Origin of the sequence: Brevundimonas halotolerans, assembly GCF_003730275.1 — a bacterium.
Classification (GTDB): domain Bacteria; phylum Pseudomonadota; class Alphaproteobacteria; order Caulobacterales; family Caulobacteraceae; genus Brevundimonas; species Brevundimonas halotolerans.
Genome location: NZ_QTTA01000001.1, coordinates 1 through 57,671, shown reverse-complemented (window position 1 = coordinate 57,671; position 57,671 = coordinate 1). Strand labels below are relative to the sequence as shown.

Annotated in this window: 45 protein-coding genes (1 of these 45 running past the window's edge); 29 read left to right on the top strand and 16 right to left on the bottom strand. The window is 65.2% G+C overall.

What is annotated here, in order from left to right:
- Window positions 1-813, top strand: the 3' end of a protein-coding gene (locus EG854_RS00230; RefSeq protein WP_123285728.1) for a malate synthase G. 1,287 nt of this gene lie to the left of the window's left edge; only the last 813 of its 2,100 coding nucleotides appear in the window; the start codon falls outside the window, past its left edge; its stop codon occupies window positions 811-813.
- 19 nt (window positions 814-832) lie between these two features.
- On the opposite strand, the gene EG854_RS00225 is transcribed toward EG854_RS00230, so the two are convergent.
- Both EG854_RS00225 and EG854_RS00220 read right to left on the bottom strand, forming a co-directional pair.
- A complete protein-coding gene (locus tag EG854_RS00225; protein ID WP_123285727.1) occupies window positions 833-2,224 on the bottom strand; it encodes an HlyD family type I secretion periplasmic adaptor subunit in 1,392 nt (463 codons plus the stop codon).
- On the bottom strand, window positions 2,221-3,975 hold the full coding sequence (locus EG854_RS00220) for a type I secretion system permease/ATPase (protein WP_123285726.1): 1,755 nt from the start codon (window positions 3,973-3,975) through the stop codon (window positions 2,221-2,223). Before EG854_RS00220 ends, EG854_RS00225 begins: the two co-directional genes overlap by 4 nt.
- Before the next feature lie 118 nt (window positions 3,976-4,093).
- Here EG854_RS00220 and EG854_RS00215 point away from each other — a divergent pair, with 118 nt between their 5' ends.
- Complete coding sequence (locus tag EG854_RS00215) at window positions 4,094-4,543, top strand: AprI/Inh family metalloprotease inhibitor (protein ID WP_164461729.1); 450 nt, start codon at window positions 4,094-4,096, stop codon at window positions 4,541-4,543.
- Between the two features lie 10 nt (window positions 4,544-4,553).
- Here EG854_RS00215 and EG854_RS00210 read toward each other — a convergent pair whose 3' ends face one another.
- Window positions 4,554-5,801: an ammonium transporter gene (locus EG854_RS00210; protein WP_123285724.1), complete on the bottom strand. Its 1,248-nt coding sequence runs from the start codon at window positions 5,799-5,801 to the stop codon at window positions 4,554-4,556.
- 313 nt (window positions 5,802-6,114) lie between these two features.
- Here EG854_RS00210 and EG854_RS00205 point away from each other — a divergent pair, with 313 nt between their 5' ends.
- Window positions 6,115-8,952, top strand: coding sequence for a M16 family metallopeptidase (locus EG854_RS00205; RefSeq protein WP_123285723.1), 2,838 nt, complete (start codon window positions 6,115-6,117; stop codon window positions 8,950-8,952).
- Window positions 8,953-9,059: 107 nt separating this feature from the next.
- On the top strand, window positions 9,060-10,502 hold the full coding sequence (locus tag EG854_RS00200; RefSeq protein ID WP_123285722.1) for an aldehyde dehydrogenase family protein: 1,443 nt from the start codon (window positions 9,060-9,062) through the stop codon (window positions 10,500-10,502).
- A gap of 774 nt (window positions 10,503-11,276) precedes the next feature.
- Here the strand turns inward: EG854_RS00200 and EG854_RS00195 are convergent.
- The 4 genes from EG854_RS00195 to EG854_RS00175 form a co-directional block, all read right to left on the bottom strand.
- Window positions 11,277-13,928 carry a TonB-dependent receptor domain-containing protein gene (locus EG854_RS00195; RefSeq protein ID WP_123285721.1) on the bottom strand — a complete coding sequence of 884 codons (2,652 nt, stop codon included), beginning with the start codon at window positions 13,926-13,928 and terminating at the stop codon, window positions 11,277-11,279.
- 83 nt (window positions 13,929-14,011) lie between these two features.
- Window positions 14,012-15,472 (bottom strand): hypothetical protein, encoded by a 1,461-nt coding sequence (locus tag EG854_RS13210; protein ID WP_183211106.1) that lies wholly within the window; start codon window positions 15,470-15,472, stop codon window positions 14,012-14,014.
- Between the two features lie 196 nt (window positions 15,473-15,668).
- Window positions 15,669-16,469, bottom strand: a complete 801-nt coding sequence (locus EG854_RS00180) for a type II secretion system protein N (RefSeq protein WP_123285718.1) — start codon at window positions 16,467-16,469, stop codon at window positions 15,669-15,671.
- Window positions 16,470-16,520: 51 nt separating this feature from the next.
- On the bottom strand, window positions 16,521-18,104 hold the full coding sequence (locus EG854_RS00175; protein ID WP_241153052.1) for an alpha-amylase family glycosyl hydrolase: 1,584 nt from the start codon (window positions 18,102-18,104) through the stop codon (window positions 16,521-16,523).
- Window positions 18,105-18,210: 106 nt separating this feature from the next.
- On the opposite strand from EG854_RS00175, the gene EG854_RS00170 reads away from it, so the two are divergent.
- Entirely contained in the window at window positions 18,211-18,780 is a 570-nt protein-coding gene (locus EG854_RS00170) for a hypothetical protein (RefSeq protein ID WP_164461727.1), read from the top strand.
- Here the strand turns inward: EG854_RS00170 and EG854_RS00165 are convergent.
- Complete coding sequence (locus tag EG854_RS00165) at window positions 18,762-19,925, bottom strand: AGE family epimerase/isomerase (RefSeq protein WP_123285715.1); 1,164 nt, start codon at window positions 19,923-19,925, stop codon at window positions 18,762-18,764. The two genes, EG854_RS00170 and EG854_RS00165, sit on opposite strands and share 19 nt — an antisense overlap.
- Before the next feature lie 193 nt (window positions 19,926-20,118).
- On the opposite strand from EG854_RS00165, the gene EG854_RS00160 reads away from it, so the two are divergent.
- On the top strand, window positions 20,119-21,150 hold the full coding sequence (locus tag EG854_RS00160; RefSeq protein WP_277424039.1) for an NAD-dependent 4,6-dehydratase LegB: 1,032 nt from the start codon (window positions 20,119-20,121) through the stop codon (window positions 21,148-21,150).
- A gap of 4 nt (window positions 21,151-21,154) precedes the next feature.
- On the opposite strand, the gene EG854_RS00155 is transcribed toward EG854_RS00160, so the two are convergent.
- Window positions 21,155-21,802 carry a NeuD/PglB/VioB family sugar acetyltransferase gene (locus EG854_RS00155; RefSeq protein ID WP_123285714.1) on the bottom strand — a complete coding sequence of 216 codons (648 nt, stop codon included), beginning with the start codon at window positions 21,800-21,802 and terminating at the stop codon, window positions 21,155-21,157.
- A gap of 85 nt (window positions 21,803-21,887) precedes the next feature.
- On the opposite strand from EG854_RS00155, the gene neuC reads away from it, so the two are divergent.
- From neuC to cysN, 5 genes are read left to right on the top strand one after another with little or no spacing between them, the layout of a single operon-like run.
- Window positions 21,888-23,042: a UDP-N-acetylglucosamine 2-epimerase gene (gene neuC, locus EG854_RS00150; RefSeq protein ID WP_164461725.1), complete on the top strand. Its 1,155-nt coding sequence runs from the start codon at window positions 21,888-21,890 to the stop codon at window positions 23,040-23,042.
- On the top strand, window positions 23,035-24,111 hold the full coding sequence (neuB, locus tag EG854_RS00145) for an N-acetylneuraminate synthase (RefSeq protein ID WP_123285712.1): 1,077 nt from the start codon (window positions 23,035-23,037) through the stop codon (window positions 24,109-24,111). The genes neuC and neuB overlap by 8 nt, the downstream gene beginning before the upstream one ends.
- Window positions 24,108-25,160: a nucleotidyltransferase family protein gene (locus EG854_RS00140; RefSeq protein WP_123285711.1), complete on the top strand. Its 1,053-nt coding sequence runs from the start codon at window positions 24,108-24,110 to the stop codon at window positions 25,158-25,160. Before neuB ends, EG854_RS00140 begins: the two co-directional genes overlap by 4 nt.
- Window positions 25,161-25,162: 2 nt before the next feature.
- On the top strand, window positions 25,163-26,065 hold the full coding sequence (gene cysD, locus EG854_RS00135) for a sulfate adenylyltransferase subunit CysD (RefSeq protein WP_123285710.1): 903 nt from the start codon (window positions 25,163-25,165) through the stop codon (window positions 26,063-26,065).
- Entirely contained in the window at window positions 26,065-27,990 is a 1,926-nt protein-coding gene (gene cysN / locus EG854_RS00130; RefSeq protein ID WP_123285709.1) for a sulfate adenylyltransferase subunit CysN, read from the top strand. Before cysD ends, cysN begins: the two co-directional genes overlap by 1 nt.
- Window positions 27,991-28,045: 55 nt before the next feature.
- Here cysN and EG854_RS00125 read toward each other — a convergent pair whose 3' ends face one another.
- From EG854_RS00125 to EG854_RS00100, 6 genes are all read right to left on the bottom strand, one after another.
- A complete protein-coding gene (locus EG854_RS00125; RefSeq protein ID WP_164461723.1) occupies window positions 28,046-29,458 on the bottom strand; it encodes an O-antigen ligase family protein in 1,413 nt (470 codons plus the stop codon).
- Between the two features lie 34 nt (window positions 29,459-29,492).
- The gene (locus EG854_RS00120) at window positions 29,493-29,723 is read right to left on the bottom strand and encodes a hypothetical protein (RefSeq protein WP_123285707.1); all 231 of its coding nucleotides are present in this window, start codon (window positions 29,721-29,723) and stop codon (window positions 29,493-29,495) included.
- 149 nt (window positions 29,724-29,872) lie between these two features.
- Complete coding sequence (locus EG854_RS00115; protein WP_123285706.1) at window positions 29,873-31,150, bottom strand: tetratricopeptide repeat protein; 1,278 nt, start codon at window positions 31,148-31,150, stop codon at window positions 29,873-29,875.
- Window positions 31,150-33,378: a GumC family protein gene (locus EG854_RS00110; protein WP_164461721.1), complete on the bottom strand. Its 2,229-nt coding sequence runs from the start codon at window positions 33,376-33,378 to the stop codon at window positions 31,150-31,152. The genes EG854_RS00115 and EG854_RS00110 overlap by 1 nt, the downstream gene beginning before the upstream one ends.
- Before the next feature lie 189 nt (window positions 33,379-33,567).
- Window positions 33,568-34,596 carry a M48 family metalloprotease gene (locus EG854_RS00105; protein WP_123285704.1) on the bottom strand — a complete coding sequence of 343 codons (1,029 nt, stop codon included), beginning with the start codon at window positions 34,594-34,596 and terminating at the stop codon, window positions 33,568-33,570.
- Window positions 34,597-34,605: 9 nt separating this feature from the next.
- Window positions 34,606-35,289, bottom strand: coding sequence for a polysaccharide biosynthesis/export family protein (locus EG854_RS00100; RefSeq protein ID WP_123285703.1), 684 nt, complete (start codon window positions 35,287-35,289; stop codon window positions 34,606-34,608).
- 273 nt (window positions 35,290-35,562) lie between these two features.
- On the opposite strand from EG854_RS00100, the gene EG854_RS00095 reads away from it, so the two are divergent.
- From EG854_RS00095 to EG854_RS00030, 14 genes are all read left to right on the top strand, one after another.
- Window positions 35,563-37,482 carry a nucleoside-diphosphate sugar epimerase/dehydratase gene (locus tag EG854_RS00095; RefSeq protein ID WP_123285702.1) on the top strand — a complete coding sequence of 640 codons (1,920 nt, stop codon included), beginning with the start codon at window positions 35,563-35,565 and terminating at the stop codon, window positions 37,480-37,482.
- On the top strand, window positions 37,479-38,486 hold the full coding sequence (locus tag EG854_RS00090; RefSeq protein ID WP_123285701.1) for an NAD-dependent epimerase/dehydratase family protein: 1,008 nt from the start codon (window positions 37,479-37,481) through the stop codon (window positions 38,484-38,486). The genes EG854_RS00095 and EG854_RS00090 overlap by 4 nt, the downstream gene beginning before the upstream one ends.
- Complete coding sequence (locus EG854_RS00085) at window positions 38,486-39,478, top strand: Gfo/Idh/MocA family protein (protein WP_123285700.1); 993 nt, start codon at window positions 38,486-38,488, stop codon at window positions 39,476-39,478. The genes EG854_RS00090 and EG854_RS00085 overlap by 1 nt, the downstream gene beginning before the upstream one ends.
- Window positions 39,475-40,368, top strand: a complete 894-nt coding sequence (locus EG854_RS00080) for a DapH/DapD/GlmU-related protein (RefSeq protein WP_164461715.1) — start codon at window positions 39,475-39,477, stop codon at window positions 40,366-40,368. Before EG854_RS00085 ends, EG854_RS00080 begins: the two co-directional genes overlap by 4 nt.
- Before the next feature lie 12 nt (window positions 40,369-40,380).
- Window positions 40,381-41,511 (top strand): DegT/DnrJ/EryC1/StrS family aminotransferase, encoded by a 1,131-nt coding sequence (locus tag EG854_RS00075; protein ID WP_123285698.1) that lies wholly within the window; start codon window positions 40,381-40,383, stop codon window positions 41,509-41,511.
- A 9-nt stretch (window positions 41,512-41,520) separates the two neighbouring features.
- The gene (locus EG854_RS00070; protein ID WP_123285697.1) at window positions 41,521-42,861 is read left to right on the top strand and encodes a nucleotide sugar dehydrogenase; all 1,341 of its coding nucleotides are present in this window, start codon (window positions 41,521-41,523) and stop codon (window positions 42,859-42,861) included.
- Between the two features lie 46 nt (window positions 42,862-42,907).
- Window positions 42,908-44,338 (top strand): lipopolysaccharide biosynthesis protein, encoded by a 1,431-nt coding sequence (locus tag EG854_RS00065; protein WP_123285696.1) that lies wholly within the window; start codon window positions 42,908-42,910, stop codon window positions 44,336-44,338.
- Window positions 44,339-44,479: 141 nt separating this feature from the next.
- The gene (hisH, locus tag EG854_RS00060) at window positions 44,480-45,094 is read left to right on the top strand and encodes an imidazole glycerol phosphate synthase subunit HisH (RefSeq protein ID WP_123285695.1); all 615 of its coding nucleotides are present in this window, start codon (window positions 44,480-44,482) and stop codon (window positions 45,092-45,094) included.
- Window positions 45,088-45,846 carry an AglZ/HisF2 family acetamidino modification protein gene (locus tag EG854_RS00055; RefSeq protein WP_123285694.1) on the top strand — a complete coding sequence of 253 codons (759 nt, stop codon included), beginning with the start codon at window positions 45,088-45,090 and terminating at the stop codon, window positions 45,844-45,846. The genes hisH and EG854_RS00055 overlap by 7 nt, the downstream gene beginning before the upstream one ends.
- The gene (locus tag EG854_RS00050; protein WP_123285693.1) at window positions 45,843-46,985 is read left to right on the top strand and encodes an N-acetyl sugar amidotransferase; all 1,143 of its coding nucleotides are present in this window, start codon (window positions 45,843-45,845) and stop codon (window positions 46,983-46,985) included. Before EG854_RS00055 ends, EG854_RS00050 begins: the two co-directional genes overlap by 4 nt.
- Before the next feature lie 35 nt (window positions 46,986-47,020).
- On the top strand, window positions 47,021-48,913 hold the full coding sequence (gene asnB, locus EG854_RS00045; RefSeq protein ID WP_123285692.1) for an asparagine synthase (glutamine-hydrolyzing): 1,893 nt from the start codon (window positions 47,021-47,023) through the stop codon (window positions 48,911-48,913).
- A gap of 81 nt (window positions 48,914-48,994) precedes the next feature.
- Window positions 48,995-50,278 (top strand): hypothetical protein, encoded by a 1,284-nt coding sequence (locus EG854_RS00040; protein WP_123285691.1) that lies wholly within the window; start codon window positions 48,995-48,997, stop codon window positions 50,276-50,278.
- The gene (locus EG854_RS00035) at window positions 50,275-51,540 is read left to right on the top strand and encodes a glycosyltransferase (RefSeq protein ID WP_123285690.1); all 1,266 of its coding nucleotides are present in this window, start codon (window positions 50,275-50,277) and stop codon (window positions 51,538-51,540) included. Before EG854_RS00040 ends, EG854_RS00035 begins: the two co-directional genes overlap by 4 nt.
- A gap of 189 nt (window positions 51,541-51,729) precedes the next feature.
- Window positions 51,730-52,796, top strand: a protein-coding gene (locus EG854_RS00030) for an IS3 family transposase (RefSeq protein ID WP_123285689.1) whose coding sequence is annotated in 2 segments (ribosomal slippage) — window positions 51,730-51,991 and window positions 51,991-52,796 — 1,068 coding nt in all. Because the reading frame shifts where the segments join, the coding sequence is not laid out codon by codon here.
- A gap of 141 nt (window positions 52,797-52,937) precedes the next feature.
- Here EG854_RS00030 and EG854_RS00025 read toward each other — a convergent pair.
- A complete protein-coding gene (locus tag EG854_RS00025) occupies window positions 52,938-53,888 on the bottom strand; it encodes a UDP-3-O-(3-hydroxymyristoyl)glucosamine N-acyltransferase (RefSeq protein WP_123285688.1) in 951 nt (316 codons plus the stop codon).
- 169 nt (window positions 53,889-54,057) lie between these two features.
- Here EG854_RS00025 and EG854_RS00020 point away from each other — a divergent pair, with 169 nt between their 5' ends.
- The 4 genes from EG854_RS00020 to EG854_RS00005 all read left to right on the top strand — a co-directional run bounded on the left by EG854_RS00020 (window position 54,058) and on the right by EG854_RS00005 (window position 57,520).
- Window positions 54,058-54,696: a PIG-L deacetylase family protein gene (locus EG854_RS00020; RefSeq protein ID WP_123285687.1), complete on the top strand. Its 639-nt coding sequence runs from the start codon at window positions 54,058-54,060 to the stop codon at window positions 54,694-54,696.
- Window positions 54,697-54,780: 84 nt separating this feature from the next.
- Window positions 54,781-56,070: a glycosyltransferase family 4 protein gene (locus tag EG854_RS00015; RefSeq protein WP_123285686.1), complete on the top strand. Its 1,290-nt coding sequence runs from the start codon at window positions 54,781-54,783 to the stop codon at window positions 56,068-56,070.
- 45 nt (window positions 56,071-56,115) lie between these two features.
- Entirely contained in the window at window positions 56,116-56,946 is an 831-nt protein-coding gene (locus EG854_RS00010; protein ID WP_123285764.1) for a 3-hydroxyacyl-CoA dehydrogenase family protein, read from the top strand.
- Window positions 56,947-57,121: 175 nt separating this feature from the next.
- Window positions 57,122-57,520 carry an NAD-dependent epimerase/dehydratase family protein gene (locus EG854_RS00005; RefSeq protein WP_260155453.1) on the top strand — a complete coding sequence of 133 codons (399 nt, stop codon included), beginning with the start codon at window positions 57,122-57,124 and terminating at the stop codon, window positions 57,518-57,520.
- Window positions 57,521-57,671: the final 151 nt, after the last annotated feature.

Sequence of the window (57,671 nt, the reverse complement as noted above, 5' to 3'; positions counted from 1 at the left end):
ATCAACACCGGCTTCCTCGACCGTACGGGCGACGAGATCCACACCCTGATGCAGACCGGGCCGGTGGTCCGAAAGGGCGAGATCAAGTCCAGCACTTGGATCTCCGCCTATGAGCAACGCAATGTCGCCATCGGGCTGCGGTGCGGCCTGTCGGGCCGGGCCCAGATCGGCAAGGGCATGTGGGCCGCCCCGGACCGCATGGCCCAGATGCTGGAGGAGAAAGCGGGGCATCCGAAGACCGGTGCCAACACCGCCTGGGTGCCGTCGCCAACGGCCGCCACCCTGCATGCGCTGCACTATCACCAGACCGACGTCTTCGCGGTCCGCGCGGCCATGGGTGATGCCCCACCTCGCCCGCTGGAGGACCTGCTGACCCCGCCACTGGCCGAGGGCCGTAACTGGAGCGCCGAGGATATCGAGCAGGAACTGGACAACAACGCCCAGGGCATCCTCGGCTATGTCGTCCGCTGGATTGATCAGGGCGTGGGCTGTTCCAAGGTGCCGGACATCCACGACGTGGGCCTGATGGAGGACCGCGCGACACTCAGGATCAGCAGCCAGCACATGGCCAACTGGCTGCTGCACGGCGTCTGCACGGCGGAACAGGTCGAGGCTGCGCTGCGCCGCATGGCCGCCAAGGTCGATGCCCAGAACGCCGGCGACCCGCTGTACCGGCCTATGGCTCCGGGATTTGACGACAGCCTCGCCTTTGCCGCCGCCCGCGCCCTGGTATTCGAAGGCACCACCCAGCCCAACGGCTACACCGAACCCCTGCTGCACCGCTTCCGCCAACAGGCGAAGGCGCGGGGGTAGGGGCGTCGTAACCGAGGGCCTAAAGCTCACTCCCCGTTCGCCACAGGCCGCGGACCAGGGGTTCGACCAGATACTGCAGGAGGGTCCGGCGGCGCAGCACGATCACGACCTCGACCGGTGAGCCCGAGCGGATCGAGTCGGCGCCCCGACCCAGCTTGGCCAGTTCCTCGGGCGGCACCACGATCTCGGCGCGGAAATAGCGGTTGTTCGAGCCTTCCTCGGTAAAGCTGTCGGCCGACAGCCGTTCGACCCGGCCCCGCAGCACGGGCGGGTTGGAGGTTCTCAGACCGGGAAACTTCACCTCGGTCAAAAGGCCGACGCGGAGGTTGTCGATGTCGTTCGGGTTGATGCGGGCGACGATCACCTGGGACGCATTGGACGGCACGATCTCCATCAGCGTCTGGCCCGCCTGGATGACGCCGCCGGGTGTGAAGATGGTCAGGCCGACCACCTGACCCGAGACGGGGGCCCGGACGCGGTTGCGCTCGATCTGGGCGCGAACCTCGGTCAGGCGAGGCTGCAGCTCGTTCAACTGCACCTCGACCGCGCGCAGCTGTTCTGTGACATCCTCGTCCATGTCGGTACCGACGCCCGACATCTGCAGCCGCGCCTCGCCCATGGCTTCATTGGCGCGGGCGATTTCGGCACGTAGCGAGCCGGCCTCGCCATCCAGCGCAGCAGCCTGCCGCTCCAGCGCCCGCACCCGGCTGATGGGGGCATAGCCCTGCTCGGCCAGGCTGCGCACATCGGCCAGCTCTTCCTCGATCAGTCGCTTCTGCTCGGCATTGGCCACCAGCTGGCGCTCATAGCCCGACACCTGCTGTTGCAGCTGGCTGACGCGCTGGCCCAGAACGCCCCGCTCGGTCGAGCGGCCGCTGCGCCGGGCGGTGAACTGTTGCCGTTGAAGGGACATGGCCTCGTCGGCCAGCGCCTGGTCCCCCGGGCTCATGGCGGCGAACTCGGGGGGTACCGGAATACTGCCCAGGCCGCTCCGCTCGGCCTCAAGTCGCGCTCGCTGCGCCAGCAAGGCCACGACCTGACCCGTCAGGCCGCGCTCGGTGGCGGCCAGCTCCCCGCCCGCGACCTCGATCAGGATCTGGCCCGCCTCGACCGTGTCGCCCTCGGCGACGTGCAGGGCGCTGACCACACCGCCATCGCGATGCTGCACGGCCTGCCGGTTGCCCGAGACCGAGACCTGGCCGCTGGCAAAGGCCCCCGCATCCAAGGGCGCGAACGCGGCCCAGCCGAGGAACAGCACGAAGAACAGGGCGATGATCGCGCCCCCGACCAGCAGTTCACTGCGAGGCGAGTCGTCCGGCCCTTCAGGTCCAGCGGCGGGGACGGGCGCGTCCGTCGGCGCCGCGGGCGCAGTGGCGGGGCGGCCCAGATCGGGAAAGTCCAGCTCGCTCATGCCGACTGCGCTCCCGGCGGCGGCACGACGGTCGGCTTGGCCCGCCCGGGGTTCAGCCGCATCATCACCTCGTCGCGCGGGCCTTCGATCTGGACCGTGCCCTCGCGCAGCATCAGCAGGCGGTCGGCGATGCCCAGCACACCGGCCCTGTGCGCCACCATCAACACCGATGCGCCGCGCGCCGTGGCGCCCTTGATCGCCTGGGTCAGGGCGGCCTCGCCCTCCTGATCCAGATTGGCATTGGGCTCGTCCAGCACCAGCACGACCGGGTCGCGGTAGAGCGCCCGTGCCAGGGCGACGCGCTGCGACTGGCCGACCGAGAGGCCTGCGCCGTTGTGACCCAGCACGGTGTCATAGCCATGCGGCAGGCGCAGGATCATCTCATGCACCCCGGCCGCCTTGGCCGCCGCGATGGCTTCACGGTCGATCTGTTCGGGGTCTGTGCCCAACGCCGAGCGGAACCGGGAGATGTTATCCTTCACCGATCCGGAAAACAGGCCCGGCACCTGGGGCAAATAGCCGATGTGCTCGGCCAGGGTGTCGCCCGCGCGCGCGTCATAGTCGGCGCCGTCCAGCCGCACCGAGCCCGACGTGGGCGGAATGGCTCCCGCGACCACGCGAGCCAGCGTCGTCTTGCCCGATCCGCTGGGCCCGATCACGCCCAGAACCTGGCCGGGCTCCAGCGACAGGGTGATGCCGCGCAGTTGCGGCACCTCGCTGCCGGGCAGGCGGACCGTCACCTGCTCCAGCCCCAGTCGGCCCTCGGGCGCGGGCAGGGTGGTGGTGACCCGGTCAACCCGACCCGTGGCGGCAAACAGCTCGATCAGCGCCTTCCACGACGCCTTGGCCTGCACCAGCGTCGGCCAGGCCCCGACCATCTGCTCGATCGGCTGAACCGCCCGGGTCAGCAGCACCGAGGCCGCGATGATGGACCCGGCCGAGATATGCCCCCGAACCGTCAGGAGCGCCGCCAGTCCCAGCGACGCCGATTGCAGCATCAGCCGCAGGAATTTGATGATGCCGGTATAGCGCCCGCCGGTGAACTGGGCCTCGACCTGCTGCGCTGTGGCGACCTGTCGCTGCTGCACCTGCAGGGCGATGCCCGCCTGCCGCATCCCCAGCGCACGCACTACTTCGGACTGGCCGGCCATGCTTTCCTGCGCGGCATAGGCGGCCTGGGAGTCCTTCATCGCCTGATTAAGGCGCGGGCGGCTGTCGCGCTCGTTCAGCACCGCCAGAATGAGCAGGATGATGGCCCCGACCAGCGTCAGCGCTCCCAGCGCCGGGTGCAACAGGAAGCAGCAGCCGATATAGATCGGCGTCCAGGGTGCATCGAACAGCGACAGCACCCCCTGCCCGGATACGGCCGTGCGCACATGGTCGAACTCGCGCAGCACCTGGCTGCCCGGTGACTGGGCCTGCAAGTCGACAACCCGTCCCAGCAGGCGCCCGACCAGCAGCCGGTCAAGCCTCAGGCCGGCGCGCACCAGCAGCCGCGTCCGCAGCCAGTCCAGCAGCGCCAGGGTCGCGAGCGCAAAGACGGCGATGGCGCTGACCAGCAACAGCGTCTGTAGTCCGCCGGTCGGCACCACCCGGTCATAGACCTGCAGCATGTAGATGGTCGGCGTCAGATACAGCAGGTTCACCAGCGCACTGAACACCGCCGCCCAAACAAGGTGGGGCCGGCACGCCTTGACGGCCTCGACGAGAGGTTCGGTCCCGGGCTTCCGGGGGATCAGATCGTTGAACACGCGCAACTCAGGGGTTCGGCCGACGTTCGACCGGGCAGGGCCTTAGTCTAGCCACCGAATGGTAAAGGAGATAGGTCCCAGACGGCGCGGTGCCGTCGCAGACGAGGAGCCGGAAACCATGGGCGGATTTCGACCGGGACTTTGCGGGCTGATCGCCCTGACACTGGCGGCCGGTGCCTGCACGGCGGCCGAGACCGATGCGGCGGCCCTTTCAGGAAACACAGCCATGTCTGACGCTTCAGCCCCCATAGCTCAGGACCCCCGACCGCTCGGCCCGGAAACCGTCAGCGGCCTATGGGCCCTTCACGCCTCTGACAAGACGGACCAGAGGGGCTGTCGCATCGCCCTGCAAAAGATCGAACAGGGCGGCGTTTATGGCGTCTACCTCGAAGGGTGCGAAGATACGGCCCTGGCGCGCGTCGCAGGCTGGCGCGTCCTCGACGACACCGTTGCCCTGCTGGATACTGGCGGCGAGCCGATCCTGCGTTTTCGCCAGGCCGGACCGGACCTTCTGGAAGCCAGTTCCGGCGGCGTCACCTATCGTCTTGAGCCCGCCGCCATGATGTAACGACAGGGGGTTAGTGCAGCCCCTCGCCGTGCTGGGTGACGTCCAGCCCCTCGATCTCCTGCTCACGCGTGACCTTCAGGCCCGTAGTGAACTTGCAGATCATCAGCACGAAAAAGGTGCCGACCGCGCTCCAGGCGATCACGGCGACAAGACCCAGCGCCTGATTCAGGATCGAGGCCCCCTCGGCGACCGGGTTAATCGCCGCAGTGGCAAACACGCCGGTCAGCAGGGCGCCCACGATCCCGCCCATGCCGTGCACCCCGAACGCGTCCAGACTGTCATCGTACTTGAGGGCGCGCTTCAGCCAGACGGCCCCGAAATAGCAGGCTGGTCCCGAGATGGCCCCGATCAGGAAGGCACCCTTCGGATCGACCAGCCCTGCCGCCGGTGTCACACCGACCAGACCCCCGACGATTCCGGACAACAGGCCCAGCAGGGTGGGCTTCTTGTGGTCGATCCACTCGACGACCATCCAGCCCAGCGCGGCGGCCGCGGCGGCCAGAATGGTGTTCAGGGCGGCCACGGCGGCAATGCCATCCGCGGCCCAGGCCGACCCGGCATTGAAACCCAGCCAGCCGACGAACAGCAGCCCGGTGCCGATCGCGGTCAGCGACAGATTGTGGGGCGCCATATTGTCCCGGCCAAAGCCATGGCGCGGCCCCAGCACCAGCGCACAGACCAGACCCGCGACACCCGCATTGACGTGCACCACGGCGCCACCCGCAAAGTCCAGAACGCCCATACTGCCCAGATAGCCGCCGCCCCAGACCTGATGGCAGATCGGGGCGTAGACGATCAGGTGCCACAGGCCGAAGAACAGCAGGGACGCCGAAAACTTCATCCGCTCGGCAAAGGCCCCGGCGATCAGGGCCGGGGTGATGATGGCAAAGGTCAGCTGATAGGCGATCCATAGGAACTCAGGCAGGCCCGGCGACAGGCTGTGCGCCGTGCCGATCCCGACGCCGTTCAGAAAGGCAGCGTCCAGCCCTCCGATCAGGCCATTGATCGCGTCCGGCCCCTGTCCGAAAGACAGACTGTAGCCGGCGACGAACCACAGCACGGTCACGATCGCCAGCGCCGCCGTTGAATGGGCGATCGTCGCCAGCAGGTTCTTGCGCCGCACCATCCCGCCATAGAAGAGCGCCAGCCCCGGCAGGGTCATCAGCAGAACGAGGGCTGTCGAGGTCAGGATCCAGCCCGTCGCGGTGGAGTCGATCTGAAGGGCGGCCTGATGGGCCAGCAGCGGGGAGGGGGTCATGGCAGGATCCGGGGAGGCTCAGGGAGGAGGCGGAGAGGCCGCTTCGACTGAACCCGACCCCCGGAAGCGGATAGGAGACTATTGCGGCGCAATAGGCAATTTCTTTCGTGTGCGGTGCAATATTGGCTCCATCATGCGTCGGGTGGACCGGACGGTCAGGCGATCGCACAATTCCACCCGACAGCTTCGCGCCTGCGTAAGCGGCTGCCAAACCTTACAGATTCGCAATGTTGCCGCCCTTTGCGAGGCCGAAGCCACGGGTTAGGACTTTGTCGAAGGCCTCTGTCTGGAGGCTGAACACAGGGGTGTATCCATGAAACCGTCCACGCTTCGCCGCTATCTGATTGCCGGCGCCTGCCTCCCGGCCATCCTCGCGACCGCCGCCCAGGCCCAGTCGACCGACCTGCGGCCCGACCCGCACGCCGTCGTGCCCGCCACCGCCGCCGAGGCCGGCGCGGCCCTTCAGGACTCCGCCCTGCCGGCGCTGCCGGATGTGGACATCCCCTACACCCGCTTTGTTCTGGACAACGGTCTGACCCTGATCGTCCATGAGGATCGCAAGGCCCCGATCGTGGCGGTCAACATCTGGTACCACGTCGGGTCCAAGAACGAGCCCCTCGGCCGGTCGGGCTTTGCCCACCTGTTCGAACACCTGATGTTCAACGGGTCGGAGAACTTCAACTCGGACTTCTTCAAGGCGACCGAACTGCTGGGGGCGACCGACCAGAACGGCACCACCAACACCGACCGCACCAACTATTTCCAGAACGTCCCGACCAGCGGGCTCGATGCCATGCTGTGGCTGGAAAGCGATCGCATGGGCCACCTGCTGGGGGCCGTTGACCAGGCCCGCCTGGATGAGCAGCGCGGCGTCGTCCAGAATGAGAAACGTCAGGGCGAGAACCAGCCCTATGGCCGTGCCTGGAACGCCATCACCTTCGCCACCTATCCGGACGATCACCCCTACGGCCACACCGTCATCGGCGAGATGGCCGACCTCGACGCCGCCGCGCTCGAGGATGTGCAGGACTGGTTCCGCAGCTACTACGGCCCGGCCAATGCCGTCATCGTGCTGGCTGGCGACATCAGCCCCGAAGAGGCCCTGGCCAAGGTCCAGCACTATTTCGGCGACATTCCCCCGGGACCGCCGGTCACCCAGCCGGCCCGGATGATCGCCCGCATGGAAGGCGAGCAGCGCGAGGTCATGTATGACCGCGTCGGCCAGCCGCGCCTCTACAAGGTCTGGAACGTCCCGCCCGCTGGCGAGGCCGACACCGACAACCTCGGCCTGCTGGCCCAGGTGCTGACATCGGGTCGCAACTCGCGCCTCTACAAGCGTCTGGTGTTTGACGACCAGATCGCCACCAACGTCGGGGCCTTTGTCTCGGAGGGCGAGATCGGCAGCCAGTTCATGATCATCGCCACGGCCAAGCCGGGCCAGGATCTGGCCGAGATTGAGGCCATCCTCGACGAGGAAGTCGCCCGCCTGCTGGCCGATGGTCCGACCGCCATCGAACTGGAGCGCGCCCGCACCTCGACCGGCTCGGGTTATGTCCGCGGTCTGGAGCGTATCGGCGGCTTCGGCGGCAAGTCCGACCTGTTGGCCGAGGGCGAGGTCTATCACAACGACCCGGGCGCCTGGCGCGTTAGCTACCAGCGCGTGCTGGACGCGCGTCCGGCGGACCTTGTGGCTGCTGGTCGTGAATGGCTGATGGACGGTTCCTATACGCTGGAGGTCCTGCCCTTCCCCGAATACTCGGCCGCCGCGACCGGCGCCGACCGTTCGCAGATGCCGGCGGCGACCGAGATGCCGATGGCCGGGTTCCCGGACTTCGAGCGGGTCACCCTGTCGAACGGGCTGCAGGTCATCCTGGCGCCGCGTTCGGGCGTACCGACGGTCAGCATGAACCTCATCGTCAACGCCGGTGCCGTCGCCGAGTCCGCCGACAAGAACGGCCTGGCCGTGCTGACCCCGGCGGTCATGACCAACGGCACGGACACGCTGGACGCCCTCGAGATCAGTGATCGCCAGCAGCTGCTGGGGGCCACCCTCGGCGCCGGGTCGACGACCGACTACACCACGGTCAGCATGACGGCGATCGAGTCCCGTCTGGCTCCGTCGCTGGACCTGTTCGCCGATGTGGTCATGAACCCGGCCTTCCGTCCGGAAGACTTCCAGCGGGCCCAGACCCAGCAGGTCTCAGGCATTCAGCAGTCGAACCGTAACCCGGGCGCCATCGCCAACCGGTTGCTGGCCGACGCCCTTTACGGCGACGACAGCCCCTATGGCCGGTCCAACTCGGGTTCCGAGGCGACCGTTCAGGCCCTGACGCCGGCCGACGCCCAAGCCTTCCACGACACCTGGTTCCGTCCCGACAACGCCACCCTGGTGGTCGTAGGTGACACGACCATGGCCGAGCTGGTGCCCGAGCTGGAACGCGCCTTTGCCGACTGGGACGCGCCGGCTTCGGCCCTGCCCCAGCGGGCGGGTGTCGGCACGCCGCCGTCCTACAGCCAGCCGCAGGTGCTGATCGTGGACCGCCCGGGTCCGCAGTCGATCATCATGGCCGGCCGCCTGGTCCCGGCGCTGGATCCGTCGACCGAGCCCAACATCACCGCCATGAACACGGCGCTGGGCGGGGCCTTCACCAGCCGGATCAACATGAACCTGCGCGAGGACAAGGGCTGGTCCTATGGCGCCGGTTCGGGCATCCGCACGACGCCGGGTGAGCGCCTGTTCCTGGTCTCGACCGGTGTCCAGGCCGACCGCACGGCCGACAGCCTGGTCGAGATCGACAACGAGCTGACGGGCATCGTCGACGGCCGTCCGGTCACCGACCAGGAACTGGGAGCCCACAAGGCCAACCTGATCCAGGGCATGGCCGGCGACTGGGAGACCAATGCCTCGGTGGCCGGTGATCTGGTGCAGATGGTCGTCTATGGTCTGCCGGAGGACTACTACGACCAACGCACGGCCGGTCTGGCCGCCACGACCCCGGCCTCGGTTTCGGCCGCAGCCCGTGACGTGCTGGGCGATGGCCCGACCGTCTGGGTGATCGTCGGCGATCGGGCCGCGATCGAGCCGAAGATCCGCGAGCTGGGTCTGGGCGAGGTCCGCGTGGTCGACATCAACGGTGATCCGGTCGAATAGACCCGTCACCACGTGAAGCCTTCAGGGGGCGGCGTCCATCCGGGCGCCGCCCTTTGTCATGGCGCCTCCCTCCGCCTAGAAGGGGCAATCACGCCCGAGGAGTTCCCATGACCGCGCCACTCAACCTGTGCCACTGGATCAACGGCAAGCGGGTCGAGGCCGACCGGCCCTCGGTGCGGACCAACCCCTCGGACACCAATGAGGTGGTCGCCCACCTGCCGCAGGCGGGCCCGGCCGAGGTTGAGGCCGCTGTCACCGCCGCGCGTGATGCCTTTGACGGCTGGTCGGGTGCTTCGCCCGAGGTACGCGCCGACATTCTGGACCGTACCGCCGCCCTGCTGCTGGAGCGGCGCGAGACGCTGGGACGGCTGCTGTCGCGCGAGGAGGGCAAGACCCTCGCCGAGGGCATCGGCGAGGTGGCCCGCGCCGGGCGGGTGTTCCGCTATTTCGCTGGAGAGGCCCTGCGCCTGCATGGCCAGACGGTGGCCTCGGTCCGACCGGGCGTCGAGGCCGGGACGCGGCGCGAGGCGGTGGGCGTGTTCGGCCTGATTACGCCGTGGAACTTTCCCGTGGCCATCCCGGCGTGGAAGGCGGCCCCGGCACTGGCCTTTGGCAATACGGTGGTGATGAAGCCGGCGGGACCGACCCCCGCAATGGCCGAGGCGCTGGCGGCCATCCTGCACGAGGCGGGACTGCCGGACGGGGTCTTCAATCTGGCCATCGGCCGGGGCGATGTCGGTCAGGCGATGGTCGACCATGCGGGCATCGACGGGATCAGCTTTACCGGCTCCCAGTCGGTGGGCGAGGGGGTGGCCATGGGCTGCGCCCGGCGTCAGGCCCGGGTGCAGATGGAGATGGGCGGCAAGAACCCGCTGGTGATCCTGAACGACGCCGATCTGGACCGGGCGGTCGAGGTGGCGCTGGACGGGGCCTTCATGTCCACGGGCCAGCGGTGTACGGCCTCGTCGCGCCTGATCGTCGAGGACGGCATCCACGACCGCTTCGTCGCGGCGCTGGCCGAGCGGGTCGCGGCCCTCAGAGTCGGCCATGCGCTGGACCCCGACACCCAGATCGGCCCGGCCGTGACCGAAGCCCAGCAGCAGGGCGACGAGCGGTATATCGAGATCGCCACGGGCGAGGGCGGACGGATCGTGGCGGGCGGCGGCAAGCCGCAGGTCCCGACCCCCGGCTGGTACGTCCAGCCCACCCTGATCGCCGACACTACGGCCGAGATGCGCATTAACCGCGAGGAGGTGTTCGGCCCGGTTGCCTCGGTGACCCGCGTGGCCGATTTCGAGGCGGCGCTCGCGGTCGCCAACGGCACCGAGTTCGGCCTGTCTGCCGGGGTCGTGACCCAGAGCCTGAAGTCCGCGCGGGAATTCCAGCGCCGCGCCCGGGCCGGCATGGTGATGGTCAATCTGGCCACCGCCGGCGTCGACTATCACCTGCCGTTCGGCGGCACCAAGAAGTCCAGCTATGGCCCCCGCGAACAGGGCTTTGCCGCGCAGGAATTCTACACCCAGGTCAAGACGACCTATACGTGGGTGTAGGGAGGCGGGCATGCGGAACCCCCCTTGCCGCGCGCGGCAGAGGTTGGAGGGCAGGCGGAGCGCCGGGCCTTCGCCCGGAGTGAATGAGTATTACCGTTTCGACGAAAGCTGACGCTCCGCGCGGCTGGTTTTCCGGAAGCTTGCGTCGGGTGGCGGTGTTATCGCCTTACCGCAGCGCCCCCGGCGGGCGGGGGTGTCCTGCGACACCTCCCGGACGATCGAGTTTCCCCCTCGACCCAATGTTTTTGGGGCCTGCCGTTCGCGCCGCGGGCGCTCACTGCTTGAGGCCCGAAGTTTGATCGGCGGTGTCCCAACACCCCCGCTCCATCCGCTCCCGCCGCTCACAAGGTCGCAGGCCTTACGAGCCCTCCGTGCGATGGGACGCTCTGAGGGTTGCATACGGCTGGACCTGGTCGGGAAGAACGGTCCGGGAAACGGTGGGGGCGTTGAAGGGGCGGGGGAATTCGGGGGCGGCTATCATAACTGAGGCGCTCAACCCATCATCATTGTCCCTTCTCCCGATGGGAGAAGGTGTCGCGCGAGCGACGGATGAGGGGCGACGGTGTCAGTCGGCGCAAGCCGTGGCAGGACCGGTGCGACGGCTCACGCCGAGGGAGGCGGAGAGCCCCTCACCCCCAACCCCCTCTCCCACGGGAGAGGGGACTTAAGGAAGAGGTGCGTCAAGACGGCCACAAACGTCAAGCTGCGCTTGCAACCAAAGAAAAAGGGCCGGCGATTGCGCGCCGGCCCTCATAGTCTGGGGGAGGAGACCGCCTAGAAGCGGGTCGTCAGGCTGATCGAGCCGCTCATGCCCAGGTCATAGGCATTGGCGGTGATGCGGTTGCCCAGTTCCTGGTACTCCAGATATTCCTCGTCCAGCAGGTTCCGGACCTCGATGCCCAGGCCCATGTCGCGGCCCATCCAGTCGAAGTCCTTGCGGTAGACGAAGTCCAGCATGATGCCGGGCTCCTGGATCAGGTCGGGCTCACCCGGGCGGCCGCGGGCCGAGCTGCGCTCGGACACATAGGTCACCAGGATGGTCGCTTGCGAGCGGGCCACATCGTCTTCCCAGCCCAGCTGCAGATTGGCCAGGTGTTCCGACTGACCCTGCATACGGCTGCCGTCGATGATGTAGTCCGAAGCCGGACGCGCGGCACCGAAGGCCGCCAGCGGGAAGACCACATCGCCGGCTTCCACATTCACCTCGGAGTCGGTGAAGGTGTAGTTGGCCTGGACCAGCCAGCGCTTGTTGGCCACGAAATCCCAGTTGTGATCCGGCATCTCCCAGTACTTCTTGGCGTCGAGCTCGAAGCCCATCAGGGTCGCGTTCGGCGCATTGAGGTAGGTCTGCTGGAGCAGGTTGCCCTGTTCGTTGATCGAGGATTCGATCGGGTTCTCGATGTCCTTGTAGAAGACGCCGCCGGTCACATACTGGCCGCGGGCGAAATACCACTCGACCCTGGCGTCCAGGTTCACCAGCTCGGTATCCACCAGATAGGGGTTACCGAAGAACAGACGATCGTTGTCCGGGTCCTGGTATTGCTGAGGGGCCAGTTCGCGGAACTGCGGGCGACCGATGGTCTTGGACGCACCGAGGCGCAGCTGCATGTCCTCGGCGAAGTTCCAGGTCAGCGTCGCCGACGGCAGGACGTAGTCATTTTCCAGCTGGGTCGGCTGGAACACCAGGGTGCCGTTAAAGAGCTCGACCGGCGTGACGAACTGGCTGGCTTCCTCGTAGCGAACACCAGCCGAAATGCTGACCAGCGGGATGATCTCGGCCTCGACCTGCAGATAGGCGGCCTGGGTTTCCAGACCGGCGTCATAGGCCGCAGCGCCGCCCGAAGGCGTGATTTCCTGCAGCTCCAGCAGATCCGGTCCCAGGTTGAAGTCCGAGAACAGATAGTCGACGCGGCTGTCCTGAACGTCCAGCGGCAGACCGTTGGGTGCATAGAAGCGGAAATCGCGGCGCTGGGCGTTACGGGTGTTGTCGCTATAGGCGATGCCGCCGCGCACCGTCAGGTCACGGAAATCCGACAGGGCCGTGGTCCAGGCGAAGTCGGCGCCGCCGCTGACGATCTCGTCTTCCAGCTCCGAGAAGCTGGTCGAGTTACGCTGGGCCTCGGTGTCGTGGCGATAGACGCCATCCGGATCCAGACGGTAGCGGATGACCTTTTCATACGGCGCGTCGCGCTCGGTCAGGGCATAGGCCCCGCGCCAGCTCAGCTCCAGATCGCCATCCATCAGCCAGTGGGTACCGGCCAGCTGGCTGGTGAACAGGTTGCGCTCGAACCATTCCGTATAGTCGTCGCGCACCTCGCCCGAGCCGGGGGCGTCGAAGTCGACGCCTTCACGGGTACGGGCTTCCTTGGTGACGTTGCGGACAAACAGATTGGTCCACTTCAGCTGGTGGTCCTCATTGCCGAGGCTGAGGCCGCCGAGGAAGTTCAGGCCAATGTCGTTTTCGGTCGAGACATAGTCGTAGCTGGTCTGGACGACCAGCTGGTCGATATCGAGACGGCCGGCCTGTTGCAGGCCCGTGCGGGTCCGCCAGCTGTTGTCATAGCCGGCGACGAAGACGACGCCGAGGTCCACGCCACTTCCGATGTCCCAGGTGCGGCCGCCGGCGATGTCGATGCCGAAGTTGGGCTGCATATAGTCCTGGGTCTGGAGCAGGTTCAGCGGGGCGTTGACAAAGTCGCGGCCGATGGCCTGGATCTCGGCCGAGGTGAAGTCCGCTCCGGTGGCGACGCGGTTGCCGGTGGCGAGCGCGGTCTCCAGCAGGCCGGGCACGTCGCGGGTGCCGTCGTCAAAGCCGGTGAAGTCGGTGCGCGAGCCATAATAGATCAGGCCTTCACGGCCGGTCGTCTCGGTGTTGCCACCGATGCTGGTCGAGACGGTCAGGAAGGCTTCGCGCGGGGCGCTGATGGTCTGCAGGTCGATGACCCCGCCACCGAACTCGCCCGGGTAGTTGGCCGAATAGGTTTTTTGAACCGTCACGCCTTCGAGCACCGACGACGGGAACAGGTCGAGCGGCACCACGCGCTGCAGCGGCTCGGGGCTGGGCAGCGGCGACCCGTTCAGCAGGGCCGAGGAATAGCGCTCGCCGAGGCCACGCACATAGATGAAGCGGCCTTCGACGATCGACAGGCCGGTTACCCGCGTCAGGGCGGCGGCAGCATCGTCATCGCCCGTGCGCTGCAGGTCTTCCTGCGTCACGAACGATGCGACCTCGGAGGTCTCGCGCAGGGGTTCGGGAATGTAACGGCCCAGAACGACGATCTCGTCGACCTGGGTTTCGGCGAGCGGGTCCTGGGCCGGCGTTTCAGCCGGAACCGGGTCCTGCTGCTGGGCCATGGCCACGCCGGGCGCGATCAGCGCCGTGCTGGCGAGCAACAGGCCGCTCAATGTCAGGGAAAGCGTCTTCATGATCAGCGCCTCGAATGGGAAATATCGGGAAACGACGAATCGGGGCGGCGGCGCTATGGCCGCCGCCCCGACAGGCGCAGGTGTCAGCAGGTCGAGCCGGTGGCGATGCCGCAGGACCAGCCGGCGAACCAGGTGTCGGTCGAGTCACGCACGGCGCCGATGTAGGTCGTGTCCGTGAAGAAGCCATTCACCGCATTGACCGGGGTCGCGGTGATCGCGGCCTCGTTGGCGCCGTTGATCACGCCGTTGAGGGTCGAACCGCCGGCGCTGTTGTTGGCGCCGGTGCCGAAGATGGCTGCGGTGGCCGCATCCTGGTTGCCGTCAGCACGGAAGGTCGTGCCGCAGGACAGGTAGACCGAGTTGAAGGTCGGTCCGTTGGCCACGGTGGCGGCGTCGTCGATGTCGAAGCAGGTACCCGAGGGCTTGGCGACGACCGAGTTGTACAGCTGCAGGGCGTGGCCGGTGTTCAGCAGGATGCCGTCACCGCCGCCGCCGTCTGTGCGGCCGATGACGGTCGCATTGGAAACGATCGGACGGGTGAACAGGCCACTGGTGGCGCTGCCGGCCGCCGACGACTCGAAGCCACGGTCACCGCGGGTCGGAGCCTGACGGACGATCAGGAACTGGACGTTGCCGCGATAGCCGGTGTCGGTGTCGAAGCTGTCGTCGTCGTTCCCGGTCAGGATCACATACTTCATGTTGACGGTGCCGCCGAAGGGCTCGATGCCGTCATCCGAGCTGTTGTGTACCTGGATGTATTCCATGGTGGTGCCCGAGCCGACGCCGGCCAGGGTAATGCCGTTCAGCTCGTTGCCGGGCAGGATCTGGAAGCCCGAGTGCATCAGGCGGAAGTAGCGCAGACGGCCCGAGTTATCGGCCGAGGTGTTGCCGCCGTAGAAGGCGTTGGTGCCTTCAACCTGGGCTTCACAGGCGATGTTCGGAGCGGTCACACCGGCCGGGCAGGCGGCGATGGGCGCGCGGCCCAGGATGACCAGACCGCCCCATTGGCCGATCGAGTCGACACCGGTGGTGCCTTCAACCGACTGGCGGCTGGTGAAGACGACCGGGCTGGTCGAGGTGCCTTCGGCGAAGATCTGCGAGCCGCGGTTGACGACGATATAGTCCAGGCCGCCCGAACCGAAGATGGTGACACCGGGCTCGACCGTCAGAATGCCCTGCTGGGCGCCGGCGATCGGCGCCGAGGGGTTGGCGCCGCGGTCCTGGCCGACATCGGTGCGACCCGAGACCGAATAGATGGTGCCGGCGCGCTGGGCGACGACCAGATTGCCGACGATCAGCGCGGGCAGCTGGCAGTTGCGGAGCGAAACGCCACCGGCCGCCGTGATGGTGCCGACATTGGAGAAGCCGGTCGGGCAGTCCGCCGCCGCGCCGCCGGTGCCACCACCACCGCCGCCGCCGGTGCCGCCGCCGCCGCCGCCACCGCCGCCGAAGTCACCTTCGCCGGGCGAGGCCACTTCGGCCGAACCACAGGAAGCCAGGGCCAGGGCGGCCGCGCTGGCGAGCAGGATCTTGGAAAGACGCATTGGGAAACCCCTCGGAATGAATGTCTGGGCTACCCGCACACCGGTCTGACGCACCCGGCAACCCCGGGACCAGTCGTCTAATCGGGGTTTGCAATGTTAAGATGACGCAAATGTTATTCGTTGTGACGAATAGTCAGTCGTCAGATCAATGAATTCAGAAAAGCTAATTATACCGAAAGTATAGAATTTATATCATCTATTCCGAAGGCGGATCAATCGTCACATTCAGGGTCTGGCCGCCACGTCGCACGGTCAGGCTGACGGGGGCGTCGCCGCCGACCGCCTGGCCCAGCTCCCACAGGCGTTCGTCGCGGGTGAAGGGCTCGCCGTCGACGGCGGTGATGACATCGCCCTCGCGCAGGCCGGCGGCCGACAGGGCGGGGATTTGCGCACCCCTCCGCCAGACATAGCCCTCGACCTGACCGCCGCTGGAAAGCGGCCGAAGTCCGGCGATAAAGGGATCGGCCTCGGGGGCCACCAGCCCCATTTCGGCGGCGGCGGTCGCGGCGTCTCCGGACAGGCCGACGGTGGATCCGCCCGGCGGCGGCGGCGGTGCCGGGATGGAGATGTCAGCGAACTCCAGCCGTATGGAGCGCCCCGAGCGGCTCAGCAGCACATGGTCCCGCCCGACCGAGGCCAGGACCAGATCGGACGCGACTGTGTCGCCGATGCCATAGGCGGCCTGGGTGCCGTCCGGCCCTTGCAGGATGGCGGTGCCCGAGGCGCCTGTCCGGGTGCCGAACAGCAGCCAGCCCTCGGCCGACAGGTCGAGGACAGCCGGGCCCTGACCCTGACGGAAGAAGGGATCGAAGCGGGCGAACACGGCGGGATCACTGAGTGGGCGGACGGTATTGGCCGGTGACCGCTGTGCGCCGGTCGACAGGAAGGCCGAGGCACCGCCCCCGATCAGGACCGCTGCAAGGCCAAGCCCAAGGGCGATCTCGACCCCGCGCCGAATCGGCAGGGCGTATGGCAGGGGCGGAAGGGTCCGGCGCATGTCCCGGCCTCTAGCCGTCGGATGTGACAGACTGCCGACATTCAGGCGCAGTCAGGACGACAGGTCCAGGATCTGCCCGGCCAGCGGCGGCAGGTGCCCGGCCCGGCCCTCGCCGCCATTGACCCCCGTGACCAGCCGTCCTTCCGGCGGGGCAGGCCAGTCCAGCGCCGCCTCGCCGAGGTTGAAGGCGCAGATCAGGCTCTGCTCGCCATCGTCACGGCGGAACACCAGCCGGGGACCGGTCGCCTCCAGCACCGTCATCCGGCCAAGACGCAGGGCCGGCCACTCGCGGCGGAGCGCGATCAGCCGGCGGGTCAAGGCCAGCATGGACCCGGTGTCCGCTTGCTGGACCGTCACTGCCCGGACGAGATGCTGTGGGTCCATGGGCAGCCAGGGCTCGACGTCCGAGAAGCCGCCGAACGGGGCCTCGGCCGTCCAGGGCATGGGCGTGCGGGCGCCGTCGCGGCCCAGCGTCAGGGGCCAGTTGGCGATGGCCTCGGGATCGACCAGCCGCTCGAACGGCACCTCGGCCTGGGGCAGGCCCAGCTCCTCGCCCTGATAGACGAGCACATTGCCGCGCAGGGTCATCAGCAACAGCATGGCGAGGCGGGCGACGGCGTCCGGATCACGCCCGGCGGCCCAGCGGCTGGCGACGCGCGGCGTGTCGTGGTTGGAAAAGGTCCAGCAGGGCCAGCCCTCGCCCTCGGCCCCCGGCCAGCGGGCCACCGTCTCGGCCACCAGCTCGGCACTCAGCGCCCGCGCATACAGATAGTTGAAGCCATAGGCGCTGTGCAGGCGGTCGCGGCCTTGCGTGAAGGCATGCATTTCGGCCTCGGCCTCGGCCCCCACCACCTCGGCCACGAAGAACCGGTCGCCATAGGTGTCGGCCAGCTGCCGCAGTCGCTCGAGAAAGGCGGGGATCTCGGGCTGGGACTGGTTGTACAGATGAAGCTGGAAATCGAACGGCCGGGTGCGCGGGCCGGGCCGGAGATCGGGCGGATTATCGGTCAGGGCGTCGTCGTGGATGGCGAAATTGATGGCATCCAGCCGAAAGCCGTCGACCCCCCGATCCAGCCAGAAGCGGGTGACGTCCACCAAGGCGTCCTGCACCTCGGGATTCCGCACATTCAGCTGCGGCTGGCTGGCCAGGAAGTTGTGCATGTAATACTGGCCGCGCCGCGCGTCCCAGGTCCAGGCCGCCCCGCCGAACACGGACTGCCAGTTGTTGGGGGGGGAGCCGTCGGCCTTGGCATCGGCCCAGACGTACCAGTCCGCACGGGCGTTGGTGCGGTCGTGACGGCTGGCGCGGAACCAGTCATGGGCGTCGGAGGTATGGGCATAGACCTGATCGATGATCAGCTTCAGCCCGCGCGCATGCACCTCGGCAACCAGGGTGTCGAAGTCGTCCAGCGTGCCGAACAGCGGATCGATGGCGCAATAGTCCGAGACGTCATAGCCGAAGTCCTTCATGGGCGAGGCAAACACCGGCGACAGCCACAGACCGTCCACGCCCAGCCCGGCGATGTGATCCAGCCGCCGGATCAGACCCTTCAGGTCGCCGACACCGTCGCCGTCACTGTCCTGAAAGCTGCGCGGATAGACCTGGTACAGAACCGCGCCACGCCACCATTCCATCACCAGCCTCCTGAAAGAGATCCCGACCATCGACCGATTTCCCGGGACGGGCAATCTGGAATAGCGGGGCCTTTTCTAGGGGCACACAAACGGGCAGGGTCGGGGGATGAGATCGCTGTTGGCCCGCCTTCGTCCCCTCGTGCTCGTGCTTGTCGTTGGCGGGCTGGTTCCGGCCCTGCCGGCCCAAGCGGCGGTGACCGTCACCTTCTATGGGCATGAGGGCAATCAGGTGCAGAATGGCTGGCTGCTGTTTCCGCACGCCTTTGTGCATCTACACGGCACGCTCGAGAGTAACGGGCTGCCCGTCGATTACGCCGTGGGATTCACCGCTCGCTCGCCGGGGCCGCAGCTGTTGCTGTTCAGTGACCGGGGCATTCTGAACCGGCCCGAGCCCGCCTATCTGGCCGACGGCATCGCCTATCTCAGCGTGACGATCAGCGACGAGACCTATGAGGCCATCAAGCTCCGGTTCGACTATTGGGCCAGTGCCGAGGGCGGCACCTATAATCTGAACAATCGCAACTGCATCGCCTTCGTCGCCGATATTGCGGATGTAGTGGGGCTGGAGACACCCAGCGCCCGCACGCTCAGCCCCAACGGCTTTCTCAAGGACATGGTCGATATGAATCCGCCCGGATCTCTGGCGGGGATCGAGCATCATGCGGTCGCGGGCTGATCCTCAGGTCGCGTGCCCGCCAGTTCCTCGGCCGCGGTCATCAGGTGATAGAGGCTGCTGGCCGGGGCGGGCTCGTCGATAAAGGTGCCGTCGGCGGTCATCCGGTCGTGGAACAGGCCGGGCCGGTCGGTGCGCAGATAGGGCATCAGACCCGCGACCGCCGCCTCGATGCGACCCTCGGCATGGCTGCGTTCGTCCGCCGTGGTCGCCAGATCGCGACGCTGGACCCAGGCCTTGATCCGCTCGGTCTGGGGCCACAGGCGGGCGACCGTATCGCCAGGTTCAAGATCGGCGTCGAGACCGCCAAAGGCGACGCCGCGCGCCGCATCGACGCCCTTGCTCTCGCCCAGATCAACCAGCCGCCGCCCGGCCACGACAGCCCCGGCATGGGCGCGCATATGCCCCCAGCGGGTCAGCAACCAGCCCCATTCGAACTGATGCCCCGGCTCGATCTGAGGCTCGGCCCCCTGCGGCAGGGCCTGCCAGTCGCCATCGTAGTATTCGCGCACTGCGCCCGTGTCGGGATCGACGAAACGGTCGAGCGCCAGTCGGGCGATCCGGTCAGCCATGTCGCGCCAGGGCCCGGCATCTTCCGTCGGCAGGGCCGTGGCCCAGGCCAGTGCCGCTTCCAGCAGATGCATGTGGGGATTGGCCTTGAGCGGCCATGAGGGCGGCGAGTCCTCTTCATAGCCCGCGATCGGGTGGGCCCGCAGCTCCTCGAGGGCCTGACGCATGGTCTCGGCGATGCGGATGACCGCGTCCGCATCCTCGACCAGCGGCAGGGCGTGGGCCAAGCCGAACAGCACAAAGGCCTGATCGTAGAGGTCGGGCCGGTCGTCCAGCGGCTGTCCGCTGGCATCCAGCCGGTAGTGCGCCAGCCCGTCGGCGCGCAGAAAGGCGGGCAGGGTGGTGAGGCCGTGATTGACGATATCGGCCGCCGGTCCCGTCCAGCCCAGCCAGGGCGCGCGTGAAAAGACATAGATCTGGCGCCCCAGCACCCGCGCGCGCCGCGGCAGGTCGGCGGGCGATCCGTCGGCATTCAGTTTCTCGAAAAAGCCGCCGTGCGCGCGATCCACGCCCTGCGCGGCCCACAGCGGCAGGGCCTGATCGCGCATCCAGTCAAGGAAATCGGTGCCGACGCTCATCTGCGGCTCCCGCGGGGTCGATGGGGCCCCCGGGGGCAAACGCAAGCGCGGTGCATGGATTGCGACCAGACCATTGAACTGGTGAGCATATAAACGTCTGGCAGAAAGGGGCGCAACCTTCACGGCGGGTGACTTCTGGCATGGCGTGGTTTGGGCCATGCTGGCGGGCCGGGGCGAATCGCCGACCCGGACCGTGGAAGGGACGACAGCCGCCATGCAGCTGAACGGCAAACGCATCCTGGTCACCGGGGCGGACGGCTTCATCGGCTCGCATCTGGTCGAACGGCTGGTGCGGGACGGGCACCGGGTGCGGGCCTTTGTCCAGTACAACAGCTTTGGCCACCGGGGCTGGCTGGACCAGTCCCCGACCGAGGTGCAGGCGGATCTGGACGTCTTCGCCGGCGACGTCCGCGATCCGTACGGGGTGCGGACCGCCATGACGGGCTGCGATGTGGTGCTGCATCTGGCCGCCCTGATCGCCATTCCCTACAGCTATCATTCGCCCGGCGCCTATGTGGACACCAATGTCACCGGCACGCTCAACATCGTGCAGGCGGCGCGCGATCTGGGGGTCGAACGCGTGGTGCCGACCTCGACAAGCGAGGTCTATGGGACCGCCCGCTTCGTGCCGATGACCGAGGACCACCCGCTTCAGGGCCAGTCGCCCTATTCCGCTTCCAAGATCGGGGCGGACCAGATTGCGCTGAGCTTCCATGCGGCCTTCGGGACGCCCGTGTCGCTGGTGCGGCCGTTCAACACCTATGGCCCGCGCCAGTCAGCCCGCGCTGTCATTCCGACCGTCATCACCCAGCTGGCCGCCGGGGCCCGCCAGGTCAAGCTGGGCGCGCTCAGCCCCACGCGCGACTTCAGCCATGTCTCCGACACCGTGGCCGGCATCATCGCCGTGGCCGAATGCGACGCGGCGATCGGCGGAGTGACCAATCTGGGCAGCGGCTTTGAGGTCTCGATCGGCGATACTGCGCGCCTGATCGCCGAGCGGATGGGGGCCGATATCGAGATCGTCAGCGAGGCCGAACGCCTGCGGCCCGAGGCCAGCGAGGTCGAGCGCCTGTTTGCCGACACCAGGCGAGTGCAGACGCTGACGGGCTGGCGTCCGGCCTATGCTGGGCTGGAAGGATTCGCGCGCGGGCTGGACGACACTATCGGCTGGTTCCGTGATCCGGCCAATCTGGCCCGCTACCGCCCCGGCACCTACGCCCTCTGACGGCTCAGCGGCGTTCCAGCGGCCGGGCCGGATTGCCGACCACGGTTTCGCCCGGGGCCACGTCCTTCGTCACCACGGCCCCCATGCCGATCACCGCCCCCTTGCCGATCCGCAGCGGCTTGTCCGGCGTACCCTGACGCAGGATCGCCCCCGTCCCGATATAGACGTCGTCCTCGATTACCGTATTGCCGTTGATGCACACGCGCGGCGCCAGGGTCACGAAGTCGCCGATCACGCAGTCATGGGCGACGTAGGCATAGATGTTGGCGTGAAACTGCCGGCCGATCCGCACATCGGCGGTCAGGATCGTGTGGTCGCACAGGATGGCGCCCTCGCCGACCTCGCACGGCCCGCGCCGCAAGGCGGTGGGGGCGATCAAAGACACCAGCGGCCGGCCCGCCGCCCGCATCTCGGCATCGACCCGGCGGCGGATGGCAGCCTCGGCAATGGCGACGACGATGCCGTAGTCCTCAGGCAGATCGGCCAGCGGGATCACGGGATGCCCGTTCACCGAGGGCGCGTACGGCTCACCGTCCTTGGGAATGAAGCAGACGGCCTCGGGCGAGCGGGCACCCGCCGCGCGGGCCATCTCCCACGCCAGCGGCACGACTTCGCGGCTGAATCCCCCGGTTCCGCAAATGGCGATCTTCATGGGATGGCGCTCCCCTCCGGGAATCGGACAAGACTGCTACCCTGACACCTTGACCGACTCTGGCAAGGCAGACTGTAGCAGGCGCATGGCCGAACGCGTGACGATCTGTGTGGTGAGCAGCGGCCGGGCTGACTATGGCCTGATCCGGCCGATTCTCGATGCCCTACGCGCCGATCCGTGGACGGTGGGGCAGTTGCTGCTGACCGGCACCCATGCGGACCCGCGATTCGGCTCGGACGCCGACGACCTGATCGAGGCCGACGCCCTGGTGCCCATGCCGCTGGACGGCGACGATTCTGGCACCGCCGCCCGGGGGGCCGCCGCCGTGCTGACGGGGGTGGTCGAGGCGCTGGAGCGGCTGACGCCCGATGCCGTGCTGATCGTCGGCGACCGATACGAGATCCTGGCCGTGGCCCAGGCCGCCATGCTGCTGCGCCTACCGCTGATCCATCTGGGCGGCGGCGATGTCACCGAAGGTGCGATCGACGAGGGCATCCGCCACGCCGTCAGCAAGCTGGCCCAGGTGCATCTGGTCACCCATGCCGAGGCGGCGCGTCGCCTGCGTCAATTGGGCGAGGAGGACTGGCGCATCCATACGGTCGGCAATCCCTCGCTGGACAGTCTGGCGGCCGCTGCAGCCCTGCCGGATGCGGCGCTGGAGGGTCTGCTGGGCCGGCCACTGGGGGCCGACAATCTGCTGGTCTGCTTCCACCCCGTGACCCTGTTGCCGGACGGGGGAAGGGCCGAGTTCGACGCCCTGCTGGCGGCACTCGGCGAGCTGCCCGCCAGCACGCATCTGTGGATCACCCGGCCCAATGCCGACCCGGGTCATGAAGGCTTGACCCGCCATCTGACCGACTGGGCCAGCGGGCGGGCCAATGCCTCGATCCATGCGACGCTGGGCGCGGCCTATCTGCCGCTGATGGCGCGCTGCCGGGCGGTGGTGGGCAATTCCTCCAGCGGCCTGACCGAGGCGCCCTCGCTGGGGATTCCCACCGTCAACGTCGGCGTGCGGCAACAGGGGCGGCTGGCGGGCGAGACGGTGTTTCACTGTGCCGGCGAGGCAGCGGCCATCCGCGCGGCGCTGGCCAAGGCCATGGCGGCGAACCTTGCGGGCGCGATCAATCCTTATGGAGATGGAAAGACTGTGCCGCGCATCCTGTCGGTTCTGACTTCCCTGCCCGAGCGTGACACCCTGATGCACAAGCGGTTCATCGATATCGAGGTCGCCGGTGGCTGACCGCGTCTTCATCATCGCCGAGGCGGGGGTGAACCACGACGGCTCGCTGGACGACGCCCTGACGATGATCGACGTGGCCGCCGAAGCCGGGGCCGATGCGGTCAAATTCCAGACCTTCCGGGCCGAGGCGGCCCTGACCGCCCGCGCGCTCAAGGCCGAATATCAGGTGACCAATACGGGCGAGGGCGGCACCCAGCTGGATATGGTGCGGCGGCTGGAGCTGAAGCCCGAGGATCACCCGGCGCTGGTCGCGCGCTGCCGGGCGTGCGGTATCGCCTTCATGTCGACGGCGTTCGATATGGACAGTCTGGCGCTGGTCGCCGGGCTGGGCATGCCGTGGATCAAGATCCCGTCGGGGGACCTGACCTGGGGCGAGATGCTGATCGCCGCCGCGCGCGTGGGCCCGCCGCTGGCCGTCTCGACCGGCATGGCGACGCTGGACGAGGTGCGGCAGGCCCTGGCCCTGATCGCCTGGGGCCGGATGCGCGAGGACCTGCCGCCCGATCTGGAGACGGCGCTGGCCGCCTTTGACACCGATGCCGCGCGGGCGGCGCTGAGGGGGCAGGTGGTGCTGTTGCACTGCACGACCCAGTATCCCGCGCCACTGTCGGCCGTCAACCTGCGCGCCATGGACACGCTAAGGGACACGTTCGGCCTGCCGGTCGGCTATTCGGACCATACGCTGGGGCTGAGCGTGCCGATCGCCGCCGTGGCGCGCGGGGCGGTGATGATCGAGAAGCATTTCACCCTCAGCCGCGACCGTCAGGGCCCGGATCACGCCGCCTCGCTGGAGCCGGACGAGCTGGCCGCCATGGTCCGTGCCATCCGCGAGGTCGAGCAGGCGCTGGGCCATGCGGACAAGGCCCCGGCGCTCGAGGAAATGGCCAACCGGATCGTCGCGCGGCGGTCGCTGGTCGCGACGCGGCCGATTCGGGCCGGAGAGGTGTGGGCACCCGACATGCTGATGGCCAAGCGCCCGGCCGACGGCATAGACCCCCATTCGGCCTTTGCCCTCTATGGCAGGGCGGCAACCCGCGACTATCAGCCGGACGAGGCAATCGAGCCATGAAGCACTGGCAGCGCACCCTGGTCGGCCCGGATGCCCCGCTGAGGCAGGTGCTGAAGGCCATCGATTCGGCGGGCGTCGGGATTGCGCTGGTGGTCGACGACGCCGGGATTCTGGTCGGCACCCTGTCGGACGGGGATGTGCGCCGGGCCCTGATTAACGGGGCTGACCTCGAGCAGGCCTGTCGCCCGTTTGTGCACACCACGCCGGTGGTGGCGCCGGACGGTCTGGAGGAAGGCGCGGCCCTGACCATGCTGCGCGCCCGCAAGCTGCGCCAACTGCCCCGTGTGGACGAGGCGGGGCGGGTGACCGGCCTCACGACTGTTGGCGACCTGCTGGATGTGCCCGAGCGGCCCGAGGCGGTGGTCATCATGGCCGGCGGCCGGGGTGAACGTCTGGCCGAGCTGACCCGCACAACGCCCAAGCCGATGCTGAACGTCGGCCCGCGTCCGATTCTGGAGACCATCGTCTCCAGCCTGGCGGTTCAGGGCTTTCGCCGCATCTTCCTGTCGGTGAATTACAAGGGTGAGCAGATCGTGGCCCATTTCGGCGACGGCAGCGATCGGGGCCTGACCATTGGCTATCTGCGCGAGGATCAGCCGCTGGGCACCTGCGGGGCCCTGTCGCTGCTGCCGGCTGCGGTCGAGGGGCCGGTGCTGGTCACCAATGGCGATGTGCTGACCCGCGTCGACTATGGCCAGGTCATGGATGGCCACATCCGCGACGGCGCGGCCGCCACAGTGGTCGTGCGGGACTATGAGATGCAGGTGCCGTTCGGCGTGATCCGGGCGGCCGACGGCCGGATCAGCGGCATCGAGGAAAAGCCCAGCCAGGTCTTCAATATCAACGCCGGGGTCTATGTGCTGTCACGGGCGGCGCTGGCGCTGATTCCCGCGAACCGGCCTTATGATATGCCGATGCTGATCCAGGCCCTGATCGACGCGGACCAGCCGGTAAGGCCGCACCGGGCCGAGGGCTACTGGCTGGATATCGGTCGTCCGCCCGACTACGACCGCGCCAATGCCGAGTTCGGCGCTGTGTTCGGCGGCTGATCATGCCCGGTTTGACCCACCTGGAACGACTTGAGGCGGAAAGCCTGCATATCATGCGCGAGGTCGTGGCCGAGGCGCGCAAGCCCGTCATGCTCTATTCGGTGGGCAAGGACTCGGCCGTAATGCTGCATCTGGCGCGCAAGGCCTTCTATCCGGCGCCGCCGCCCTTTCCCCTGCTGCACGTCGATACGACATGGAAGTTCCGGGACATGTATGCGTTGCGGGACCGCATGGCGGCCGAGAGCGGCATGGACCTGCTGGTCCATCGCAATCCCGAGGCGGTCGAGCGCGGCATCAATCCGTTCGATCACGGGCCGCAGCACACCGACATGTGGAAGACCGAGGGCCTTAAGCAGGCGCTGGACCTGCACGGCTTTGACGTCGCCTTCGGCGGTGCGCGTCGCGATGAGGAGAAAAGTCGCGCCAAGGAGCGGATTGTCTCGTTCCGCACGGCCAGCCATGGTTGGGATCCCAGGCGCCAGCGGCCCGAACTGTGGTCCCTCTACAATGTGCAAAAGGCCAGGGGCGAGAGCCTGCGCGTCTTCCCCCTGTCCAACTGGACCGAGCTGGATATCTGGCAATACATCCAGCTCAACGACATCCCGATCGTGCCGCTGTATTTCAGTGCGCCGCGCCCGACGGTCATCCGTGACGGCCTGATCCTGATGGTCGATGATGACCGCTTTCCTCTGCGGCTCGGTGAGGAACCGGTCATGCGGTCGATCCGCTTTCGCACCCTGGGATGCTACCCCCTGACGGGCGCGGTCCAAAGCGAGGCCGCGACCCTGCCGCAGATCATCCGGGAAATGCTGCTCGCCACCACCAGCGAGCGCCAGGGGCGGATCATCGACAAGGATGCCGGCGACGCCTCCATGGAGAAGAAGAAGCAGGAGGGGTATTTCTGATGACCGGTCCCGCCGCTTCCGATCCCGTCTACAGGACCGACGCCCTGATCGCCCGCGACATTGACGCCTGGCTGGAGCTTCATCGGCACAAGTCGATGTTGCGCTTCATCACCTGCGGCAGCGTCGACGACGGCAAGTCCACCCTGATCGGGCGGCTGCTCTACGACTCAAAATTGATCTTTGAGGATCAGCTGGCGGCGCTGGAAGCGGACTCCAGAAGGGTCGGCACCCAGGGAGAGGCGCTCGATTTCGCCCTGCTGGTGGATGGACTGGCCGCCGAGCGCGAACAGGGCATTACCATCGACGTCGCCTATCGCTTATTCGCGACTGAAAAGCGCAAATTCATCGTCGCCGACACGCCCGGCCACGAACAGTACACTCGCAACATGGTCACAGGCGCGTCGACGGCGGACCTGGCCGTCATCCTGATCGATGCGCGCAAGGGCGTGCTGACCCAGACCCGTCGCCACAGCTATCTCGTGCACCTGTTGGGCATCCGCACCATCGTGCTGGCGGTCAACAAGATGGATCTGGTCGACTACGACCGGACCGTCTTCGACAGCATCGTGGCCGACTATCGTGACTTTGCCGACCGCATTGGCATCGGCGCGTTCGTGGCCATTCCGATCTCAGGGTTCAAGGGCGACAATATCACCGAGGCCTCGGCGAACACGCCCTGGTATGAGGGCCCGGCCCTGATCCATCATCTGGAAACCGTGCCGATCGAGACCGACACGGATCAGGCCCGGCCTTTCCGTATGGCCGTGCAATGGGTGAACAGACCCAATCTGGACTTCCGCGGCTTTGCCGGCCAGATCGCCTCGGGAGTGGTCCGTCCGGGCGACGCAGTGCGCGTGCTGCCCTCGGGCAAGACCTCGACCGTCAGCCGCATTGTGTCGCTGGGCGGTGACCTCGATCAGGCTGTGGCCGGCCAGTCCGTCACTCTGTGCTTTGCGGATGAGATCGACTGTTCCCGCGGGGATGTAATCGCCTCTGCCTCGGCACCGCCCCAGGTCGCTGACCAGTTCGAGGCCACCCTTGTGTGGATGGGAGAAGAGGCCCTGCTTCCGGGCCGGGCCTATTGGCTCAAGCTGGGCACGCGAACGGTTTCGGTAACCCTTCAGCCGCCGAAGTACAAGGTCAACGTCAATACGCTGGACCATCTGGCGGCCAAGACGCTCGAACTGAACGCCATCGGCGTGGCTGAAATCACGACGGACCGCCCCATCGTGTTCGAACCCTATGCCGACAGCCGGACTCTGGGTGGCTTCATCCTGATCGACAAGCTGACCCACGCGACGGTCGCGGCCGGCATGCTGCATTTCTCGCTGCGCCGGGCCCAGAATGTGCACTGGCAGGCGCTGGACATCTCGCGGGACATGCGCGCCCGGCAGAAGGGACAAACCCCCCGGGTTCTGTGGTTCACCGGCCTGTCCGGCTCAGGCAAGTCCACCATCGCCAATCTGGTCGAGAAGAAGCTGTACAGTCAGGGCCTGCACACCTTCCTGCTGGACGGCGACAATGTGCGCCACGGCCTGAACAAGGATCTGGGCTTCACTGATGCTGATCGCATCGAGAACATTCGCCGGGTGGGCGAGGTCGCCCGCCTGATGACCGATGCCGGGCTGACCGTGCTGACGGCCTTCATCTCGCCGTTCCGCGCCGAGCGCGAGATGGTGCGCGCGATGATGGCCGACGGGGAGTTCATCGAGGTGTTTGTCGATACGCCGATCGAGGTCGCCGAGGCCCGCGACGTCAAGGGTCTCTACGCCAAGGCCCGGTCCGGCCAACTGCAGAACTTCACCGGCATTGACAGTCCCTATGAGGCCCCTGAGGCGCCCGACATCCATATCGACACCACGGTGACCGGGCCGGACGAGGCCGCGGAGCAGATCGTGAGATGGATTTTCGACGCGTCGGGATGACGCCGAATCCCCTCCACATGGCCGGGCCTCAGGCCGGCTCACATGCCGATACTGATCAGGTGTGGCGGCGGACGGGTTCCTGCACAGAGTTCGAAGGCCCGCGGCGACGGGACCGACCGGGACGCAATTCCTGTGCGGCCCCGTCCAGGATGGCGCAACAGAGAGCAAACACAACCGCCATGGCTTCGGTCCGGAGGGGGTAGTCCCCGGCCGAATGGGCGGCGATCAGCAGAAGGGCGACCGACGCCGCGCGCTGAAGATCACGGTCGGGATGGCTGCCCGCGCGCCAGGCACTCCAGGACCGCCGGCTCCACCAGACAAAGGTGGCGATGACCAGCGCTATGCCCGCCCAGCCCGCCTCAAGCCAGATTTCGAGATAGTCATTATGCGCCTGGTTGAAGTAGGACGCCCTCAGCGTCTCGACAGGTTCATAGGACCGGTAGACGGGGTCGAAGGATCCCATGCCGGAGCCCAAAGGCAAGAAGTCTTGCGCGGCCTGGGCCACGATCGGCCAGTTGTCGAGACGACCCTCGAACTGGGCGTCGCGCTCAAACCGGTCAAGGATCGGATCGAGAGCGAACAGGCCGACCACTGCAAGGCCTGCAGCGCCGCCGAGGATGAGCAGCAGGATGGCAGGACCGGGCTGGCTGCGGCCAGATGAGACCCACCCGATCATGGCAGCCGCCGCCAAGGCTGGCATGGCGGCCAGGACACCGAACCGGGACTGGATGGCGCCGAGCGCGACAATGATCAGGCCGATAACCAGTCCGCCGGCCCAGAGCCGGAGGTTGGCGATTCGATCCCGGCTGTTGAGGCCACTTCCGGCCAGGGCCGCGGCGAAGGGAATGGCCACGAGGCAGAGGGTCGCCATATGGTTCCGGTTGGCGAAGAAGCCGACCAGCGACCCGAAATTCGTGGTCTGCCAAGGATAGACTGCAGGGCTGTTGAGCGTGATCTGCAGTGCACCTACGAGGATCGCTAAGATTACGAAGCCAAGGATGCCCCAGATAAAGCGCGCCAGCACTCGCCGCTCAAGGCCCAGCGCGGCAATCAGCATGGCCAGCGGCGGCAGGATGGCCAGAAAGGCCTGCCATGTCCGGTCGGGTGTCAGCGAAAGCGGCAGCCAGGCCGGTGCGATGCCCGCCAGCTCAAGCGCCGTGACGGCGCTCTCCCGTCCCGGCAGGGAGGCCCAGAGCGAAAAGGGCAGGGGAACAAGCTGGATGAGTGGGAGCAGGGCGGCCAAACCGGCCAGCGACAATAGAAACCGGTGGTTTCGCCAGATGCCCGTTGCTGCGAGGCGATAGAGCCCCAGGCCGAGCACGAGCAGGGCCGCCAGTTCAATGGCAGCCAGAGGCACCAGATGCTCGCGACTGGCCCCACCCAGAAACAACGAAAAAGCCAGCAGAACACTGGCCGCTATGGCCAAAGCATTCCACTGGCTTATTCGTTTCAGAAACGATCCGCTCACTTACACACTCGGAAACTGAGCGGGATCGAAACTCTTACGGGCTGGTCGGCGCGTCGTCGTCCGAGGCAACCGAGATCACACCGACGAGAACGGCGGTGCCGATCAGCAGCACGGGCAGCGGAATGCCCATGAAGTCGTTGGCGGCTTCCGCACGAGCGCCGACGCGGTCGCCGACACGCTCAACGGCGCTGTTGTTTCCGGCCGCAACAGCTTGGCCTGCGATCAGCAGCAGGCCCAGCGAAGCAGCAGCGATGGTCTTACGCATGCAGTTCCCCTTTTGTTAAAAACATTGCGCGGGTTTCCCCGCTCCTCTGAGAATGTGTTTAGGTCGTTTGGGTTGCGCAAGGCAAGCCCAAAAGTGCGTCCATTCGCCTGAAAAGTGACTCTGCGGCACCCTGTTGCGGATTCGCACCGTCATTGAGCTGCCACAATCTCAAGATGTGAAAACCATATGACAAGCTCCGTGCGGCGCCCGGGATTTTCGCCGACCAGCTGAAGCGACTGGCTGCCACAGCCCTCGGCAGGGACCTGAAACTCCACGGAAAAGGGCGTCCAGGTCTCGCTCGCCGCAGGGGTAGACCTCGTTGGCGCACCGATGACTGCTTCACCCGCAGGCCGCGCAGCGCCTCGGCAAACAAGCTGCCAGGAGAAGGTCATTTGGCTTGCCCCAAACTCCCAGCGGGATCGCCCGAGCAGCCGATAGCGCCCGGGGGCAAGCAGGGTCACCTGCCGGGCCAGTACATCCCGGCTTTGGCCATTGTGGCCCACCCGAAGGGCGCCCGAGGGGCGTGAGTTGCCATTCGTTGCGTCCGGCGGGCCCGCGTCGGCCAGGGCGGCCACGGAATAGCCTGCGCCAACCGCCAGATCCCAGCCAAAGGGCAGGATCGCGGACTCGGCCTCAAATCGTCCATCGATCAGGGCCTGTCCTGCCGCGGGGCGATCCAGAGCGATACGGACCTGACGCAGAGCCTCGATCTGGCCGGCGGAATAGAGGCGTTGGTAGAGCTGTTGAAGCTCGGCATCCGAAAAGCGGCCGTCACTGTCCTTCATGACCATGGCCAACTGAGCGGCGACGGCGATGCCGCTGTCGCGTTGGTAGAGGCTGTTGATGAAGGCCGCCCGCCAAGGCGGACTATCTGCGAGTTCGCCCGCCAGAAAGGGGACAGACCTGGGGTCGGTTTCCATGGCCGTGCCAAACAGGTCAAACAGCTGTGGCTGGACCTCGGTCCGCCGCCGCGCCAGCGTATCGGCATGGGCAAAGGCCGATCCATAGTCCCCGCGCCGCAGGCGGTTGTCGATCAACCAGCTGTGCGAACTGTCGTCCCGAAGACTCCAGTTGCCGGCGAGTGTCAGCAGGTCATCCGCCAGAGCCCGATCGCCGGTCTCGCCTTCAACCAGGCCTACGACCCGCAGGGCCTGCAGATTGAAGGGCGCGCGCTCCAGCGCCATGCGAGCCAGTGCATCGGCATTGTCCATCCGGCCCGCGCGCCATTCCGCCTCGGAGGCCTCGGCCAGAACCACGGCAGACCCGGGGCTGAGTCGCACGGCATGTTCGGCCGGGGCCCGATCCGCGAGCGGCACCAGAACCACCTGCCAACCCAGCCAGATTAGGCCGATGGCCAGTCCGACGGCGCCATAGCCGAGAAGGGGCGAGGCCTTGGGCGGAGGGGGCTCGTTCAGTCCGTCCGTCATCAGGACTTGCGCCCTTTCACCTCGGACGAGGATTTGGCGCCATAATCATAGTCATAGCTGTAGTCATAACCCTCATTCCGGGTCTTGTTGGCCTGGAATTTCGTCAGCACCGCGCCCAGTACGTGACCTCGGGCAAAGCTCAGCCGGCGAAGCGCCCCCAGTGCCTGACGCCGCCCTGTCCCGCGCGACTCCAGCACAAACAGGGTGCCTTCAACGGACGAGGACAATAGGGGCGCATCGGCAAAGCCCAGCACCGGCGGGCCGTCGATCACCACGTGATCATAGATGGCCAGCGCCTGATCGAGCAGGACCTGAAGTCGATCCCCGGACCAGAGCTCGGCCGGATTGGGCGGCAGGGGACCACAGGGGATGAAGTCGAGCGTGGCGAAGGGGGTTTTGCGAACCACACCCTGCAGCTCGGCAGACCCGGACAGGAAATTGCTCATCCCCTGGCTGTTATCCATCTCCAGCACGCGGTGCATGGAAGGATTGCGCAGATCGCCATCGACCAGAAGCACCCGTTTGCCGGTCCGCGACAGGTTGAGCGCGGTCGCAAAGGCGGTGGTCGACTTGCCCTCGCCGGGCCGGGCACTGGTCAGCAGGAGGGACTTCGGAGCGCCGTGCGAGGTGGTGAACTGCAAAGCTGTCCGGAGCGAATAATAGGCCTCCGAGAAAGGCGACCTCACATCGCGTAGGGCCGAAATGGCATCCTCGTCCTTTGCGAGCAGCGGAATGTTGCCTAGCCCCGGCAAGCCCAGTTTTTCTTCCACATCGCCAGGAGTGGTGATCGAATCGTCCAGCGCCTCGATCAGGAAGGCCGCGACCACGCCCAGCCCAAGCCCCAGCACAAAGGCGAGGGCGAGATTGAGGGGCAGTTTGGGGCTCGACGGGGTCTTCGGCGCAATGGCGCGGTCGATCAGGGACACGTTGTTGGCGGTCACGCCGCCCGTCACGCCCACTTCCTTATAGCGTTGCAGCAGGCCGTCGTAGAGCTGTCGGCTGGTGTCCAGCTCGCGCAGGAGGATGTTATACTCCACGCTGCGATCGCTGAGGTCCAGAACGTCAGTACTCAGACCGTTCACGCGGCTCTGCAGGGCCCGCTCCTGATTGAGCGCGATCTCATACTGGGCGCGGATTCCGTCTCGAATGGACACGGCCAGACTGCGGATCTGGCTGTCCAGCTCATCGATACGATTCTGCAGCTCGACCATTTCCGGATAGTCGGCCTGCAGCACGCTGGATTTCTGCTGATACTCGGCCTCGACAGCGACCCGCTGGGCGACCATGGCCTGGATCGCCGGGCTGGCGATCACTTCCGGGATCGACATCAGCGACGCGCCCCGGGCCTGGCGCCAGCGTTCCTCGGCCGAAATCCGGTCCACGCGCGCTTGCGAGAGCGCTTCGTTGATCGTCGACAGGCTGTTGGCGGCCAGCGAGCGCTGGGCACCGGTCCCGGCATTGGTGCTGTCTTCCAGGCGGATGATCTGCTGATCGTCCGCATACTGGACCAGCTGGCGTTCCGTCGCTTCCAGCTTGGCCTTGGTCTCGGCGATCCGCTCCTCAAGGAACTCGCGCACATAGAGAGAGGCGTCGAACTTCCGATCAAGGTTGGACTGGATGTAGTTTTCGGCAATGGCATTGGCCATCCGCGCCGAGACGGCAGCGCTCGGGCTGCTGAAGGTGATCTCGACCAGCCGGGAATCGCGTTGGGAGGAAACGTCAAGGCCGTCGGCAATCAGGTCGATGACCATTTCGCGGCGCCGAGCCATTTGCTGGGCAGCCGTTTCGCCCTCGCGCGCTTCGAACTCTCCGCCCATCTGCTCGATGAAGGCGTCGGAACCGGCCAGGCCGAGGCTGTCGATGACGCGCTCCGCCAGGGACCGGCTTCGGATCAGGCCGTACTGGGTCTGGAAGAACTCCATCGAAAAGCGAAGGTCGGCAGCGCCGGTCTCCTCGGAGTCCAGAACGCGGGTGGCTTCACGGTCAATCTGGACTGTGGCCGCCGCCGTATAGGTGGGCGGCGTCAAAAGCGTGATGACCAGGCCGATGACAACGGCAGCCAGCACCGATCCCGCGATCAGCAGCCGGTGCTTCATCAGCATCGCCCAGTATTTCGCGAGGTCGAGTTCGACTTCGCGTTCCACCGGCTCACCAAAGGCGTCGGAGCCTTGATCCCGCAGCGACGGTCCTGCCTGCATCATCTCGCCAGATCCGCGACCCTCGGCCATCATCATATCCTGATACTGAACGTACGCGCGCCTGCCCCGCGGGCGCTTCCAGAGGGCTGATACCGTATACTTACCCGGGGGGCGAGACGTGAAATCAACCGACTGGCGCATTGCGCGACGATTGACGGCGCGACTGTCGCTGGCAGACCATACTCGCAAGTCGACAAGGGCAGCCGAAACGGTCTGATATCAGGGTATGAGGGGCTCACCGGCGGCTTGGAGGACAGCAATCTCCTCAGCCACGCCCTCCAGCAACTGTATGCGCTCGCCGGCCGAGGGGTGCCCCCACTGCACCATCCGCAACTGGGGAAGGCGCGCCGACAGCATGCGCCAATAGGGTCCGGCCCGCGCGGGGTCATAGCCCGCCCGGGCCGAAAGATAGAGGCCCACACGATCGGCCTCCCGCTCGGCCCGGACTAGCTCCCAGGGTGCGACCCCCCAGTTGCCGAGCACATCCCGTGCAAGGCCGACCTCATCGAAATAGGCGCGGTGGTCCAGAATATTGTGGGCCAACTCATGACCCAGGACGACAGCCAGGTCATCGTCCAGCGGGCTGAACGCGGCCAGGGCCGAGCTGATGAACACCCGCTCGCCATCGCCCTTGGCATAGAAGTCCGCAGACGGATCAAGCTGGAACGGATAGGCGCAACCCGTAACGCTGCCGAGCACCACCGTGAGGCGTTGGCCGTCCCGCTGCACGAGGAGTTCGGCTGAGCCGTCGTAAAGCGCGTCGGCCAATCGAGCCAGATTCCCGGACAAGCCGTCGAATCCGGCGTCCCCCACAGGGCCCCCTTCCAGAAACGGCTTGCCGTCCGCGGACAGGAGCAGGTCTCCGACCCTGAGGCCGGCGTCGGCTGCCGGACTGTCCGGCGCGACGGCAGCAACGCCGGGCAGGTCGCCTCTCAGCTGCCAGTCTTCGCGGGCGGCGGCCCTGAGATAGTCCGCATACTGGCTTTCGGCGTGGAGAAGCAGGCCGGTGATCGGGCCGGTCCGGGGACAGAGTTCGACATTGGCGACGGACAGCCGGAACCCCACCGCATTGACCCGGGCGTCGAGCGCGTTGAGCGCGTTCAGGCGATCCCGGGGCGTCGCGACCTCGGCTCCGGAGCCATAGGCGTCGGGCGGAACCGGCCCCTCCGTCCTGCAACCGGTCAGGATCAGGGCAAGGCCCGCGCAGAGGGCGGCGGGGGCAAGGCCACGATGGCTGCGCCGCCTCACCGCGGCGGCCTAGATGGTGCGGAACAGATAGAGGGACGGCGCCGCGCGGACGACCTGCTGGATCACGTCGCTGAGGAAGGAGGTGTCCACGACGATCACATCATCGCCCAGCACCACCGGATCCGGCGCTTCGCCCGCGCGGATGGCAGCCAAGTCAAACACGGCAAACTGACGCTGTCCCTCGATCGTTCGGAAAATGACGACGCTATTGAGATCCGCCCCCGCGATCGGGCCGCGCGCCATGGCCACGGCCTGGAGCAGGGTGGTGCGGCCCTGCATCTCGTAGACGCCGGGTTGGGTCACGGCGCCGTCGACGGTAATCTTCTGGCTGGCTGCCTCCAGCACGGTCACCGTGATCTGCGGGTTGCGCAGGTATTGCGCGCCCAGCCGGGCGGCGAGGGACTCACTGAGTTCGTTGGGCGTAAGTCCTTCCGCCTGCACGGTTCCGATGAGGGGCATCTGGATGACGCCCGACGCGTCCACCCGGATTTCTTCGAACGAAAGGTCGGGCACGCGGAACACATTGATGCGCAGCAGGTCGGTCGCGCCGATGCGATACTCACCCGAGGCGGTCGCGCCGCCGGCCGAGGTGGCCAGGAGGGTGTCGGTCGGGATCGACCCTTCCTTGGGTCCGCCAGAGCTCGTGCAGGCGCCGAGGGCGAGGATCGAGATCAGCAGCAGAACAATGCGCATGGCGAACAAACTCCCGGTGGTCGGACCGCATGCAGGAGAGGCCCCCTGTGTGCGACCGGGATCTGATAGCCCCCAATAGGAGATTGTGCCACCACCGCGCGTGAAACCACGGATTTTTTTCTGGACCCTTCGGGCGAGCCAAGGCAGGGAATGACCGAAATCTCAACCAGCGCTCGAGCAAGCGGTGGGTTGGAAACGCCCCGGACTGAGGAAATCAGGTTTGGGAGGTAAATTTGTCATATAAATATAAGTGGTTTCGGGTATGAGGCCGAAATGCGTGCATCTCTGACAGCGACCTGGGCAGCGAAATACCTGATCCACATCGGGGCGCTGTTTGTTGGTTTTCTTCTGGCCTATGAACTGCGCCGGGCCCTTCCCATCGAATGGTGGTTCCAGGGCGGTGACGCGATCCGCGTGATCGGCTGGGCGGCGCTCTACGCCCTGATCGGCGCGTTGGTCGAGGCTGTTTTTCAGACCGAACGGACCGCCTGGCGGTTCGCCTCGGTCCGGGACGTTGTGGCTCTTGGCCGGAATGTCGTCCTGACGGTTGCCTTTTTTCTGCTCGCCATCTTTGCGGTCGACCGGGGGGTGCAGCTTCCCCGCTCTGTCATCCCCCTCACGGCGGTTCTGAGCGTTCTGTTTCTCGTCGGCGTCCGCCTCCTCTGGCGTCTCCCGCGCGAGTCCGAACTGATTCATCACCTTCTGCCCACCTGGTGGCGGAAGATATCCGACGACCGGACGCCTTTGATCCTGGTGGGCTCGCTGGCCGACGCCGACCGCCAGATCCGCCTTTTGCAGGCCGATGCGGACCAGCCCTACCAGCCCGTGGGGATCGTAACCCCGGACGTCGCGGAAGTCGGCATGAGACTTCAGGGTGTGCCGGCGATACTTGCGCTTGAGGTCTGGCGGGACCAGCATATTCCCTTTCGCCGGCGCGACGAGCCGGTGCCCGGCATTCTGTTCCTGCAGGATCCTGTCCACAGCTTTGGCCTGACGCCCCAGCGCGTCGGCGAACTGAAGAAGGCCGGCCACACCCTCCTGCGGCCCCACGTCCTGACTGAGGTCGGCGCTCCGGGCCCAAGAGCCGACCTGCTCACCGAAATCCCGTTGGAGGAATTCCTGCCGCGACAGCCGATTTCCTTGCCGACCGGGCCGGTCGAGGACCTGATCCGGGGCAAGCGCATCCTGGTAACCGGTGCAGGGGGCAGTATCGGATCGGAGATCGCGCGCCAGATGGTGCAGCTTGGTTGTGGTCACCTGACCCTGCTGGATCACTCCGAATTTCAGCTGTTCGAGATTGATCGGGAGCTGGGCGGTGTGAAGACCGCCATGACCCGCCGGGCCGTTTTGGCCAATGTCCGCGACGAAGCCCGCATCCGTGAGGTGTTCGACCAGGAACGCCCCGATATCGTCTTCCACGCTGCGGCCCTCAAGCATGTGGCCCTGGTCGAGAACAATCCGGCCGAGGGTGTGCTGACCAACGTCCAGGGCACCTGGAATGTAATCCGCGCCGCGACGGCGGCCAAGGCGGCCCAGTTCGTCCTGATCTCGACCGACAAGGCGGTTGATCCGTCCAATGTCATGGGCGCGACCAAGCGGATCGCTGAAACCCTGCTAGAGCTGGTGCCCGAAAGCGGCACGCGCCTGTCGGCTGTGCGTTTTGGCAATGTGCTGGGCTCGGCCGGGTCGGTGGTACCGATCTTCCGCGACCAGATCGCCCGGGGTGGACCGGTGACCGTCACCCACCCCGACGTGAACCGCTATTTCATGACCATCCCCGAGGCCGTACAACTGGTTCTGCACAGCACGGCGGTGAAGGCCGCCCGTGCGGATGAAGGGCCTTCGAAATTCCTGCTGGAGATGGGCGAGCCGGTTCGCATCGCCGACTTGGCCCGCCAGATGATCGAGCTGAGCGGCAAGACGCCGGACGTGGACATCAAGATCGAGTACACGGGCCTGAAGCAGGGTGAGAAGATCGCCGAAATCCTGTCTGACGATGGCGAGGATCCCCGCCCCTGTGTCGACGGCATCCTTGAGGTCATGGGCCGGACCGGTGCCGGCCGCCTCGACACGGCGCGCCTGCAGACGCTGGTCTCTGCAGCCCGCATGAATGCGGGGCACGAAGTGACGATGTTGCTCTCTCAGGCGATTGCTGATGTTCGTGCCCCCCGGGACGCGAGGACCCCATCATGAGGTACCTGATCACGGGCACTGCAGGCTTCATTGGCTTCCACCTGGCTCGAAGACTGCTGGACGCCGGGCATACCGTCGTTGGCGTCGACAACTTCACGCCGTATTATGACCCAGCCTTGAAGGAAGATCGCAACCGGATTCTTGAAGGCTTCGGGGAGTTCCATCTGCACCGCTTGGATTTGCAGGACATGGCTGCCCTGGAAGCAGTTTGGACCGAGGCGAGGCCTGAAGTCGTTATCCACCTCGCCGCCCAGGCGGGCGTGCGCTACAGCATTGATCACCCTGACGCCTACATAGGGTCCAACCTCGTCGGCACTTTCAATGTCCTGGAATGCGCGCGCCGGATGAAGCCTCGTCACCTGCTTTGCGCTTCCACAAGTTCGGCTTATGGCGCCAATACGGCGATGCCATTCCATGAAACGGATCGGGCGGTGCATCCGCTCACGCTCTACGCAGCGTCGAAGGCCGCCAATGAGCTGATGGGGCACAGCTATTCGCACCTGTTCGATATCCCCACGACATTCTTCCGGTTCTTCACGGTCTACGGGCCATGGGAGCGGCCGGATCTGGCCCTCTCAAAATTCGCTCGAGCCATGGTGGATGGCACGCCCATCCAAGTCTTCGGGAATGGCAAGATGACGCGGGATTTCACGTTCGTCGAAGACCTGGTCGAGGCAGTTGTGCGGCTGGTCGATGTCGTCCCGGGAACGGCAACTCCGGTCATGGGGGACACCCTGTCGCCGGCCGCGCCCTGGCGCTTAGTCAACATTGGGGGTGGCAAGCCTGCCCAATTGATGGAGTACATAGCCGAGCTCGAAAAGGCGCTCGGCTTCGAGGCAAGAAAAGAATTCCTGCCGATGCAGGATGGCGATGTACCAGACACGTTTGCCTCGGCGGATCTTCTTGAAGCGCTGATCGACTACAGGCCATCCACTCCGATCAGCGTCGGGGTTCCTGCCTTTGCGAGCTGGTTTCAGGCTCACCGAAACAAGAAAGAAAATTGATGGTTTCCGCGACTGCTGCCGATTTCCCCCGGACCGCACTGATCGGGTGTGGGCGTTGGGGCCGCAATATTGCTCGCGTCCTTGCTCGCCTCGGTGCGCTTGAGCTGATCATTGACCCGGCAGCTGACCGGTTGGCGGACTATGCTTCCGAATTGGGGGGCGTGCGTGTGACCGACGATCTAGAGGCCGCCTTCTCAAAGGATATTCAGGCCGTGGCGATCGCGGCCCCGGCCGTCGACCATGCACGTTTGGCGATGCGTGCGCTCGAGGCGGGCAAGCCTGTGTTCGTCGAGAAGCCTCTGGCTCTCGAGCTGGGTGACGCCGAGGCGCTCGCGGCCAAGGCGAATGAGATGAAGCTGCCCCTGATGGTCGGACATCTGCTGCAATACCACCCGGCCTTCGTCACCTTGAAGCGAATGGTCCAAGAAGGCGCGATCGGTGAGCTGAGACATGTAACTTCGCATCGACTCAATCCCGGGGCGATCCGTAGCGAGGAGAATGCCCTGTGGAGCATGGCGCCGCATGATTTTTCCATGATCCTCGGCCTGACGGGTCAAGAGCCCACACATGTGGGGGCGCTGCCTGTTCGTGTTGTCGACCCCGCCGTGCCGGACCAGTATTTTGTGCAACTCCGATTCCCGAACGGCGTTACCGCGCAAGTCAATGTCTCGTGGCTGTCGCCTTACAAGGAGCACAAGCTCACCGTGCTCGGCACCGAGGGGGCGCTGGTGTTCGAAGACACAGCTCCGAGTCGTGAACGCAAGCTTGTCATCTACCGCGACTATGTCGACACATCCGGGTCGGTGGCGCGCTTTATAAAGGGCGAAGGCGAGCCGGTCGACTGGCCGGCGGACGAACCTCTGGAAATGGAAATGCGAACTTTCCTTGATGCCGCCTCGGGTCGCGGGGGGACGCGTACCGGCCCGCAGGAGGCCATTCCTGTTCTCCGTTTGCTGCGCCAAGCTGATGCTGCCGCCGGGGGGCTTGCGTGACCCATAGACTGTCGCAATTTGCCGACGCAGCTGGCTACTCCGTCCTTCGGGACGGTGACTTTGCGCTGACTGGCAAACTGTCCACCCCCCTGGACCGTTTGTGTGTCCCCCTGCGCGCAGCGAGATACGCCGATGAAGTGAACGCCAATCCTCGGGTGGCAGCCGTCATTACGACGCCCGAGATAGCAGGTCTTCTCGATGTCCGCTTCGCTGTGGCCGTGGCTGAGGCCCCTGACGCCGCGCATGCAGAGCTTCACGCAGCTGTGGCGGCGCATCGTGAAGCCGAGCTTCGCGGTCGGCCCAACCGGGTCGATCCCTCTGCCATGATCGACCCCTCCGCGCGGATCGCGGATCATGGTGTCGAGATCGGCGCGCGGGTCCGGATCGGTGCCCATGTGTCGATTGCTCCCGGCGTCGTGGTAGAGTCTGACTGCGTTCTTCATCCCGGGGTCAGCCTCGGCGTTCCTGGCTTCAACACGGGCATAATCGGCGGTCGCCAGCGTATCATCCCGCAACTGGGCGGCGTGAGGTTGAAGTCGTACGTCGAACTCCTTTCCAACGTCTGCGTCGCGCGTGCCCTGTTCGGTGGTGAAACCACGCTGGGCGAGGAGACGGTTGTCGACAACCTCGTCTATATCGCCCACGACGTTCAGATCGGGCGTCGCGTGCAGGTTTGCGCCCTCGTCAATATCCTCGGCCGGGTCGAGATCGGAGACGAAGCCTATATCGGACCGTCCTCGGTCATCATCAACGGCGCCCGCATTGGCGAGAAGGCCAAGGTCAGCATCGGGGCCGTGGTCACGCGCGACGTACCTGCGGGTGCGACCGTCAGTGGCAATTTCGCCATTCCACATGATCGCTTCCTGACCCACCTCCGCTCTGTTCGCTAATCCGGAATTTCCATGCAATTCATTGATCTAAAGACCCAATACGCCTTGCTCAAGCCGGAGATCGACGCCCGCATCCAGGGTGTTCTCGACGCGCAGGCCTTTATCCAGGGCCCCGAAGTGCGGGAGCTCGAAGCTGCGCTGGCCGACTTCAGTGGGGCCAAGCGCGTCGTGACCTGTGCCAACGGCACGGACGCTCTGCAATTAGCGCTGATGGCGCTGGGAATAGGGGTCGGAGATGCAGTCTTCGTTCCCAGCTTCACCTACACGGCGACGGCCGAGGTGATCCTGCTTCTGGGTGCCCGGCCGGTGTTTGTGGATTCCGATCCCGACACCTTCAACATCGACTTCGACAGCGCCGAGGCGGCTATCGAGCAGACCCGAAAAGAAGGGCGGCTGCGGCCCGCCGCACTGATGACCGTGGACCTGTTCGGACTTCCCGTCGACTATGATCGCGCGCGAGATCTGGCCGACCGGCAAGGTCTCGCCTTCATTTCGGACGCAGCGCAGGGCTTCGGCGCCAGTTTCAAGGGTCGCCGGGTCGGCTCCGGCATCGCCGACATCACCACCACCAGCTTCTTCCCCGCAAAGCCCCTCGGATGCTACGGCGACGGCGGCGCGGTCTTCACAGATGACGACCGTATCGCAGCCGTGATCCGTTCCATCTGTCTGCACGGTAAGGGGCAGGAAAAATACGACGTGGTTCGCGTGGGCGTGAACAGCCGCCTCGATACGCTTCAGGCTGCAATTCTCATCCCAAAACTGGCGGCCTTCCGCGACGAGCTCGAAAAGCGCCACGCAGTCGCGCAGCGCTATACCGAGCGCCTGAAGGGCCACGTCGCCACACCACAGCTCGCCGAAGGGGATGATCGCTTTGCCTGGGCCCAGTACACGGTGAAGGTCGACGACCGGGACGGCGTCCAAGCCCGACTCAAGGCTGCTGGCATCCCGTCAAACGTCTACTATCCGCGGCCGATGCATCTCCAGTCGGCGTATCTGGAATACGGCGCGGGAGAGGGCTCCCTGCCGGCGGCCGAGCAGCTGTCTCGCGTGGTGCTCAGCCTGCCGATGCACCCGTACCTTTCCGACAATGAGGTGGATCAGGTTTCGGCCGCCCTCATTTCCGCACTTGCCCCCAAAGATTGAGCATCACCCGTGAACGAGCAATCAAACCCGACGTCAACCTCTCCGGCCCTTGCGGAGTTCGTCTCCCTGGTCGACGGGCGCAAGGCCAGGATCGGTATTCTCGGTCTCGGCTATGTGGGAATTCCCCTCGCGCTGCGCTTCCATCAGGTGGGCTACCCCGTCCTCGGCTTCGACATCGATGAACAGCGCATTGCGGGGCTGAATGCGGGCGAGAGCCCCATTAAGCACATTCCGGGGGCCGAGATTGCTGCGATGGCCGCCGGGGCGTTCGAGGCCACGGCGGATTTCTCGCGGATCGGCGAGGTTGAGGCCATCATCATCTGCGTGCCGACCCCGTTGAGCCGGCATCGGGAGCCCGACCTGTCCTACATCGTCGAGACAATGAAGGCGATTACCCCTTACCTGCGCGCGGGCCAGCTTCTGTCGCTCGAAAGCACGACCTGGCCCGGCACCACCGAGGAAATTCTGCGCCCCTTCATCGAGGGGCGCGGGTTCGAGATCGGGAAGGACTTCTTCCTCGTCTATTCGCCTGAGCGGGAAGATCCGGGCAACCCCGACTTCACGACCCATTCAATCCCGAAGGTCGTGGGCGGCGCCACGGCGGCCTGCCGAGTTGCGGGCGAGCGCCTCTACAGCGTCGCGGTCGACAAGGTGGTGCCGGTGTCGTCGACCCAGGCCGCTGAACTGACCAAGCTGCTGGAGAACATCCACCGCGCCGTCAATATCGGCCTGGTCAATGAGATGAAGATCATCGCCGACAAGATGAACATCGACATCTTCGAGGTGATCGACGCCGCCAAGACCAAGCCCTTCGGCTTTACCGCCTACTATCCCGGGCCCGGCCTCGGCGGGCACTGCATCCCGATCGACCCCTTCTACCTGACCTGGAAGGCCAAGGAGTACGGTCTGTCGACCCACTTCATCGAACTGGCCGGAGAAGTGAATCGCGACATGCCCGAATGGGTTGTAGGAAAGGTCGTCGACGCGCTCAACGACCGCGAAAAGTCGCTCAAGGGCAGCCGGATCCTGGCCCTGGGCATCGCCTACAAGCGCGACGTGGACGACATGCGCGAGTCGCCGGCCGTCTTCGTGATGGAGCATCTGCGCGACCGCGGAGCGATTGTGGAATATTCGGATCCGAACGTGCCGGTCTTCCCGAAGATGCGGGAGCACAGTTTCGACCTGTCGTCTGTCGCGCCGACCCCTGCGGCCCTGGCCAGCTATGACGCCGTCATCGTTCTGACGGACCACTCGGACTTCGATTATGCGCAGATCCTAGAGCACGCGCCGCTGATCGTCGACACGCGAGGCAAGTTCCGCGAAGACCACCCGAAGGTCGTGAAGGCATGATGCGGGGCCCCGACGGCTTCCCGGTTGCGGGCCGCCCCGACCGGGAATGAGCTTCCTCGGCAACGCACGGATCATGCTGATCGGCTTCGCGGTGGCGCAGGCCCTTCCGCTGCTCGCTGCGCCTTTGCTGACGCGGCTGTTCTCGCCTGAGGCGTTCGGGCTGCAGATGCTGTTCATAAGCTGGGCCACAGTCGTAGGGGTCGTCGCGACCCTTCGTCTGGACCTAGCCACGGTTCTTGCGGCGGACCGTCGCGAGGCGACCCACATCGTGGCGCTGGCGGCGAGTATGGCCTGCGCTGTCGCGCTACTGCTGCTGGGAGCGACGACCTTTTTCGGCGGGGCGCTGGCGGGCGTTTCGGGGCAAGCAGAGCAGACGCGCTGGATGCTGGCGCTGGCCCCCATGGTCCTGGCGGTCGCCACCGTGCAGATTTCTGCGGGCCTGCTGACTTGGCTTAAAAGATTCGGGCCGGCTAGCCAGGCACAGGTCCTCAACCAGGCGGGCTATCTCACCATCGCCCTGCTCGTCGGGTTCACTGCGGCGCCGACAGATGGACTGGTCTTCGCGAAGCTGGGCGGGCAGATCGCAGCTGCGCTTTTCCTGCTCGTGATCCTGCGGGGCGACCTCGCGACGCTGAGGCTTCCCGGCCGTCTCGCGGTTGGAGCTTTATGGAGGCGTTGCCGTCCCTTTCTCATGTTCAACGCGCCGTACAGCTTGGTCGGAGTGGTAGGCAGAGAGGTGCCTATCTTCGCTTTCTCCGCAGTTGGGGCGACCGCGCTGGCCGGACACTACGGCCTTGCGAGGACCCTTCTGGGCGCGCCTTCGACCCTGTTGGCCGCGTCGCTGAGCCAAGTTTTTTATCGAGAGGCCGTGGAACTCAAAGGCACGCCGCGGCTGGCCGACCTCACCGTGGGCGTACTGAGGGCCACTATCGATGCGTCGGCGCCCCTGTTCGCCTTCCTCCTCATTTGGGGAGACGCCGCCTTCGCGATGGCGTTTGGCGACGAATGGAGGACGGCGGGACAGTTCGCGATGATCCTCTCCGTCGCCGCATGGCTTTCTCTCCAAACGTCGTGGCCGGAGCGTCTGTTCGAGGCCGCCGAGCGTCAGGGAGTTTCGTTCGCGATTCAGCTCGGCTTCGACCTAACGGCCGCGGTCGCCGTATTCATCGCGATCTCGTCCGGCGCGCCCGGCTTGGTCGTGGTGACCACGTTCGCCGTGGTCAATAGCTTGTTTCATCTGGCCTATCTGACGGGCATGTTCCACGTCTCCGGCGTGCCGTTGCAAAGACTGGTCGCCTGCCTTCTGCGTGGTGCCGCCATCTTCGCGTTCGCGGCCTTGGCGCTTGTCGCCCTGAGATTAACGGCGGCGTCGCTGCCCGCCTTGATCGGTAGCGGGGTCGCGGCGGCGGGCGTGGCCAGCGTCATCGCCTTGGCCAGACTGAGGGAGCTGCGAGCGATGATCGTCAGTAGTTTGTGAAAGTTTGACTTTTCATTGCCTTGGCAGGCGTCGCTACTATACCATACCCGCGGGCTTGTTGCCGGCGCGGGGCGGCCGGTCTGGCTACAAAAAAGCCGCTGCCGGCTCGACGCGACGCATGAAAAACGCACAGGACCCCAAGTGATCAGCATCGTCGACTACGGCATAGGGAATGTGGGTTCCGTAGCCAACATGCTCAAACATGTCGGCGCACCCGTGCATCTTGCCTTCACGCGCGACGAGGTGGCGTCGGCCAAGGCGCTTCTGTTGCCGGGTGTCGGGCATTTCGGCCATGCAATGTCGATGCTGCACTCACTGGGCCTTGTGGACGTCATCCGTCACAAGGTGCTCGCGGAGCGGACTCCGATATTAGGCATATGTCTGGGCATGCAATTGCTTGGCACCCACAGCGAGGAGGGAGACGCGGCCGGTCTGGATCTGATCCCGGCCCGGTTCACGAAGATTGTTCCGGACGAAGGAAGCGAGCTCAAGGTGCCGCACATGGGGTGGAACCTCGTGTCGGTGAAGCGGCCGAACCCCATCTTGGCCTACGAGGGTGAGCAGCGCTTCTATTTTGTTCACAGTTATAAGGCCGAATGCGACCGCCCTCAGGACGTGCTCGGCACGACCGTCCACGGAGCCGAGTTCTGCTGCGCGTACGGGCGCGACAACGTCTATGGCGTGCAGTTCCATCCCGAAAAGAGCCATCGCTTCGGAATGGAGCTGTTCAGGCGCTTCGTGGAGTTCGCATGCTGAAGCACCGAGTCATCCCCGCCCTTCTGCTGCACCGTGACGGGCTGGTCAAAACGCGGAAATTTGCGGATCCGACCTATGTCGGGGATCCGCTGAACGCCATCAAGATCTTCAACGAGAAGGAAGTCGACGAGCTGCTGTTGCTTGACATTTCCGCGACCCGTGAAGGGCATGGGCCGGACTTCGACCTGATCGCGGACTTCGCCACCGAGTGCTTCATGCCGTTCGGATACGGTGGCGGCGTGAGCACCCTGGAGCACGCTGAACGGCTGTTTCGGCTGGGCGTCGAGAAAGTCTGTCTTCAGACGGCGACGCGCAGGCATTTGGGCCTCGTGGAGCAGATCGCCGGCCGCTACGGCTCCCAAGCCGTCGTCGGTTCCGTCGACGTCAAGGCGGACTGGAAAGGAACCCCACAACTCTACTGGGCGGCGGATCGAACGACGGACGCCGATCTGAAGGGCCATCTGGACCGGCTTCAGTCGGCCGGAGTGGGGGAGATCGTTCTGAACTCTGTGGATCGTGACGGTATGATGTCCGGCATGGACCTCAAGCTGATCCGCCGCGTCGCCAGCGATCTGAAGGTGCCGCTGGTCGCGCTGGGTGGCGTGGGCGAACTGGATCATATACGGGAAGCGATCGACGCTGGAGCGAGCGCAGTTGCGGCCGGCTCCTTCTTCGTGTTCCACGGCAAACGCCGTGCCGTGTTGATCACTTACCCCGCCTATGGCGCCTTGGAAGACCTGCTGAGCACATGACGAGCCGCCCCTATCAGATGTGCACCCGTTGTGTGATGGACACGTCGGACGCCGATATCTCCTTCGACGCCGACGGCGTCTGCAGCCATTGTCACAAGTTCGATACCGTCCAGCGGCCGCAATGGAGGCCGGATGAAGAAGGCGCACGCCTCTGGGCAGCCAAACTGGACGAGATCCGCGCAAAGGGCCAAGGCAAGGAGTACGACTGCATCGTCGGGCTCAGCGGGGGCGTCGACAGTTCCTATCTGGCGCTGAAAGCCGTGGAGTGGAAGCTTCGTCCGTTGGTAGTGCACGTCGATGCGGGCTGGAACAGTGAGCTCGCCACCGCGAACATCGAGCGCGTGGTCAAGCATTGCGGATACGACCTGCACACGGTCGTGATCGATTGGCCTGAGATGCGCGATCTGCAGTTGGCCTATCTTAAGGCCGGGGTAGCGAACCAGGACGTGCCGCAGGACCACGCCTTCTTCGCGAACCTGTACCGGTTCGCGATCGACAACGACGTCAAATACATTCTTGCGGGCGGCAACATCGCGAGCGAGTCCGTGATCGCCTCGTCTTGGGAAGGATCCGCGATGGACGCGATCGGCCTGAAGGCGATCCATAGCCGTTACGGGTCCGGCAAGCTGAAGAAGTACCGGACGATCAGCTTCTTCGACTACTACATCAACTACCCGATCCTGAAGGGTATGAGGCCGCTCAGGCCTTTGAATTTTATGCCCTATGGGAAACAGATCGCGATCGACGAGCTCACTAAGATTGGCTGGAGACCTTACGGCCGAAAGCACGGAGAGTCGCGCTTCACCAAGCTGTTCCAGAACTACTATCTGCCGACCAAGTTCGGCTATGACAAGCGCCGAACTCACCTTTCGAGCTTAATCCTGTCGGGAGACATCACGAAAGATGAGGCTATGAAGGACTTGGCGAAGCCTTTGTACGACGCGGCCGAACTCGAGTCCGACATTCGCTACTTCTGCAAGAAGCTAAATATTACAGAGATCGAGTTCCACGGCTACGTCGGCGAGCCGAACCGTTACTATACGGAATTTCCTAACTGGGATTCGCGCCGCGCTCTGGTCAAGCATGCGCAGGACGTCGTCGGTCGACTGCTGGGCAAGCATGTAACCGTCTATTCCTGAACCTGCGCCCCCGAGGACAGAATGCGGATCCCCTCATGTGCGGAATAGCCGGCGGAAGCTGGATCAACCCTCCGGCCCGGTTGAAGAAGGCCATACTGGAGTCGCTGGGCCGCATGGCGCACCGCGGCCCGGACGACCAGGGTTTCGAGATTCATGAGCGGCCGGCGTCCACGACCGCGCTCGCCCAGACCCGTCTTTCGATCATCGACCTGACCAGCGGCGGGCGCCAGCCCATGTTCACTGCCGACGGCCGCCTGGCCATGGTTTTCAACGGCGAGATCTACAACTACCTCGAACTCCGCGGCGAGCTGCGGGCGTTGGGGCATGACTTCCGGACCTGTTCGGATTCTGAAGTCCTGCTGTTGGCCTGGCGGCAATGGGGCGTCGCGTGTTTGCGGCGGCTGACGGGCATGTTCGCCATCGCCGTGCACGACCGGGAGGCGCGCACGCTTACGCTGGTTCGGGACGCCTTCGGCATCAAGCCGCTTTTCCACGCGCACGAGGCCGGGCGCCTGACGTTCGCGTCCGAGCTGCCCGCACTGATGAGCCTAGCGGAAACCCGGCCCGAACCAAACCCGCAGCGGGCCTATGACTTTCTGGTCCACGGGGAGTACGATAGCAACGAGGCCACTTTCATTCAGGGCGTCCAGCACGTCCTGCCGGGCCACTATCGCGTCTACGACACGGACGCCGGCGCCTTGGGAGACCAGATCCAGTGGTGGCGCGCGCCGATCCGCCAGACCTCGACCCTGTCGTTCGGCGACGCCGCCGATGCGGTGCGCCAAGCTTTCCTCGACAGCGTGAAGCTTCACCTGCGAAGCGACGTGCCCTTGGGGGCAGCGCTGTCAGGCGGGATCGACTCTTCGGCCGTCGTGTGCGCGATGCGCCACGTGGCCCCGGACGCGCCGATCCACACCTTCAGCTACATCGCCGCCGGCAGCCCCCTGTCGGAAGAATCGTGGGTCGACATGGTGAATGCGCACACCGGGGCGATCGGACACAAGGTCGTGGCATCGGCCGAGGATTTGGCGGCCGACATCGACGACATGATCCTCTGCCAGGGAGAACCCTTCGGCAGCACGAGCATCTACGCACAGTATCGGGTTTATCAACGGGCGGCCGAGAAAGGCATCACGGTCACGCTTGACGGTCAAGGTGCGGACGAACTTCTCGCGGGCTATGCGGGCTATCCCGGCCAGCGCCTGCGCAGCCTGCTCGAGGGGCCCGGCGGACTTTTCGAGGCGCATCGGTTCGCCAAGGCTTGGAGTCGCTGGCCTGCGCGCTCCTATCGCCAAGCTTGGATGTACTATGGCCGCGAGAATCTACCGGATCAGGCCTATGCGGCGGCACGCACGGTGATGGGCCGACCGCCGGTTCCGGACTGGATCGACGAAGACGCTCTGGCCGAGGCGGGGGTCGATCTGCGGGCGCCACGGATGGCGGCGCGGGCGGAAGGTCATGGGCGCCGGGTGGTCGAACGTCTGGGCCACAGCCTGCAGGTCCATGGCCTACCGCATCTGCTTCGACACGGTGACCGGAACTCCATGAAGTATTCACTGGAAAGTCGAGTGCCCTTCCTGACCGTCGATCTGGTGGAGCTGCTGCTCGGCCTACCGGAGGAGTTCCTCATTTCGCCGACGGGAGAAACCAAGTCCGTATTCCGGGCCGCCATGCGCGGCATCGTTCCCGATGCGATCCTGGACCGGCGAGACAAGATCGGATTCGCGACGCCCGAACGCGAGTGGCTGGCAACACTGGCGCCGCGTGCCAGGCATTGGCTAGAAGGGGCCGAAAACGTCCCCTTTTTGCGCAAAGAGCCCCTTCTGAAGGCCTTCGACGACATGATGGCCGGCCGGACGACATTTTCGTGGCAGGCTTGGCGATGGATCAACTATGTGCGTTGGTACAAACAGCTTGGTAGGATGTGACGAGATGTTAACTGAATGCGAAGCGCCCAAGTCGTTCCGTCGTCGCCAGGCAGAGACACCTAGTCTTTGGGATTAGGCGAGGTGACTCTTCAAGCGGGAGCGCAAAAACTTTTAAGGCTGGCGGCAGCTGGCGGTTTCCTGCTGCTCTATCCCCTGTTCTTCGTCTACCACTTCGTTGTCGGTTCAGGGTTCATCCCGCCGTTCGTCTTCGGGCTCTACGGACCTGCGACCATCTTTATTGCCGCGATTGGTGGGCTGCCGCTAGCGCTGCTCATCCGGCGGCATACCGGCCACCCCATGATCGCGGCGGCGGCCTTCCTCCTGTTCTACTGCACAGCCTGGGTTATGCTTTTTGGCTACGCAATTCCTGACACCCCCTATCTCGACCAAGTAAATTTCCAGTCCCTGTCTATAATCCTAGGCTGGGGCGCGCTCTACATTGTCGGATTGTTTTTCCCTTGGCAGTCGAGGACATTGAAGCTTGCCAGTGTCGGCTTATTTGCCGTGATAGGCGCCATCATCGTGGCAAACACAAGCTGGTCCGGCTTGACCCTAACCATACCGGGTCAGGAGACAGGGGACGTCGCGTCATACCAAGGCTTCGCACGAAGCGTCTTCGTGCTCTCGTTCGCCCTGCTGGCGTGGTCCAGAACCCGGAGCGAACAAATCGGAATCTGGTTGATTTCGAGCCTCTTGCTGTTCCTGATCAGCGCCCGGTCGGAGTTCGCTGCCTACATTGCCACGACGCTGATCGTCGCCTTCGTCATCCAGAAGGCCCACCCAGCGCGAACCGCGCTGCTGGTCTTTGGGGTCGTCGTCGTGTGGGTGCTGACGTCCGGGCTCGGGACGTCGATCGCCGAGTCGCTGGGCCAGTCGCGCCACGTCGGACTGTTGGACCTCAGCGCGGATACCTCGTGGAACGCGCGTCAAGAGATGCAGGCCTATGCGATTGATCAAATCGCGGGCAGCCCAATTGTTGGTGACTACGGCGGTCACATCTACTTCGATGATATGCAACTTGGATCCGAGGCGCATAACGCTCTTTCCGCTTGGGTAACGTTCGGGCTTGTCGGGTTCTGCTTGTATGTCGGGCTGACCGCAGCTGCACTGTGGTTATCGATCAGGTTTTTCCTCGTCCAACCCATGCGACCAGACGTGCGGTTCGCCTGCTGCATGGCCCTGTCCGTCACTATTCTGATCATCTCATCCAAGTCGGTCTACTGGGCTGAGCCGGCTCTGGCGTGGGGCATGGTGACGCGGCTCGTAATCCGGAGCACGTGGGGGCCCAAGGCAGTGGGGTTGGGTCCAGCGCGCAATCTTCTGCGCCTCAAACGGGTGGGGCAAACCGAGAGGCACTTACGATGACCCCTTCGCACGTGGCAGACCGTTTGGAACCGACCCAACCTAGACGTGCTCCGAATGACACAGTCGGCGGTCCCCGGGGTTCCCAAGCGATGGCTGGCCAGGCGTCGGGCACGCGTAGCCGCGATGTCCATCTGCACCTGTCATTTTCTTCCTTGAGAATGGCCAGCCGCGCCTTTCGAGAGGGGTTGGCGGCACTTGATTCCGGCCATGCCGAACGCGTGGAGTATCTGGGATGTGATGACGGGCGCTCGGCGGAGGCGCCACCGGATCCGGGTCGTCTCTTCGTCAAACGCCTTCCCCCTCCGCCCAGCCCGCCAGGATCGCCGAGGGTCCTGCGGATCGCAAGTTTGCCGAGATGGTACGCCTCGGTCTTCCGCGAGGTACGACGCCGACGAGACTTCGATCTCATCATCGCACATAACTTGGCCAGTCTGCCGATCGCGGTCCTACTTAAGCGGGTGACGCGCACGCGTCTGCTCTACGACGCCCACGAACTTGAAACCCAGCGGGAGGGCTGGAGTTGGCCGATCCGATGGGCCGCCCAGGTCGCCGAAAGCCTCCTCATGCCTCACGTGAACCATACCCTCGTCGTCAGCGACACTATCAGGGCATGGTATGAGCGGCGCTATCCGAAGGCCGGCTTCACTACGGTCAGGAACACACCGAGCGTCGTCGGGCCGGTTCAAAAATCGGAAGCGCTAAGGCGGCAACTGGGGCTGCGCGAAGAGGAGCTGTTGTGTGTGTTCCTCGGGATGCTCAGCCCCGGGCGAGGCATCGAGGAAATGGTAGAAGCGTTCAGGCAACTGCCTGACGACAAACATGTGGTCTTCGTCGGCCACGGCGTTCTGAGAGAATGCCTGAGCGCCGACGCGCAGACCCACCGAAACATCCACGTGCTGCCGCCAGTGGCCGGAAGCGAAGTCGTGAGCTACGCGTCGGGTGCGGACGTGGGTGTGGTGATCAGCGCAGGCAAGTCGCTTTCCTACCGCTATTCGCTGCCGAATAAGCTTTTCGAATATGCACATGCGGGGTTGCCCGTTATTGTGTCCGACCTGCCCGAGTTTCGAAACTTCGTGGAACGCGAGGGCTTGGGGTGGGTCATCCCGCCGACGCCGGATGCCCTCCGAGACCTAGTGCTCGGTCTTTCTAGGGAGCAGGTCCGCCGAATGCCCAAGCGCGAAACGTCGCCGCCGTCCTGGGAAACGGAGGCGCCACGCCTTTTGGGTGTGTATCACATGCTCGCCCATTCGGCGGACGGCTGACCCGATCTCGCCGACACTGCTTCCAAGTCAATGCCGACAGCCAGCGCCCGCCGCGCCTGACCTGCCCCTGAGAATTTCGTCCACGCAGTGACCTGCCCCTGATCACGGTGATCTGCTCCCCGGAAACTGGATCACTGGACGTTAGAGTTTTCCGCTGAGATTTCCCTGGCTGGGAAGGAGCGGAAGACCATGAAGGCATCAGCATTTTCGGACGCCCAGAAGGCGTTCATTTTGAAGCAGGGCGCGGACGGCGTGCCGGTGGCGGAGATTTGCCGGCGCGCCGGGATCAGCCAGGCGACCTACTTCAACTGGAAGAGAAAGTACGACGGCCTGCTGCCGACTGAGATGAAGCGGTTGAAGCAGCTCGAGGACGAGAACGGGCGGCTTCGGAAGTTGGTGGCGGACCTGTCGCTTGAACGGGAGATGCTTCAGGACGTGATCCGCCGAAAGCTCTGAGGCCTGGTCGCAAGCGCGAGCTGGTGGACGGGTGTCGGGGTGAATGGGGCGTGTCGATCCGGCGGGCGTGCCGGGTGCTGGAGATGGACACGTCGAGCTATCACTACCGATCCCGTCGCCCCGACCAGGCCGGCCTCGAAGCCCGCATCAAGGCGATCTGCGAGACGCGCGTGCGCTACGGCTATCGCCGGGTGCATGTGCTGCTGCAGCGCGAAGGCTGGCGGATCAACATCAAGAAGACCCACAGGATTTACAATGCCTTGGGCCTGCAGCTGCGCAACAAAACGCCCAAGCGGAGGGTGAAGGCCAAGCTGCGCGAGGACCGATGCGCGGCGACACGGCCGAATGAGACCTGGGCGATGGACTTTGTGCACGACCAGCTGGCGACGGGCCGAAAGATCCGGATCCTGACCGTGGTCGACACCTTCACCCGCTTCTCACCGGTGATCGACCCACGGTTCACCTATCGGTCGGAAAACGTCGTAGAGGCGCTGGATCGGGCCTGCGCCAGGCTCGGCTATCCGAAGGCCATCCGGGTCGACCAGGGCACCGAGTTCGTCTCCCGGAACCTGGACCGGTGGGCCTATGCCCACGGCGTGACTCTGGACTTCAGTCGGCCCGGCAAGCCGACGGACAATGCCTTTATCGAGGCCTTCAACGGACGCTTCCGGGCCGAGTGCCTGAACGCTCACTGGTTCCTGACGCTTGCGGATGCGGCCGAAAAGTTGGAGGCTTGGCGCAGATACTACAACGAGGATCGGCCCCATGGGGCCATAGGCATCAAGACGCCGATCACGTAGATGAATCCGGGTGACACAGCCAGCCTGTCACCCTGACACGGGCCGGGAAACTCCAGCTTCGAGTGCTCCAGAGAATGGGGGCGGATCAGATGAGAAACGGGGGGCACGTCAAAACTCAGGGGCAGGTCACGCCCGATACAGTCAGCCGTTCAACAACGATTTGAGCTTGGCGCGTTCGGTCCGGAACTGTTCGGAGGACACCGCAGGCGAGCCCATGACGGTCATTCCGTCTGGGACGTCCTTGACGACCACGGCGGCCATTCCGACGGTGGCCCCTGCGCCGACCCGGATCTGGTTCATCACAATGGCAGCCGGCGCCAACCAGCCCCCTTCTCCAACCGAGGCGCTGCCGCCGACCATGCTCTGGGCGATGACTGCGGAGTGGCGTCCGATCTGCACGTTATGGGAGATATGCACCTGATTGTCGATGCGCGCGCCCTGGCGGATCACCGTGTCGTCCAGCGTGCCGCGATCGATGCTTGTGTTCGAGCCGATCTCGACGCCCGACTCGATGTGCACGCCGCCGAGGTGCGGAAACTTCTCAAGTTCACCTGCCTCGTTCCGCTCGTAGCCAAAGCCGTCTGCACCAACCACGGTGCCGGAGTTGATCACCACGTCCTCGTCGATCTTCACGTTCTGAACGAGGGTCACGTTGGGATGAAGAACGCTCCGGGCCCCGACCCGGCAGTTCGGGCCGACGTAACACAGTGCGCCGACAGAAGCCGTGGCGTCGACTTGCGCATCGGGATGAACCACGGCGCTGGGGTGAACACCTGCGTCCGGCCCCATTCCGGTGAAATGAGCGTTCAACGCCCTTAGGAACGACAGCCGAGGGTTGTCAGTCATGAGCAGCGTCAAGCGCTCGCCACGCAATTCCGCAACGTGCTCCGGGGCACACAAAATCGTCAGTTCGTCTCGAGCCGCGGGAGGCAAGGCGGTCGATACATTAGCCGTGGGCTTCAGGAAGAGGAGGTGCCCCGGAGCCGCCGAGCCAAGTCCGGACGCGCGCACGATGCGCCGGTCTGGGTCACCGTCGATCTTCGTCACTAGGTCCCCAAGCGCCGCGGCGAGTAGTCCTGCTGTCAGCGACATAGCTTCGATCCTCGCATGGCCTCACTCCAAGGAACTAGTGTATATTGCAGATCACTCGGGTCAGTGAAAGCGCTGAACACAGAGGCCGTGGCCTTCTTTGGGCGCCGACCTTCTGATATGCCGCTGCTGCCGTCGCCGCGAGCGCCGGAAATAATCGGAGCCGCACCTGATGTCGAACTTTCAGCCACGTAGGGTAATGGTCCTCGCCCCGCATACCGACGATGGGGAACTGGGTTGCGGTGGCAGCATCGCTCGCTTCATCGAGGCCGGAGCCGAAGTCTTCTACACGGCCTTCTCGGTCTGCGAGCAGTCGTTGCCGGAAGGCATGCCCAAGGACACCCTGGAGGTCGAGCTGCTGGAAGCGACCGGAACCCTCGGGATTCCGCGCGACAATCTGGTGATCCACCAATACGAAGTCAGGAAGCTTTCGGAGCACCGGCAAAGCGTACTCCAGGACATTATCCAGGTGCGGAACCAAGTGAAGCCGGATTTGGTGTTCCTACCCTGTTTGGACGATCTGCACCAAGATCACCGAACCGTAGCTCTGGAAGGTCTTCGTGCCTACAAGGGGACCACGGTCCTGTCGTACGAAATGCCATGGAACAACATTTCTATCACCACGTCGGCTTTCATCGCGCTCGAGAACCGCCACGTGGCAAAGAAAGCCGAGGCGCTGGCCTGCTACCGGTCACAGGCGGGGCGCCCTTACACGAACGAAGAGTTCGTACGGTCGCTGGCGACAACCCGGGGGGTGCAGGTGGGCGTTCGTTATGCCGAGGCGTTCGAAGCAGTCCGTCTGATCGTCTGAGCCGGTGCCCGCTCGTCCAGAACCACAATCAACTAGCGAAATTGTTTTGATCGCTCGCGCGATCCAGCCAGCGCCGGGGATGACATGAATATCTGGTATCTCAATGCCTATGCGGGGGGGCCGGGCATCGGGTCAGGGTGGCGCCCCTACTATCTTTGCCGAGAGTTCAACCGATCTGCAAATACCGCGACGGTCATAACCTCCTCGTTCCACCACCTGCTTGAGACCGAAGTCGGGCAGCCGGCGGAACGCGTCGTGGAAGGCGTTCAATATTTTGCCGTTCCGACGCGTCGGTATCGCGGGAACGGGGCAGGGCGCATTCTGAACATGCTGCAGTATGCCCTTGGGGTGGCGCGATTGCATAAAGATATTCCGCATCGACTTGATGCCCCGGACGCCATCATTGTTTCATCACCTCACCCGTTCGCTTACATCTCAGCGTGGTTTCTCTCGCGGCGGTTCCGGTGCAGACTGGCGTTCGAGATTCGTGACTTGTGGCCCCTCTCGCTCAGAGTGATACTTGGCCTTCCAGCGTGGCACCCCCTAGTGTTGTCATGCTCCTGGCTCGAACGGTTCGCCTATCGAACTGCTGACGTTGTTGTGGCCCTTTTGCCGGGCGCAGATCGTTACATTGCATGCATCGGCATGGAGCCGAAACGTTTCTACTGGGCTCCAAACGGGGTCGTGGACGGGGAGGATCAACCCCAGAAACCCATCAGGTCAGAAACCGGGAGAAAGGCCGCCGCCAAGATGGAGCTCTGGCGGACCGAGGGTCGCTGCGTGCTCATCTATGCGGGCTCGCTCGGGCCCCCCAATGGGGTAGACGTTTTGGTCGAAGCGCTCGGCGTTCTGAGGAACCGCCCTCCGGCGACCGGACTGGGCGTGTTGATCATAGGCAAAGGAGGTTCCACCGCTGCTATAGCCGAACGTATCAAGGCTCTTCAGCTTGAGGACGTGGAGGTCTCACAACCCGTAGCTCGCGAAGAAGCTTTGGCGCTGATGGCGAAAGCCGACATGGCGTATGCTGGTGGGAGATCGCTCGACGCCCTCTACAAGTATGGAACTTCGGTCAACAAGGTCATGGATTACATGATGACCGGATTGCCAATTGTGTTTCCACATTACGCGTACAAAGGACCAGTCGGAGAGTCGGGTGCGGGCATTCAATTGGCCCGCGGCACTCCCGAAACGGTAGCCGAGGCCATCTTCACCCTCGCCGAGATGCCCGCGGAGGAGCGGCGACAGATGGGCACACTGGGGCGCCACTACGTGAAGGAGCATTTCATTTGGCCAAAGATAGCGGCGGGTTACATTGATGCGTTGACCGACGGGGATTGGGCGAGGACGGCCGAGGCGGACGGGGCCATTACGTGAGGATCGATGTCGGGACATTCGCGGCTGCGGATGGAGACTAAAGACATGACAGCAGTAGAAACGCTGGGGATTGCCGGCAGCGGCTTGATCGCGGCAGGCTTGGCCGCTTGCGCCGCACGAAGCCCCGGTCACCGATTATGGGCGCGTTCGGAAGCGTCCGCCGCCCGCGTCCAGGAAGCTATCGCCCGCCACTGTGACCGCCTCGGGGCTCAGTACCGCCCAGAGAACGTGACCATCACGACCCGCTTGGACGATCTGTCGGCTTCTACCTTCGTGGTCGAGGCCATCGCGGAAGATATGGCTGCCAAGACGGACCTGCTCGCGCTTTTGCAGCGAAACCTCAGGCCTGACGCCATATTGGTTTCCACCACGTCGTCGCTATGCATCCGGACCTTGGCCGCCGCCTCAGGTGACCCCTCCCGGTTCGCGGGACTTCACGTTTTCAATCCGGTGCCCAAGATGCGGCTCGTCGAGGTGGCCTTTGGCCAAGAGGCAGCGCCCGAAACACGCAGGCGTACGATCGATCTGTGCCTGTGGTTGGGCAAGGAGCCGGTGCAGGTGCCTGCCATCCCTGGCTATGTCGTCAACAGCCTTTTGTTTCCCTATCTCTTTCACGCCGTCGAGTTCATGCATCGCCACAGCATGGCGCCGGAGATGGTTGACGCCTGCATGCAGATGGGCGCGGCCCATCCGATGGGGCCGATCGCCTTGCTGGACTATGTAGGCTTAGACGTCGCTGTCGCTATCGGCGACGCCTTGGACTTACGCGTGCCGTCGACGGTCCGCGATTTAGTCGCGGGGGGCGCACTCGGCAGGAAGACGCGACGAGGCCTCTATCCGGAAGATCACTATAGACCGCAGCCGGCGGCCGGATGATGCGCCGCTCGCCTTCACCGTGTGCCTCAAACGCGCTTCGACGCCAAGAAGGGGAAGCGTGCATTCGACCTGTTTTTGGCTTGTGCTGCCATGATCACCCTAGAGGCTGCCCGTCAGCAGCAGCCGAAGCATCTGCTCGCCGTCTCGACCATTTCTGCCTACTGCCTGTTTGGAAATGCCCCTCCGCGAGACGGACAAGGCGGTCCATCCCATGACCTTGTACGCCGCGACCAAGAGCGCAACCGAGCTGATGGGTCACTCTTACGCCCATCTGTTCGGCACGCCGACGACCTTCTTCCGCTTCTTCACCGTCTATGGCCCCTGGGGCCGGCCCGACATGGCGCTGTTCAAATTCGCCAAGCTGATGCTGGAGGGCAAGCCGATCGAGGTCTATGGCGAGGGCCGGATGTCGCGCGACTTCACCTTCGTCGAGGATCTGGTCGAGGAGATCGTGCGGCTGGTCGATGTGGTGCCCGGTACCGCCCCGCCGGTCGAGGGCGACACCCTGTCCCATTCGGCCCCGTTCCGGCTGGTCAACATCGGCGGCGGCAAGCCCAGCCCGTTGATGGACTAGGTCCAATCGACATTCAGGGATTCACTTGGGCCTGAATGCGTGATTCATAGGTCTCCGCTTTGACGGAGGTCTGTGATGGGTGTGAAGCGGTACGAACTGGATGAAGCGCAGTGGGCCCGTATCGAGCCGCTGCTCCCGGGGAAGGCGTCGG

What these genes read in the sequence shown, in the direction of transcription:
- EG854_RS00180 (WP_123285718.1), bottom strand. Translation starts at nt 16,469, where the DNA reads ATGCGCCGGACCCTTCCGCCCCTGCCATACGCCCTGCCGATTCGGCGC.
- EG854_RS00020 (WP_123285687.1), top strand. Translation starts at nt 54,058, where the DNA reads ATGTCGAACTTTCAGCCACGTAGGGTAATGGTCCTCGCCCCGCATACC.
- EG854_RS00225 (WP_123285727.1), bottom strand. Translation starts at nt 2,224, where the DNA reads ATGAGCGAGCTGGACTTTCCCGATCTGGGCCGCCCCGCCACTGCGCCC.
- EG854_RS00090 (WP_123285701.1), top strand. Translation starts at nt 37,479, where the DNA reads ATGAGGTACCTGATCACGGGCACTGCAGGCTTCATTGGCTTCCACCTG.
- EG854_RS00005 (WP_260155453.1), top strand. Translation starts at nt 57,122, where the DNA reads ATGCCCCTCCGCGAGACGGACAAGGCGGTCCATCCCATGACCTTGTAC.
- EG854_RS00120 (WP_123285707.1), bottom strand. Translation starts at nt 29,723, where the DNA reads ATGCGTAAGACCATCGCTGCTGCTTCGCTGGGCCTGCTGCTGATCGCA.
- EG854_RS00100 (WP_123285703.1), bottom strand. Translation starts at nt 35,289, where the DNA reads ATGCGCATTGTTCTGCTGCTGATCTCGATCCTCGCCCTCGGCGCCTGC.
- EG854_RS00110 (WP_164461721.1), bottom strand. Translation starts at nt 33,378, where the DNA reads ATGGCCGAGGGTCGCGGATCTGGCGAGATGATGCAGGCAGGACCGTCG.
- EG854_RS00035 (WP_123285690.1), top strand. Translation starts at nt 50,275, where the DNA reads ATGACCCCTTCGCACGTGGCAGACCGTTTGGAACCGACCCAACCTAGA.
- EG854_RS00155 (WP_123285714.1), bottom strand. Translation starts at nt 21,802, where the DNA reads ATGAAGATCGCCATTTGCGGAACCGGGGGATTCAGCCGCGAAGTCGTG.
- EG854_RS00085 (WP_123285700.1), top strand. Translation starts at nt 38,486, where the DNA reads ATGGTTTCCGCGACTGCTGCCGATTTCCCCCGGACCGCACTGATCGGG.
- EG854_RS00175 (WP_241153052.1), bottom strand. Translation starts at nt 18,104, where the DNA reads ATGGAATGGTGGCGTGGCGCGGTTCTGTACCAGGTCTATCCGCGCAGC.
- EG854_RS00010 (WP_123285764.1), top strand. Translation starts at nt 56,116, where the DNA reads ATGACAGCAGTAGAAACGCTGGGGATTGCCGGCAGCGGCTTGATCGCG.
- EG854_RS00165 (WP_123285715.1), bottom strand. Translation starts at nt 19,925, where the DNA reads ATGAGCGTCGGCACCGATTTCCTTGACTGGATGCGCGATCAGGCCCTG.
- EG854_RS00050 (WP_123285693.1), top strand. Translation starts at nt 45,843, where the DNA reads ATGACGAGCCGCCCCTATCAGATGTGCACCCGTTGTGTGATGGACACG.
- cysD (WP_123285710.1), top strand. Translation starts at nt 25,163, where the DNA reads ATGCCCGGTTTGACCCACCTGGAACGACTTGAGGCGGAAAGCCTGCAT.
- asnB (WP_123285692.1), top strand. Translation starts at nt 47,021, where the DNA reads ATGTGCGGAATAGCCGGCGGAAGCTGGATCAACCCTCCGGCCCGGTTG.
- EG854_RS00140 (WP_123285711.1), top strand. Translation starts at nt 24,108, where the DNA reads ATGAAGCACTGGCAGCGCACCCTGGTCGGCCCGGATGCCCCGCTGAGG.
- EG854_RS00015 (WP_123285686.1), top strand. Translation starts at nt 54,781, where the DNA reads ATGAATATCTGGTATCTCAATGCCTATGCGGGGGGGCCGGGCATCGGG.
- EG854_RS00195 (WP_123285721.1), bottom strand. Translation starts at nt 13,928, where the DNA reads ATGAAGACGCTTTCCCTGACATTGAGCGGCCTGTTGCTCGCCAGCACG.
- EG854_RS00215 (WP_164461729.1), top strand. Translation starts at nt 4,094, where the DNA reads ATGGGCGGATTTCGACCGGGACTTTGCGGGCTGATCGCCCTGACACTG.
- EG854_RS00065 (WP_123285696.1), top strand. Translation starts at nt 42,908, where the DNA reads ATGAGCTTCCTCGGCAACGCACGGATCATGCTGATCGGCTTCGCGGTG.
- EG854_RS00170 (WP_164461727.1), top strand. Translation starts at nt 18,211, where the DNA reads ATGAGATCGCTGTTGGCCCGCCTTCGTCCCCTCGTGCTCGTGCTTGTC.
- EG854_RS00200 (WP_123285722.1), top strand. Translation starts at nt 9,060, where the DNA reads ATGACCGCGCCACTCAACCTGTGCCACTGGATCAACGGCAAGCGGGTC.
- EG854_RS00055 (WP_123285694.1), top strand. Translation starts at nt 45,088, where the DNA reads ATGCTGAAGCACCGAGTCATCCCCGCCCTTCTGCTGCACCGTGACGGG.
- EG854_RS00095 (WP_123285702.1), top strand. Translation starts at nt 35,563, where the DNA reads ATGCGTGCATCTCTGACAGCGACCTGGGCAGCGAAATACCTGATCCAC.
- EG854_RS00115 (WP_123285706.1), bottom strand. Translation starts at nt 31,150, where the DNA reads ATGACGGACGGACTGAACGAGCCCCCTCCGCCCAAGGCCTCGCCCCTT.
- EG854_RS00210 (WP_123285724.1), bottom strand. Translation starts at nt 5,801, where the DNA reads ATGACCCCCTCCCCGCTGCTGGCCCATCAGGCCGCCCTTCAGATCGAC.
- EG854_RS13210 (WP_183211106.1), bottom strand. Translation starts at nt 15,472, where the DNA reads ATGCGTCTTTCCAAGATCCTGCTCGCCAGCGCGGCCGCCCTGGCCCTG.
- cysN (WP_123285709.1), top strand. Translation starts at nt 26,065, where the DNA reads ATGACCGGTCCCGCCGCTTCCGATCCCGTCTACAGGACCGACGCCCTG.
- EG854_RS00025 (WP_123285688.1), bottom strand. Translation starts at nt 53,888, where the DNA reads ATGTCGCTGACAGCAGGACTACTCGCCGCGGCGCTTGGGGACCTAGTG.
- EG854_RS00205 (WP_123285723.1), top strand. Translation starts at nt 6,115, where the DNA reads ATGAAACCGTCCACGCTTCGCCGCTATCTGATTGCCGGCGCCTGCCTC.
- EG854_RS00075 (WP_123285698.1), top strand. Translation starts at nt 40,381, where the DNA reads ATGCAATTCATTGATCTAAAGACCCAATACGCCTTGCTCAAGCCGGAG.
- neuC (WP_164461725.1), top strand. Translation starts at nt 21,888, where the DNA reads ATGGCCGAACGCGTGACGATCTGTGTGGTGAGCAGCGGCCGGGCTGAC.